This window comes from Pseudonocardia sp. NPDC049154 (assembly GCF_040648315.1).
GTDB lineage: Bacteria > Actinomycetota > Actinomycetes > Mycobacteriales > Pseudonocardiaceae > Pseudonocardia.
In genome coordinates this window covers 113,717-168,874 of record NZ_JBEZDN010000001.1, presented here as the reverse complement: position 1 = coordinate 168,874, position 55,158 = coordinate 113,717, and the positions used below count along the sequence as shown (strand labels likewise).

Annotated in this window: 58 protein-coding genes and 2 pseudogenes (2 of these 60 only partly in view); 35 read left to right on the top strand and 25 right to left on the bottom strand. The window is 71.3% G+C overall.

Annotated elements, in window-relative coordinates:
• Positions 1-820: the 3' portion of a phosphotransferase family protein gene (locus tag AB0B41_RS00835; protein WP_358197419.1), read on the top strand. Its footprint begins 206 nt before the window's first position; the window shows 820 of its 1,026 coding nt (coding positions 207-1,026); its start codon lies beyond the left edge, outside the window; it ends in the stop codon at positions 818-820.
• Positions 792-1,888, top strand: a pseudogene (locus AB0B41_RS00830) (CoA transferase). Before AB0B41_RS00835 ends, AB0B41_RS00830 begins: the two are co-directional and overlap by 29 nt.
• Position 1,889: 1 nt before the next feature.
• Here AB0B41_RS00830 and AB0B41_RS00825 read toward each other — a convergent pair.
• A complete protein-coding gene (locus tag AB0B41_RS00825; protein WP_358197417.1) occupies positions 1,890-2,792 on the bottom strand; it encodes an SDR family oxidoreductase in 903 nt (300 codons plus the stop codon).
• Between the two features lie 52 nt (positions 2,793-2,844).
• Positions 2,845-3,645, bottom strand: a complete 801-nt coding sequence (locus AB0B41_RS00820; protein ID WP_358197414.1) for an enoyl-CoA hydratase-related protein — start codon at positions 3,643-3,645, stop codon at positions 2,845-2,847.
• 146 nt (positions 3,646-3,791) lie between these two features.
• Here AB0B41_RS00820 and AB0B41_RS00815 point away from each other — a divergent pair, with 146 nt between their 5' ends.
• The gene (locus AB0B41_RS00815) at positions 3,792-4,451 is read left to right on the top strand and encodes a TetR/AcrR family transcriptional regulator (RefSeq protein WP_358197412.1); all 660 of its coding nucleotides are present in this window, start codon (positions 3,792-3,794) and stop codon (positions 4,449-4,451) included.
• Positions 4,452-4,467: 16 nt separating this feature from the next.
• On the opposite strand, the gene AB0B41_RS00810 is transcribed toward AB0B41_RS00815, so the two are convergent.
• The 5 genes from AB0B41_RS00810 to AB0B41_RS00790 form a co-directional block, all read right to left on the bottom strand.
• Complete coding sequence (locus tag AB0B41_RS00810) at positions 4,468-5,622, bottom strand: acyl-CoA dehydrogenase family protein (protein WP_358197410.1); 1,155 nt, start codon at positions 5,620-5,622, stop codon at positions 4,468-4,470.
• Positions 5,622-6,617: a nitronate monooxygenase gene (locus AB0B41_RS00805; protein WP_358197407.1), complete on the bottom strand. Its 996-nt coding sequence runs from the start codon at positions 6,615-6,617 to the stop codon at positions 5,622-5,624. Before AB0B41_RS00805 ends, AB0B41_RS00810 begins: the two co-directional genes overlap by 1 nt.
• A 52-nt stretch (positions 6,618-6,669) precedes the next feature.
• Positions 6,670-7,263, bottom strand: a complete 594-nt coding sequence (locus AB0B41_RS00800) for a PaaI family thioesterase (protein WP_358197405.1) — start codon at positions 7,261-7,263, stop codon at positions 6,670-6,672.
• 10 nt (positions 7,264-7,273) lie between these two features.
• Positions 7,274-7,729: a MaoC family dehydratase gene (locus tag AB0B41_RS00795; RefSeq protein WP_358197404.1), complete on the bottom strand. Its 456-nt coding sequence runs from the start codon at positions 7,727-7,729 to the stop codon at positions 7,274-7,276.
• Positions 7,730-7,851: 122 nt separating this feature from the next.
• Entirely contained in the window at positions 7,852-8,919 is a 1,068-nt protein-coding gene (locus tag AB0B41_RS00790; protein WP_358197402.1) for a hypothetical protein, read from the bottom strand.
• Between the two features lie 437 nt (positions 8,920-9,356).
• Between AB0B41_RS00790 and AB0B41_RS00785 the strand changes: the two genes are divergently transcribed.
• From AB0B41_RS00785 to AB0B41_RS00750, 8 genes are all read left to right on the top strand, one after another.
• Positions 9,357-10,511 (top strand): LLM class flavin-dependent oxidoreductase, encoded by a 1,155-nt coding sequence (locus AB0B41_RS00785; RefSeq protein WP_358197399.1) that lies wholly within the window; start codon positions 9,357-9,359, stop codon positions 10,509-10,511.
• 39 nt (positions 10,512-10,550) lie between these two features.
• Positions 10,551-11,402 (top strand): mycofactocin-coupled SDR family oxidoreductase, encoded by an 852-nt coding sequence (locus tag AB0B41_RS00780; protein WP_358197397.1) that lies wholly within the window; start codon positions 10,551-10,553, stop codon positions 11,400-11,402.
• Between the two features lie 120 nt (positions 11,403-11,522).
• On the top strand, positions 11,523-12,698 hold the full coding sequence (locus AB0B41_RS00775; protein WP_358197395.1) for an acetyl-CoA C-acyltransferase: 1,176 nt from the start codon (positions 11,523-11,525) through the stop codon (positions 12,696-12,698).
• Positions 12,698-13,441: an SDR family NAD(P)-dependent oxidoreductase gene (locus AB0B41_RS00770; RefSeq protein ID WP_358197393.1), complete on the top strand. Its 744-nt coding sequence runs from the start codon at positions 12,698-12,700 to the stop codon at positions 13,439-13,441. Before AB0B41_RS00775 ends, AB0B41_RS00770 begins: the two co-directional genes overlap by 1 nt.
• Positions 13,438-14,562, top strand: a complete 1,125-nt coding sequence (locus AB0B41_RS00765) for a hypothetical protein (RefSeq protein ID WP_358197391.1) — start codon at positions 13,438-13,440, stop codon at positions 14,560-14,562. Before AB0B41_RS00770 ends, AB0B41_RS00765 begins: the two co-directional genes overlap by 4 nt.
• Positions 14,562-15,743 (top strand): thiolase family protein, encoded by a 1,182-nt coding sequence (locus AB0B41_RS00760; RefSeq protein WP_358197389.1) that lies wholly within the window; start codon positions 14,562-14,564, stop codon positions 15,741-15,743. The genes AB0B41_RS00765 and AB0B41_RS00760 overlap by 1 nt, the downstream gene beginning before the upstream one ends.
• Positions 15,740-16,198: a Zn-ribbon domain-containing OB-fold protein gene (locus AB0B41_RS00755; RefSeq protein ID WP_358197386.1), complete on the top strand. Its 459-nt coding sequence runs from the start codon at positions 15,740-15,742 to the stop codon at positions 16,196-16,198. The genes AB0B41_RS00760 and AB0B41_RS00755 overlap by 4 nt, the downstream gene beginning before the upstream one ends.
• Before the next feature lie 133 nt (positions 16,199-16,331).
• Entirely contained in the window at positions 16,332-17,462 is a 1,131-nt protein-coding gene (locus AB0B41_RS00750) for a hypothetical protein (protein ID WP_358197384.1), read from the top strand.
• Positions 17,463-17,506: 44 nt separating this feature from the next.
• Here the strand turns inward: AB0B41_RS00750 and AB0B41_RS00745 are convergent, their stop codons facing one another.
• The 5 genes from AB0B41_RS00745 to AB0B41_RS00725 all read right to left on the bottom strand — a co-directional run bounded on the left by AB0B41_RS00745 (position 17,507) and on the right by AB0B41_RS00725 (position 22,384).
• Entirely contained in the window at positions 17,507-18,265 is a 759-nt protein-coding gene (locus AB0B41_RS00745) for an SDR family oxidoreductase (RefSeq protein WP_358197382.1), read from the bottom strand.
• 92 nt (positions 18,266-18,357) lie between these two features.
• The gene (locus AB0B41_RS00740) at positions 18,358-19,251 is read right to left on the bottom strand and encodes an alpha/beta hydrolase (protein ID WP_358197380.1); all 894 of its coding nucleotides are present in this window, start codon (positions 19,249-19,251) and stop codon (positions 18,358-18,360) included.
• A gap of 43 nt (positions 19,252-19,294) precedes the next feature.
• A complete protein-coding gene (locus AB0B41_RS00735) occupies positions 19,295-20,362 on the bottom strand; it encodes an LLM class flavin-dependent oxidoreductase (RefSeq protein ID WP_233303342.1) in 1,068 nt (355 codons plus the stop codon).
• Between the two features lie 238 nt (positions 20,363-20,600).
• Positions 20,601-21,341 carry an SDR family oxidoreductase gene (locus tag AB0B41_RS00730; RefSeq protein WP_358197379.1) on the bottom strand — a complete coding sequence of 247 codons (741 nt, stop codon included), beginning with the start codon at positions 21,339-21,341 and terminating at the stop codon, positions 20,601-20,603.
• Between the two features lie 203 nt (positions 21,342-21,544).
• Positions 21,545-22,384: a mycofactocin-coupled SDR family oxidoreductase gene (locus AB0B41_RS00725; protein ID WP_358197377.1), complete on the bottom strand. Its 840-nt coding sequence runs from the start codon at positions 22,382-22,384 to the stop codon at positions 21,545-21,547.
• A gap of 229 nt (positions 22,385-22,613) precedes the next feature.
• Here AB0B41_RS00725 and AB0B41_RS00720 point away from each other — a divergent pair, with 229 nt between their 5' ends.
• The 7 genes from AB0B41_RS00720 to AB0B41_RS00690 are packed head-to-tail and all read left to right on the top strand — an operon-like array spanning position 22,614 to position 27,441.
• Positions 22,614-23,819 (top strand): acyl-CoA dehydrogenase family protein, encoded by a 1,206-nt coding sequence (locus AB0B41_RS00720; RefSeq protein WP_358197376.1) that lies wholly within the window; start codon positions 22,614-22,616, stop codon positions 23,817-23,819.
• Positions 23,816-24,919 (top strand): acyl-CoA dehydrogenase family protein, encoded by a 1,104-nt coding sequence (locus tag AB0B41_RS00715; RefSeq protein ID WP_358197375.1) that lies wholly within the window; start codon positions 23,816-23,818, stop codon positions 24,917-24,919. The genes AB0B41_RS00720 and AB0B41_RS00715 overlap by 4 nt, the downstream gene beginning before the upstream one ends.
• Positions 24,916-25,671: an SDR family oxidoreductase gene (locus tag AB0B41_RS00710; RefSeq protein WP_358197373.1), complete on the top strand. Its 756-nt coding sequence runs from the start codon at positions 24,916-24,918 to the stop codon at positions 25,669-25,671. The genes AB0B41_RS00715 and AB0B41_RS00710 overlap by 4 nt, the downstream gene beginning before the upstream one ends.
• A gap of 30 nt (positions 25,672-25,701) precedes the next feature.
• Positions 25,702-26,151 (top strand): limonene-1,2-epoxide hydrolase family protein, encoded by a 450-nt coding sequence (locus tag AB0B41_RS00705; protein WP_358197372.1) that lies wholly within the window; start codon positions 25,702-25,704, stop codon positions 26,149-26,151.
• Positions 26,148-26,585 (top strand): limonene-1,2-epoxide hydrolase family protein, encoded by a 438-nt coding sequence (locus AB0B41_RS00700; protein WP_358197371.1) that lies wholly within the window; start codon positions 26,148-26,150, stop codon positions 26,583-26,585. The genes AB0B41_RS00705 and AB0B41_RS00700 overlap by 4 nt, the downstream gene beginning before the upstream one ends.
• Complete coding sequence (locus tag AB0B41_RS00695) at positions 26,558-27,019, top strand: hypothetical protein (RefSeq protein ID WP_358197370.1); 462 nt, start codon at positions 26,558-26,560, stop codon at positions 27,017-27,019. The genes AB0B41_RS00700 and AB0B41_RS00695 overlap by 28 nt, the downstream gene beginning before the upstream one ends.
• Positions 27,019-27,441 carry a MaoC/PaaZ C-terminal domain-containing protein gene (locus AB0B41_RS00690; RefSeq protein ID WP_358197369.1) on the top strand — a complete coding sequence of 141 codons (423 nt, stop codon included), beginning with the start codon at positions 27,019-27,021 and terminating at the stop codon, positions 27,439-27,441. Before AB0B41_RS00695 ends, AB0B41_RS00690 begins: the two co-directional genes overlap by 1 nt.
• Before the next feature lie 74 nt (positions 27,442-27,515).
• Here AB0B41_RS00690 and AB0B41_RS00685 read toward each other — a convergent pair whose 3' ends face one another.
• Both AB0B41_RS00685 and AB0B41_RS00680 read right to left on the bottom strand, forming a co-directional pair.
• A complete protein-coding gene (locus tag AB0B41_RS00685) occupies positions 27,516-29,036 on the bottom strand; it encodes a class I adenylate-forming enzyme family protein (RefSeq protein ID WP_358197368.1) in 1,521 nt (506 codons plus the stop codon).
• Positions 29,037-29,070: 34 nt separating this feature from the next.
• Positions 29,071-30,237, bottom strand: a complete 1,167-nt coding sequence (locus tag AB0B41_RS00680; protein ID WP_233303353.1) for an acyl-CoA dehydrogenase family protein — start codon at positions 30,235-30,237, stop codon at positions 29,071-29,073.
• 92 nt (positions 30,238-30,329) lie between these two features.
• Here AB0B41_RS00680 and AB0B41_RS00675 point away from each other — a divergent pair, with 92 nt between their 5' ends.
• The 4 genes from AB0B41_RS00675 to AB0B41_RS00660 all read left to right on the top strand — a co-directional run bounded on the left by AB0B41_RS00675 (position 30,330) and on the right by AB0B41_RS00660 (position 33,684).
• Positions 30,330-30,935 (top strand): TetR/AcrR family transcriptional regulator, encoded by a 606-nt coding sequence (locus AB0B41_RS00675; protein ID WP_358197366.1) that lies wholly within the window; start codon positions 30,330-30,332, stop codon positions 30,933-30,935.
• 182 nt (positions 30,936-31,117) lie between these two features.
• Positions 31,118-32,890 carry a helix-turn-helix domain-containing protein gene (locus tag AB0B41_RS00670; protein WP_358197365.1) on the top strand — a complete coding sequence of 591 codons (1,773 nt, stop codon included), beginning with the start codon at positions 31,118-31,120 and terminating at the stop codon, positions 32,888-32,890.
• Positions 32,891-32,954: 64 nt separating this feature from the next.
• A complete protein-coding gene (locus tag AB0B41_RS00665) occupies positions 32,955-33,464 on the top strand; it encodes a hypothetical protein (protein WP_358197363.1) in 510 nt (169 codons plus the stop codon).
• A gap of 97 nt (positions 33,465-33,561) precedes the next feature.
• Positions 33,562-33,684, top strand: coding sequence for a hypothetical protein (locus AB0B41_RS00660; RefSeq protein WP_358197362.1), 123 nt, complete (start codon positions 33,562-33,564; stop codon positions 33,682-33,684).
• A 6-nt stretch (positions 33,685-33,690) separates the two neighbouring features.
• Here AB0B41_RS00660 and AB0B41_RS00655 read toward each other — a convergent pair whose 3' ends face one another.
• Together AB0B41_RS00655 and AB0B41_RS00650 are read right to left on the bottom strand one after the other, a co-directional pair.
• Entirely contained in the window at positions 33,691-34,110 is a 420-nt protein-coding gene (locus tag AB0B41_RS00655; protein ID WP_358197361.1) for an OB-fold domain-containing protein, read from the bottom strand.
• Positions 34,097-34,378, bottom strand: a complete 282-nt coding sequence (locus tag AB0B41_RS00650) for a hypothetical protein (RefSeq protein ID WP_358197360.1) — start codon at positions 34,376-34,378, stop codon at positions 34,097-34,099. Before AB0B41_RS00650 ends, AB0B41_RS00655 begins: the two co-directional genes overlap by 14 nt.
• A gap of 548 nt (positions 34,379-34,926) precedes the next feature.
• Here AB0B41_RS00650 and AB0B41_RS00645 point away from each other — a divergent pair.
• On the top strand, positions 34,927-35,208 hold the full coding sequence (locus AB0B41_RS00645; RefSeq protein ID WP_358197359.1) for a hypothetical protein: 282 nt from the start codon (positions 34,927-34,929) through the stop codon (positions 35,206-35,208).
• 45 nt (positions 35,209-35,253) lie between these two features.
• On the opposite strand, the gene AB0B41_RS00640 is transcribed toward AB0B41_RS00645, so the two are convergent.
• Positions 35,254-36,564: an MFS transporter gene (locus AB0B41_RS00640; protein WP_358197358.1), complete on the bottom strand. Its 1,311-nt coding sequence runs from the start codon at positions 36,562-36,564 to the stop codon at positions 35,254-35,256.
• 262 nt (positions 36,565-36,826) lie between these two features.
• On the opposite strand from AB0B41_RS00640, the gene AB0B41_RS00635 reads away from it, so the two are divergent.
• Genes AB0B41_RS00635 through ribB form a run of 6 tightly spaced genes read left to right on the top strand, consistent with a single transcriptional unit; the run spans position 36,827 to position 41,571 of the window.
• A complete protein-coding gene (locus tag AB0B41_RS00635; RefSeq protein ID WP_233303360.1) occupies positions 36,827-37,153 on the top strand; it encodes an antibiotic biosynthesis monooxygenase in 327 nt (108 codons plus the stop codon).
• Positions 37,150-37,923, top strand: a complete 774-nt coding sequence (locus tag AB0B41_RS00630; RefSeq protein ID WP_358197356.1) for an enoyl-CoA hydratase-related protein — start codon at positions 37,150-37,152, stop codon at positions 37,921-37,923. Before AB0B41_RS00635 ends, AB0B41_RS00630 begins: the two co-directional genes overlap by 4 nt.
• Before the next feature lie 9 nt (positions 37,924-37,932).
• A complete protein-coding gene (locus tag AB0B41_RS00625; RefSeq protein ID WP_233303362.1) occupies positions 37,933-39,114 on the top strand; it encodes an acyl-CoA dehydrogenase family protein in 1,182 nt (393 codons plus the stop codon).
• A 1-nt stretch (position 39,115) separates the two neighbouring features.
• The gene (locus tag AB0B41_RS00620) at positions 39,116-39,955 is read left to right on the top strand and encodes an SDR family oxidoreductase (RefSeq protein ID WP_358197354.1); all 840 of its coding nucleotides are present in this window, start codon (positions 39,116-39,118) and stop codon (positions 39,953-39,955) included.
• Entirely contained in the window at positions 39,952-40,449 is a 498-nt protein-coding gene (locus AB0B41_RS00615; RefSeq protein WP_358197353.1) for a flavin reductase family protein, read from the top strand. The genes AB0B41_RS00620 and AB0B41_RS00615 overlap by 4 nt, the downstream gene beginning before the upstream one ends.
• Positions 40,450-40,479: 30 nt before the next feature.
• Positions 40,480-41,571 carry a 3,4-dihydroxy-2-butanone-4-phosphate synthase gene (ribB, locus tag AB0B41_RS00610; RefSeq protein ID WP_358197352.1) on the top strand — a complete coding sequence of 364 codons (1,092 nt, stop codon included), beginning with the start codon at positions 40,480-40,482 and terminating at the stop codon, positions 41,569-41,571.
• Between the two features lie 7 nt (positions 41,572-41,578).
• Here ribB and AB0B41_RS00605 read toward each other — a convergent pair whose 3' ends face one another.
• Entirely contained in the window at positions 41,579-42,313 is a 735-nt protein-coding gene (locus AB0B41_RS00605) for an SDR family oxidoreductase (protein WP_358197351.1), read from the bottom strand.
• Positions 42,310-43,071, bottom strand: coding sequence for an SDR family NAD(P)-dependent oxidoreductase (locus AB0B41_RS00600; RefSeq protein WP_358197350.1), 762 nt, complete (start codon positions 43,069-43,071; stop codon positions 42,310-42,312). Before AB0B41_RS00600 ends, AB0B41_RS00605 begins: the two co-directional genes overlap by 4 nt.
• Positions 43,072-43,080: 9 nt before the next feature.
• On the opposite strand from AB0B41_RS00600, the pseudogene AB0B41_RS00595 reads away from it, so the two are divergent.
• Positions 43,081-44,109, top strand: a pseudogene (locus AB0B41_RS00595) (aldehyde dehydrogenase family protein).
• A gap of 6 nt (positions 44,110-44,115) precedes the next feature.
• Complete coding sequence (locus tag AB0B41_RS00590; protein ID WP_358197348.1) at positions 44,116-44,778, top strand: hypothetical protein; 663 nt, start codon at positions 44,116-44,118, stop codon at positions 44,776-44,778.
• A gap of 929 nt (positions 44,779-45,707) precedes the next feature.
• Here the strand turns inward: AB0B41_RS00590 and AB0B41_RS00585 are convergent.
• From AB0B41_RS00585 to AB0B41_RS00570, 4 genes are read right to left on the bottom strand one after another with little or no spacing between them, the layout of a single operon-like run.
• Positions 45,708-45,965 carry a nuclear transport factor 2 family protein gene (locus tag AB0B41_RS00585; RefSeq protein ID WP_358197347.1) on the bottom strand — a complete coding sequence of 86 codons (258 nt, stop codon included), beginning with the start codon at positions 45,963-45,965 and terminating at the stop codon, positions 45,708-45,710.
• Positions 45,962-46,798 carry a mycofactocin-coupled SDR family oxidoreductase gene (locus AB0B41_RS00580; protein WP_358197346.1) on the bottom strand — a complete coding sequence of 279 codons (837 nt, stop codon included), beginning with the start codon at positions 46,796-46,798 and terminating at the stop codon, positions 45,962-45,964. The genes AB0B41_RS00585 and AB0B41_RS00580 overlap by 4 nt, the downstream gene beginning before the upstream one ends.
• A gap of 2 nt (positions 46,799-46,800) precedes the next feature.
• The gene (locus AB0B41_RS00575) at positions 46,801-48,030 is read right to left on the bottom strand and encodes a bifunctional 3,4-dihydroxy-2-butanone-4-phosphate synthase/GTP cyclohydrolase II (protein ID WP_358197778.1); all 1,230 of its coding nucleotides are present in this window, start codon (positions 48,028-48,030) and stop codon (positions 46,801-46,803) included.
• Between the two features lie 43 nt (positions 48,031-48,073).
• Complete coding sequence (locus AB0B41_RS00570) at positions 48,074-48,898, bottom strand: enoyl-CoA hydratase-related protein (RefSeq protein WP_358197345.1); 825 nt, start codon at positions 48,896-48,898, stop codon at positions 48,074-48,076.
• 177 nt (positions 48,899-49,075) lie between these two features.
• Between AB0B41_RS00570 and AB0B41_RS00565 the strand changes: the two genes are divergently transcribed.
• The 3 genes from AB0B41_RS00565 to AB0B41_RS00555 all read left to right on the top strand — a co-directional run bounded on the left by AB0B41_RS00565 (position 49,076) and on the right by AB0B41_RS00555 (position 52,414).
• Positions 49,076-50,197 carry an acyl-CoA dehydrogenase family protein gene (locus tag AB0B41_RS00565; protein WP_358197344.1) on the top strand — a complete coding sequence of 374 codons (1,122 nt, stop codon included), beginning with the start codon at positions 49,076-49,078 and terminating at the stop codon, positions 50,195-50,197.
• Positions 50,198-50,208: 11 nt separating this feature from the next.
• Positions 50,209-51,108 carry an acyl-CoA dehydrogenase family protein gene (locus tag AB0B41_RS00560; protein WP_358197342.1) on the top strand — a complete coding sequence of 300 codons (900 nt, stop codon included), beginning with the start codon at positions 50,209-50,211 and terminating at the stop codon, positions 51,106-51,108.
• Positions 51,109-51,343: 235 nt separating this feature from the next.
• Positions 51,344-52,414 carry an LLM class flavin-dependent oxidoreductase gene (locus AB0B41_RS00555; protein ID WP_358197341.1) on the top strand — a complete coding sequence of 357 codons (1,071 nt, stop codon included), beginning with the start codon at positions 51,344-51,346 and terminating at the stop codon, positions 52,412-52,414.
• Between the two features lie 66 nt (positions 52,415-52,480).
• On the opposite strand, the gene AB0B41_RS00550 is transcribed toward AB0B41_RS00555, so the two are convergent.
• Together AB0B41_RS00550 and AB0B41_RS00545 are read right to left on the bottom strand one after the other, a co-directional pair.
• Positions 52,481-53,995, bottom strand: coding sequence for an AMP-binding protein (locus AB0B41_RS00550; RefSeq protein WP_358197340.1), 1,515 nt, complete (start codon positions 53,993-53,995; stop codon positions 52,481-52,483).
• Positions 53,996-54,658 (bottom strand): TetR/AcrR family transcriptional regulator, encoded by a 663-nt coding sequence (locus AB0B41_RS00545; protein ID WP_358197339.1) that lies wholly within the window; start codon positions 54,656-54,658, stop codon positions 53,996-53,998.
• Between the two features lie 301 nt (positions 54,659-54,959).
• On the opposite strand from AB0B41_RS00545, the gene AB0B41_RS00540 reads away from it, so the two are divergent.
• On the top strand, positions 54,960-55,158 hold the beginning of the coding sequence (locus AB0B41_RS00540) for a mycofactocin-coupled SDR family oxidoreductase (RefSeq protein WP_358197338.1). The gene runs 629 nt beyond the window's last position; the window shows 199 of its 828 coding nt (coding positions 1-199); it begins with the start codon at positions 54,960-54,962; its stop codon lies off the right edge, out of view.

Sequence of the window (55,158 nt, the reverse complement as noted above, 5' to 3'; positions counted from 1 at the left end):
CGCGCACGACGTCCTGCGCGAGGCCCGGCTGCTGACCGGCCTCGCCGGGACCGGCGTGCCCGTGCCAGAGGTGCTGGCCACGGCGGAGGCGGGGGAGGTGATCGACAGCCCGCTCTACGTGATGAGCCGCGTGCCCGGCCCGGTCATCACCACCCGCACGCCGCCGGAGCTGGCCGAGCACCGCAGCGCGATCGGCGAGTCGATGGTCGACACCCTGGCACGCCTGCACGCCGTCGACTGGCAGGCCGCCGGACTGGCCGAGATGGGCAGGCCGGAGGGCTTCAACGGGCGGCACCTGCGCCGTATGCGCCGGCTCGTCGCGGACGCCGACGGGAACCCGCCCCCGGCGTTCGCCGACATCGACGCCTGGCTCGAGGCCCACGTCCCGGCCGAGTCCGGGGCGACCCTGGTGCACAACGACTACCGGCTCGGCAACGTCATCCTCGGCCCGTCGGGCGCGGTGGCGGCGGTGCTGGACTGGGAGCTGGCGACGATCGGCGACCCGCTATTTGACGTCGGCTACTTCCTGGCCTCGTGGCCGGTCGCGGGGGAGCCGCTCACCCCGACCGCGCAGCTGGGCGCGGCCGTTCTGGAGCCCGGGTACGCGACGAGGGACGAGCTGGCCGAGCGCTACGCCGCCGCGACCGGGCGGGACCTGCCGAACCTGCGCTGGTACACCGCGCTGGCCCTGTGGAAGCTCGCGGTGCTGTACGAGTACAGCCACCGCCGCACGCTCGCCGGCCACGGCGACCCCTACTACGCGGATCCGGCGCTGGTCCGCTCGTTCCTCGATGCGGCCGAGACGGCCGCCGGGCTGTGATCCGCGAAACCGGGCGGGGGTGCGTTGGCGACGACGCGCGGACGGGAATGCGGCCTTTCAGCTGCTGAACGCGGGCAAGCGAAGCCTGCGGCTCAACCTCAAGACCGAAGCGGGCCGTGAGCTGTTCCTGCAGCTCGTGGCTCTCGCCGACGTCGTGGTGGAGAACTTCGCGCCCGGCGTACTCGACCGGCTGGGACTGTCCACGCCGCGCTGCAGGCCGCCAACGAGCGAATCGTGCTCGCCTCGGGCAAGGGCTACGGGCTCTCCGGGCCACACCGCGACCTCCGGGGCATGGACGTCACCGTCCAGGTGATGACCGCGATCGTCGCGACGACCGGCTTCCCCGACCAGGCCCCGGTCAAGGCCGGCGCCGCGGTGGTCGACTTCTCCTCGGGTGTGCACCTCGCCGCCGCGGTACTCGCTGCGCTGTTCCAGCGCGAGCGCACCGGCCGCGGCCAGCAGGTCGAGGTGGCCATGCAGGACGCGATCCTGCCGACCCTGGCATCGAACATCGGTGGTTACCTGGAGCACGGTGAGGCGTTCCCCGACCGCACGAGCAACCGGCACGGCGGCCTGGACGTGGTTCCCGACAACGTCTACCCGGCCGCCGACGGCCGGATCGCGATTCTCTGCATCCGTCCGCGGCACTGGCAGGCGCTGTGCTCGCTGATGGAGCGCGCCGACCTCGCCGACGATCCGGAGTTGGCCACCCCCGACGGCCGGGTACGTCGTATGGACGAGGTGGACGCGGCGGTGGCGGACTGGACCCGCACGCGGGAGAAGGACACGGTGTTCGCCCTGCTCCACAAGGCCGACGTGCCGGCCGCCCCGGTCCGCACGTTGTCGGAGGTGGTCGACGACGAGCACGTCCGACATCGCGGAATGCTGCGTGAGCTGACCGACGGCCAGCGGCGCTGCACGGTGTTCGGGAGCCCCTTGCGGCTCGGCGACTCCGCGCCGACCCGTCCGTCCTACCCGCCCCGCCTGGGCGAGCACTCGGATGTGGTGCTCGAGGAGTTGCTCGAGCTCGGCCGGACCGACTCGAGCAGCTCCGGCGGGACGGGGTGATCTAGCTGCGCTGTGCCTTCGGCGCTGCGCTGGCGGCCTTGCTCTTCTCCCGGGCCGCGGCCCAGTCGTCGGCGGTCATCGACGTGAGACCCGCGAAGGTGCCGGGGCCCGCGAGCATCTGCCCGCCGTCCATCGCGATGGTCTGGCCGGTCAGATAATCGCAGGCGTCGGAGAGGAGGAAGATCGTGAGGTTGGCCAGCTCCTCGATGGTTCCGGTGCGGCCCATCGGGATCTGGTCGGCCTGGGTGGCTCCGACGGAGCTCTTGTCCGTGGGGTTGAGCATCTCCCAGGCGTAGTCCGTGGGGATCGGGCCGGGGGCCACGGCATTGAGCCGAATCCCGTACCGCGCCCACTCCACGGCCAGCGACATCGTCATCGAGTGCACGGCGGCCTTGGCCATCGCCGACGGGGTGACGAACGCGGACCCGGTCCACACCCACGTCGTCAGGGTGGAAAGCACGCTGCCGGGCAGACCGGCGGCGATCCACCGTTTCCCGGCCGCGTGTGTCGTGTGGAACGACCCCTTCATGATGGTCCCGCTGACGGCCTCGAAAGCTCGCGGGCTCAGCGATTCCGTCGGGGCGATGAAGTTGGCTGCGGCGTTGTTCACCACGCTCGTGAGCGGGCCGTGCTCCTGCCAGAGTGCTTCCATCGCGGCATCGACACCGTCTCCATCACGGACGTCGACCGTCTGGATGTGGGCGGAGCCCGGCCGGGACCCGGCCGCCTCGGCGGCTGCCTCCTCGAGGACGTTCGGGCGGCGACCCCAGAGATGGACCTCGGCACCGTGCTCGACCAGGTGCCGGGCGACACCTCGACCGAGGCCGGTCCCGCCACCGGTGATGAGAATGCGCTTGCCTGCCAACAGGTCCGGCGCGAACGAGCTCCTCTTCGACTGTGTCATATCGCTCCTTCGCGAGTTCCCCGTCCGGGCCGGACCGGTCGTGCCGTTGAGCTCAGTGCGAGCGGTACTTGCCGAACTCGGGCTGGCGCTTCTCGTTGAAGGCGGTGATGCCCTCGCGCGCCTCGTCCGTCTCGCCGAACAGCTTGAGCGTGGAGTAGGCCAGGTTGCCGATGCTGATCAGGTGCTCGGTGTCGGTGTTGAACGACTGCTTGAGCACCTTCAGCGCAGTGGGGGAGTAGGTCAGCATGGTGTCCGCCCACTCGCGGACCGCCGAGCGCAGCTCCGCGGCCGGGACGACCTTGTTGACCAGGCCCCACTCCTGCGCCTCCGTGGCGCTCAGCCGCCGGAGCATGAACCAGATCTCGCGGGCCCTCTTCTCCCCCACGACCCGGGCGAGGTACCCGGAGCCGAGGCCGGCGTCGAAGGAGCCGACGCGCGGGCCGTTCTGGCCGAACGTGGCAGTGTCGGCGGCGATGGTCAGGTCGGCGAGGACGTGCAGCACGTGGCCACCGCCGATGGCGATGCCATTGACCGCTGCGACCACCGGCTTGGGAACGTCGCGGATCACCCGGTGCAGGGCTTCGACCTCGAACAGGCCAGTCTCCGAGGGACCGTAGTCCCCGGTCTCCATCCGCTGCTTCTGGTCGCCACCGGAGCAGAACGCCTTCTCGCCGGCGCCGGTCAGGGCCAGTATACCGACCTCGTCGTCCGCCCAGGCGAGCTTGAACGCGTGCACGAGCTCGTCGACCGTGCGGGCTCGGAAGGCGTTGTAGCGGTCGGGGCGATTGATCGTGATCCAGGCGAGGCCGTTGTCGACCTCGTAGGTGATGTCGGTGAACTCCTCGGGCTTCATCGTGACCTCTCCAGCGGTGAGTCTGGGCGGGGACCCAGCGGCCAGAGCAGCCGCTATTTGGCCAGACCTTTATATCATCGGTCCGATAATGCGGGAACGGCCCGCCGTCGTGTCCTCGATCGCTCGTGTGCTCGTAGCATCACGGCGTGGCAGGCGGCACGGTGCACCACGACGGGTTCGACGGAAAGGTCGACGGCAGGGCGACGCGTGCGCGGCGCCGGGACGAGACGCGCACGAGAGTGCTCGACATCGTCGAGCGCCGCCTTCGCGACGGCGAGACGTTCGCGGACATCAAGGTCGGCGAGCTGGTGGCCGAGGCCGGGCTCTCGCGGACCACGTTCTACGTCTACTTCCCGGACAAGGCCGACCTGTTGCGGGCGTGGTACGACGAGGTCAGCGACTCGATCATGGCGGCGGCGGGGCGCTGGTGGTCCCTCGACGGGACGGCGACGGTGGACGACGTGCGTGCCGTCCTGCGGGGGATCGTCGACGCGTACCGGCCGCACCCGGAGCTGATGGCGGCCACGCACGAGGCGGTGGGCTACGACCGCGGGGTGCGCGCCGCCGTCGAGGACGCGATGAGCCGCTACATCACGGGCCTGACCGAGCACATCACGGCGGGTCAGCGCGCCGGCTTCGTCGACCCCGCGCTTCCGGCCGCCGAGACGGCCTACTGGCTGCAGTGGATGGCGGAGCGGGGACTGCACCGGATGGTGCGGGTCGAGGAGGAGCGCCGGACCGACGCCCTCCTCGACGCCTACAGCCGCATCGTGTGGAACACGCTCTACGCGCCTGTGCAGCGGTGACACCTTCGCACCCCGGTCAGAACGCGACGGACTCCCGACCGAGGATCTCCCGCGAGATGATCCTCTTCTGGATCTCGGCCGTGCCGTCCGCGACCAGGTAGGCCATCACGTCGCGGAACCGCTGCTGCAGGGGGAACTCCGCGGAGTAGCCGAGGTTGCCGTGGATCTTCATCGCGGCCTCGATGGCGTCCTTGGCGACGACCGGTGGCCACCACTTGCTCATCGACGCGAGCGAGGTGTGCGGCTTCCCCTCCGCGCGCAGCCAGAGCGCCCGGTAGCACAGCCACCGGGCCGCCTCGAGGTACGTCGCGTGCTCGGCGAGCGGGAAGGACACGCCCTGGTACTCACCGATCGGCCTGCCGAACGTCTCCCGCTGGTTCGCGTACGTGGCCGCCTCGTCGAGGCTGGCCCGGGCGGCACCGAGGCACATCAGGCCGAGTGCGGCCCGACTGAAGTCGAAGTGATCCATGACCGTGTGGAAGCCTCGGCCGAGCTCGCCGATGAGGTGCTCGGTGGGCACGTGCACCTCGTCCATGTGGATCGAGCCCCAGCCGAGCGGGAGGCAGCCCATGCCCGGCATCGGGCTGACCGTGACCCCGGGAGCGTCGAGCGGCACCAGAAAACAGCTGACCCCCTTCGACCGGCTGGAGCCGGGCTCGCGCGCGTAGACCAGGGCTGCGGAGGCGTTGCACGCCCAGGTGATCGCCGTCTTCTCGCCGCTCAGCAGCCAGCCGTCGTCGATCGGTCGGGCGACCGTCGCGAGCGCACTCGCGTCCGAGCCGGACCCGGGCTCCGTCAGGGCGATCGCGACCGTCTCCCGGCCCTCGATCATCGCCGGTAGGTAGCGATCCCGGACCTCCTTGGTGCCGTGCACCAACTGTGACGCGATGAGGCCGATCTGCACCGGCGCCGAGGCGAGGTTGACGTCGCCGTAGGCCAGCGTTTCGGTGGCCAGACCGAGCAGGACCGGGTCCTCGTCGCCGGTGCCGCCGTACTCCTCGGGGAGTCCGATCCCGAGCACGCCCAGCTCGCCGAGCTTGCGGAAGACCTCGAACGGGAACTCCGTCGATCCCGCGCGCTCCCGGTAGTTCGGCAGGAGTTCCTTACGTGCGAAGTCCGCGAGCGTGGCTCGGAACTCCTCGTGCTCCTCGTCGAATGCGAACGAGACCATCAGGCGGTCACCTCCAGGACGCCGGCGGGCACGGGTCGGCCGCACGCCGCCTCGTATTCCGCCACGATGCGGTCCGCGACCTCGGCCACGGGTGCCGCGCTGTCGATCTCCCCGACGCCCTGACCGGCGCCGAAGATGTCCTTCCAGGGCTTGTGCTCGCCGTGGACGTCCGAGAAGTCGATGGTCCCGGCAGACGCCAGCTTCTCCTCGTCGAAGCCGACCGCCTTCAGGCTCTCGGTCAGCCAGCTGCAGAGGACGCCCGTCACCGCGGCGGTCGCGGTCACGTCGCCCACCCGCGCCCGGACCAGCATGTCCCGGTAGACCTCGTTCACTAGCGTCTCGCGGCACGCGATGAACCGCGTGCCCATGTAGGCGTAGTCGGCGCCGAGGACTTCGACGGCGCGGACCGCCCGCCCGGTCGAGACGGCACCGCCGACCACGATCGTGCCGTCGTAGAAGCGGCGGACCTCGTCGACGAAGGCGAACGGGGACAGGCGGCCGGTGTGCCCACCCGCTCCATGGCAGACGAGGACGAGTCCGTCCGCGCCTGCGTCGGCGGCCTTGCGCGCGTGCTCGACCGACATCACGTCGGCGAAGACGGCGCCGCCGTAGCCGTGGATCTCATCGAGCACACGCTTCGGCGAGCCGAGCGCGGTGAGGACGACGTCCGGTCGGTACTCCTGCATCAGCTCGAGCTCTGCGGCGAACCGGTCGTAGCTCTTGTGAACGATCATGCTCACGGCCCACGACGGGGCGGTGAGGTCCGCCACCCCGTCGCGGATCGCGTCGAGCCAACGGACGAGATCCTCGAACGTCCGTGCGTTCTGGGTCGGGAAGGACCCGACCAAGCCGGCCCGGCACGACTCCACGACCAGGTCGGGGCCGGATACGAGGAACATCGGGGCGACGATGACCGGCGCGCGCAGCGCCTCCTTCGTGGCCCCGTCGGTGAGTGGTCTGCGCGGGGTCGCGGCAGCGTCGACGGTCGAACCCATAGGCAGACTGTACAGCTGTCCGGACAGCTGTCCTAATATTTTGCCGAGTGGGTTAAACCGCGGCGCGGAGTGCCACGCAGAGCGCCTTCGCCTCGACGCAGAGCGCCTCGCCGTCGTGCAGTGTCGCGCGCAGGAACCGCTTGCGTCCCTCCTCTCGCTCGAACCAGGCGTCGACGCGGAGATCGCGGTCGACGAGAGTGGCGCTGCGGTAGTCGAGCTGCAGAGAGGCGGTCAGCGAGCGCGACCGCCCCGACACGGCGAGGTAACCCAGCACCTCCTCCAGGAAGAGGGCGATGGCGCCCCCGTGCGCGGTGCCGTCGCTCCCGTGGTGGTAGCGGCCGAACCGCACGGTGCCGCCGACCCGGTGATCGTCGGCGCGGTCGACGCGGAACACCGGGACGAGCGCCTGGCCGCGGCCGGGGATCCCGGCGAGCCTGCCGGTGACCTGGTCCGAGGTCGGGGCGGCCTGCTCGGTGAACCAGTCGGCGAGTGCGGACAGGTCGTCGGTGGCGGCGTCGACGAGTTCGGGATCGGGGGTCGCCGCGGCCATCGCGTCGAGGAGGCGTCGCAGCTGGACGGTCATCCGCTCGAAGCCGGCGGCGTCCTGGTCGGAGTTGACGGTGGGCGTCGCGGAGTGGTCGGTCATAGCCACGTGCTCAGACGTAGTAGCGGACGAGCCACTCGGCCACGACAGCAGGCCGTTCGGATCCCTCCAGTTCGACCACGAACGCGGTCGCGAGCTGCACGCCGCCGTCCTTGGTGTCCTCGGCGGCGACGAGCTCGGCCGCAGCACGAACCCGGCTGCCCACGGGGACCGGCGCGGTGAAACGCACCTTGTTCAGACCGTAGTTGATGCCCATCCGCTTCTTCTCGATGTGGTACGCCGACGCGGCCAGCACCGGCAGCAGGGACAGGGTGAGGAAGCCGTGAGCGATGGTGGTGCCGAAGGGGCCCTCCGCCGCACGGTCGGCGTCCACGTGGATCCACTGGTGGTCCGCGGTGGCGTCCGCGAAGAGGTCGATGTGGCTTTGCTCGACGGTCAGCCACTCGGAGGTCCCGAGCTTCTCGCCCACCAGGGCACGGATCTCGTCGAGGTCGTTGAAGACGCGCATGGAGGCAGCCTTGTCGGTCGTCGTCGGAGGGGTTGTTGCAGTTCGCGCCATGCATGGCCACGCGCGAGAACCGGCCGCCCGCGAGGAGCGAGCGGCCGGCATTCTCGGCACGACGTGGGTGATCAGGGCTCGAGCTCGCCCACCCGCGAACCGCCGACCTCGGTGAACCACAGCGAGCCGCCCGGCTTGCAAGGCGCGAACTGCGACTCGGTGCTCGGCTCCTTCTCGCAGGCGATGTCGCCCGGCGCGCTGACCAGTGACGGGATCGGGACCTCGGTGATCTCCTTGGTGTCCGGGTCCACGCGGGCGACGCGGCCGCCGGTGATCTGGGTGTAGTACATGGCGCCGTCGGCGCCCTCGGCGATCGTGAACGGCCCGGCCAGGGGGCTGGGTGTCGGGATCTCCGTCATCTGCTCGGTCTTCGGGTCGAACCAGCCGACGTTGTTGCCCGCGATCTGGGCGAACCAGACCGTGCCGTCGCTGTTCGGGCCCGGGTCGATGTCGAGGACCTGTGACGCCGGCGTCGGGTAGGGGAACGTGTCGATCTCGTGGGTGTTCACGTCGATCCGGCCGAGCTTGTTGGCGCCCTGCTCGGAGAAGTAGACGTAGGTGTCGTCGACGATGGCCAGGTCCATGGGGACGGCGGCCAGGTCGGGCAGCGGGTACTGCTCGAACTCGTGGGTCTCCGGGTCGAAGCGGCTGATCTTGTTGCCGACGGTCTCGGTGAACCAGATCCCGCCGTCGGGGCCGATCTTCAGGTCGGCCGGGTAGGCGCGCAGGCCTGGGATCCGCCAGAGCTCGATCTGCTTGGTCTGCATGTCGAGCCTGCCGATGCTGTCGCAGCCCACGGCGGAGAACCACACGGCGTCACCCGGGCCGCCGTTGACGGCGTAGGGCACGCACGCCGGCGTGGGCACCGGGTAGCGGGTGATCTCCTTGGTGTCCGGGTCGATCCGGCCGATGTGGTTGCCGGTCAGCTCGGTCCAGTACATCGCGCCGTCCGGACCCGGCTTCATGTCGGCGGGGGAGGAGGCGGGCGGGAGGGCGTACTCGTGCACCGTGCCCTCCCCGGGTGCCGGGGTGGGGAGCGCGGTCGCGACGCCGGCGAAGATCGCCGGCAGGGCGACGACCACGGCTGCCGCCGCGACGACCGCGCGGATCGAGCGCGGTCGGAGGTTCCAACGGGTCATGTCCGTCCTTCGGTCTCGGGGGACCGCGGGGGCGCTGCCCCGGCCGCCGACGCGGGGGAGCCCGGACGGTGGAGGCCGTCGAGGGACACGTCGTCGGGTCGGGGCGACGCCACCCCGGGGAGTGGTGCCCGAGCGGCGAGCGGGGAGCGAGCCGCCGGGTGTCGTCGACCTTCTCTGTTCCGGTTCGTCGAGCACCGGACTAAGCCAAATGGGTTAAGCTGGCGTTATCGGAAGGATGACGGCTCCACCATGCCCATGGTTGTCGCATTTCGGGACACCCCGTGCCCGTGGGAGACAGGGCGGTGCCTCCGCGTGAGTCTGTAGCGGATTGCGACACCGTGCGACGTGATCACTTCCCTAGCTTCGGCACCGGACACGCGGAGGTGGCGCCATCCGGCAGGTCGGCCTCCGCCCGACCCGTTCCGGAGGCAGGCTTCATGACCGACCAGACCCCCCTCGAGTTCGGCGCCTTTCTGGCGCCCTGGCACCGGGTGGACACCGACGCCAACATCGCCATCCACCAGGACCTCGAGACCGCGGTCGCGATGGACCGGCTCGGCTACTCCGAGTTCTGGATCGGCGAGCACCACTCCGGTGGCGTCGAGATCGTCGCCGACCCGCTGCTGTTCATCGCAGCCGCCGCCGAGCGGACCCAGCGCATCAAGCTCGGCTCCGGTGTGCTGTCGCTGCCCTACCACAACCCGTTCCTACTCGCGGACCGCATCGTGCTACTGGACCACCTCACCCGCGGCCGGTTCCTGTTCGGTGCCGGACCGGGTCAGCTGGTGGACGACTCGCGCTCGATCGGCATCGACTCGCTCGAGAACCGCCGCAAGATGGAGCAGTCCTTCGACGTCATCCACCGGCTGCTGGCCGGTGAGACCGTGACCGAGAAGACCGACTGGTACGACCTCGACGCGGCCTACCTGCAGGTCCCGCCGTACTCGGACATCCACACGGCGGTCACCGCCACCGTCTCGCCGACCGGGCCCAAGCTGGCCGGCCGCTACGGCGCCGGGCTGCTCTCTCTCGCCGCGACCAGCCCCGAGGGCTCGGCCGCGCTCAAGGCGCACTGGGGGATCGTCGAGGAGCTCGCCGCCGAGAACGGCAAGACCGTCGACCGCCGCAACTGGCGGCTGACCTGCCCCATGCACATCGCCGAGACCGAGGCCAAGGCCCGCGAGAACGTTCGGCACGGCCTGCTCTACCTCATGAACTACCTCGCGCACGTCAGCCCGGGCCTGGCCCAGCTCGACGACGTGGACGTGCTCATCGACGGCATGAACAGCACCGGCTTCGGCGTCATCGGCACCCCGGACATGGCCGTCGAGCAGATCAAGCGGATGCAGGAGGCCTCGGGCGGCTTCGGCAAGCTGCTCGTCCTACACGGCGAGTGGGCGAACCACCCGAACAGCATCCGCAGCCTCGAGCTGATCGCCGAGAACGTCATGCCCGTGTTCAACGGCTCGCTCGAGCGGCGCCAGCGCGGCTACGACCAGACCGTGAACAGCGACGGTGCCGGCGCCAAGGCGACCAGCGCGGGCCAGGCCGAGGCCCAGGCCCGGTTCGAGGCCGAGCGCGCCGCCCGCTGACCTCCATCCCCACCTGACGGCGACGACGGGAGACCATCGATGGGAAGACTCGACGGCAAGGTCGCACTGATCACCGGTGCCGCGCGCGGCCAGGGGCGCTCCCACGCCCTGGCCATGGCGCGCGAGGGCGCGGAGATCGTGGCCCTCGACATCTGCGAACAGATCGACAGCGTGCAGTACGGCCTGGCGACCGAGGACGACCTCAAGGAGACCGTGTCGCAGGTCGAGGCTCTCGACCGGCGCGTCCTGGCGCGCAAGGTCGACGCACGCGACCAGGCCGGTCTCGACGCGGCGGTCGCCGAGGCGCTGTCCGAGTTCGGGCACATCGACGTCGTGGCGATCAACCACGGCATCTGGACCCGCGGCCCCCTCTGGGACCTGCCGGAGCAGTCCTGGCAGGACACGATCGACATGAACCTGACGGCGGTCTGGAAGACGCTCAAGGCGGTGGCGCCGCACCTGCGCGAGCGCCGCGGCGGGTCGGTCATCATCACCTCGTCGGTGAACGGTGTCGAGGGCCAGGCCGGGTCGGCGCACTACACGGCGGCCAAGCACGGCGCGCTCGGGCTGATGAAGGCCGCGGCGATGGAGTTCGCGCCGTACCGGGTGCGGGTCAACGCGATCATGCCGGGGTTCGTCGACACCAGCATGACGAACTGGCAGGGCGCGTGGGACATGACCAGCGGCCACGAGGGCGGCACGCGCGAGGAGCACGAGGTGGCCGCGCGGCACTGGCACGTGTTCGGCGGACTCATGCAGCCGTCGGACATCAGCGGTGCGGTGGTCTTCCTCGCGAGCGACGAGTCCTCCCGCATCACCGGCATCGAGATGCCGGTGGACAGCGGGCACCTCGTGCTCTCCACGTTCAACCCGGCGCCCCCGCCGGACTGAGCCCGTGGCGCGTGTAGCGCCTTGCGACAACCCATCGCGGCCCGGATTCCCTAGCGTCTGAAGACGATCGGGGAGCCGGGCCGCGCGTCGTCTCCCCCCTGTGAACCGATTGGGAGCTCCATGACTTCAGCAGTGATCGTCGACCTGGTGCGGACGGCGTCCGGCAAGGGCAAGCCGGGCGGTGCGCTGTCGAGCGTGCACCCCGTGACCCTCCTCGCGGACACCCTGTCGGCGCTGCTCGAGCGCACCGGCATCGACCCCGCGAGCGTCGACGACGTCATCGCCGGCTGCGTGTCGCAGGCCGGTGACCAGACCCTGAACATCGCCCGCAACGCCGTCCTCGCGGCCGGGATCCCCGAGTCCGTGCCGGGCACCACGGTGGACCGCCAGTGCGGCTCGAGCCAGCAGGCGGTGCACTTCGCCGCGCAGGGCGTGCTCGCCGGCGCCTACGACATCGTGATCGCCTGCGGCGTCGAGTCGATGAGCCGGGTCCCGATGGGCTACAGCAGCGTCGACCAGCACCCCACCGCGCCGCTCAAGGCCCGCTACCCCGAGGGCCTGGTCGGCCAGGGCGTGTCGGCCGAGCTGATCGCGGCGAAGTGGAAGCTGGACCGCGACACCCTCGACGAGTACTCGGCCCGCTCGCACGCGCGCGCCGCCGCGTTCGCCGCCGAGGGCGCCTTCGCGGGCGAGATCGTGCCGATCACCGTCGACGGGCAGGTGCACGACGTCGACCAGACGATCCGCGCCTCGACGACCGCCGAGGGGCTCGCCGGCCTCAAGCCCTCGTTCGCCGACGAGGAGCTGGGCAAGCGCTTCCCGGAGATCAACTGGAGCATCACGCCGGGCAACTCCTCGCCGCTGACGGACGCCGCGAGCGCCACGCTGATCATGAGCGAGGAGAAGGCGAACGCGCTGGGCCTGCGCCCACGCGCCCGCTTCCACGAGTTCGCGGTGACCGGCAGCGACCCGCTGTTCATGCTGACCGGTGTCATCCCGGCGACCCAGAAGGTCCTCGCCCGCGCCGGGTTGAGCATCGACGACATCGACGCCTACGAGGTCAACGAGGCGTTCGCGCCCGTCCCGCTGGCGTGGCAGCACGACCTGGCCGCGGACCCGGAGAAGCTCAACCCGCGCGGTGGCGCGATCGCCCTGGGGCACGCGCTGGGCGCCTCCGGTGTCCGGCTGCTGTCGACCATGGTGAACCACCTGGAGGCCACCGGCGGCCGGTACGGCCTGCAGACCATGTGCGAGGGCGGCGGCATGGCCAACGCGACGATCATCGAGCGCCTCTGATGGCGGGCACCCTGACCCCCGACTTCACCGGCACGTCGGTGCTGGTCACCGGCGGGGCCCAAGGCATCGGGTACGAGATCGTCAAGTACTTCCTGGACGCGGGGGCGAAGGTCTCCGCGGTCGACCGGGACGCCGAGGCGCTCAAGACCGCGTGGGACGGGCAGGAGAACGTCCGCCAGGTCGCGGTCGACGTGTCCGACTCGGCGGCGGTCGCCGAGGCCGTCGACGGCATCGTCGAGTGGGCCGGGAGCATCGACGTCGCGGTGAACAACGCCGGCATCACCCGCGACACCGTGGTCTGGAAGATGACCGACGAGCAGTGGAAGATCGTGCTGGACGTCCACCTGGGCGGTACCTTCGCCGTCACCCGCGCGGTCGTGCCGCACATGCGCAAGGCGGGCTCGGGCCGGATCGTCAACGTCACCAGCTTCACCGGCATGCACGGCAACGTCGGCCAGGCGAACTATGCGGCGGCCAAGGGCGGGATCATCGCCTTCACCAAGACCGTCGCCAAGGAGGTGGCGCGCTTCGGCATCACCGTGAACGCCATCTCGCCCAACGCCTCCACGGCGATGGTCGCGGCCATCCCGGCGGACCGGCTCGCGGAGATGACGGCCACGGTGCCGCTGGGCCGCTTCGCCGACCCGGCGGAGATGGCGCCCGCGGTCGGCTTCCTGGCCTCGGAGCAGGCCGCCTACGTGACGGGGGTCGTGCTCCCCGTCGACGGGGGTGTGTCGATGTGAGCGGGCTCAACCCTTCAGCCGCGGCCCAGGACCCGATCCCTGTCCTCGGGCTGGCCGCCACCCCGCTCGTGCCCGAGTCCGACGCGGTCCTCGACGAGCTGGTGTTCGACGCCGTGTCCCGCGCGCTGCGCGAGGCCGGCGTCCGCAAGCAGGAGATCGGCCTGTCGGTCACGGCGTCGCTGGACATCTACGACGGCCGCAGCATCTCCTCCGGGCTGACCAACGCCGCCTCCGGCGGCTACCTCGCGCAGTCGTACCGCATCGAGGGCGACGCCGGGCAGGCCATCGTGCACGCGGCTCAGACGATCGCCGCGGGCGACGCGGACCTGACGCTGGCCGTCGGTGTCTACAACCCCGAGGTGTCCGCGCCGGATCGCCGCGCGTTCCTGCAGCAGATCTCCAACCACGGCTTCGAGCCGCACTTCGACCGCCCGGTGGGGCTGTCGGCGGAGACGGTGTTCGGGTTGCACGCCGGGTACGCCGTCGACTCCGGCGCGCTGACCGAGGAGCGGCTCGCCGAGCTCGCGGCGGCCGAGATCTCCCGCGGTGCGGGCAGGCTGCGTGCCGCCCGTACCGCGGTGACCAGTGCGGATGTCGCCGCCTCCGCGCCGGTCAACGGCGTCCTGCGCGAGCTCATGCTGCCCGCCGAGGCCACCGGCGCGATCGCCGTCGTGCTCGGCTCGCTCGGCCGGTCGCGGCGAGCGCTGCACCCGCGCGCGGTGATCACCGGGTGGGGGCAGGCGACCAGCGACACCACCGCGGGCGGCCAGTGGCTGACCGACCCTGCCGCGGCCGCGCGCCGCGCGGGCCAGGAGGCCTACCGCCGGGCCGGGCTCACCGAACCGGGTGAGCAGATCGGCGCCGCCGAACTGACGACCTCGACGCCGGCGCTGCTCGCGCCGACCGTCGACGCGCTGGGCCTCGCCAAGGGCGACACCGTGATCAATCCGTCGGGTGGGGTGGCGAGCTGTTTCCCCGGCGTCGCGAACGGGGCGCTGCGGCTGTTCGAGGCCGTGGAGTGGCTCGAGGAGAACGGTGGGCAGGCGGTGTCGCACTCGACGGACCTGCTGACCGGTCCGGTCGCGGAGACCGCGACCGTGCTCGTGGTGGAGGGAGTCTGATGGCCGGGCTGAAACGGGGCAGGGCCGTGATCGCGGGTGTCGGGATCACCCCGGCGAGCTCGCCGCGCAAGCAGACGTCGTCGTCGCTGGAGCTGATCCAGGAGGCCGTCTGGGGTGCCCTGCAGCACTCCGGCGCCACCCCTGACTCGCTCGACGGCATCGTGATCGGCAACATCGACGGCTTCGAGGGCACCGTCCTCGGGGCCAAGCACCTGGTCCGGCGGCTGGGCCTGGGCCCGGACCTGCCGGTGTCCATCCTCAACACCGGCGGGACGACGGGCGGCAACCTCGTGCAGGTCGCGGCCCGCCAGGTGCGGGCGGGGGACCGGCGCCGCGTGCTGGTCATCGGCGGCCCCACGTTCTTCGGCGCCGAGGACCTCCAGTCGGCGATCAACACCAACTCGCCGATGATCGTCGAGCAGCCGCTCGGCATGGGTGCCTACCACATGGGCGCGTTCTACCCGAGCGCCTACACCGAGCGCTTCGGCGCGACGGTGGAGGATTACGCCGTCTCCGCGGTGCAGGACCACGAGCACGCCTCCCGCAACCCGTACGCGCACCTGCGGAACACGATGACCGTCGAGGACGTCGTGTCGGCGAAGCCGCTGTCCTACCCGCTGACCATGGCGATGGTGTGCCCGGTGTCGACCTCGGCCAACGCGCTGCTGGTCTGCGCCGAGGGCACCACCGAGGACCTGCGGCCCACCCCGGTGCTGATCAAGGCCTTCGCCACGAGCAGCGACCCCTACCTGGGCGGCGGGAAGAACGACTTCGCGGCGATGGAGAACCTGGCCATCCTCGCGCAGAAGGTCTACCAGCTCGCGGACGTGCGCAGCCCGCGCGAGGAGATCGACGTCGTCGAGGTGTTCTCGCCGTACGCCCCGATGCAGCCGATGCAGCTCGAGGCGCTCGGGTTCGCGCCGCCCGGGGGCGGCATCGACCTGATCCGTTCCGGTGCGACCCGGATCGACGGGGACGTGCCGGTCAACCTCTCCGGCGGCCCGCTGTGCACGAACGCCGGCGTGGCGGGTGAGCTCGCCCCGATCGTCTACGTGGCGCTGCAGCTCATGGGCGACGCCCCGGAGGCCATGCAGGTCACCGGCCCCCGCCGCGGGCTCGCGCACGGTACCGGCGGCACCTTCTTCCAGTTCGAGAACCTGGCCATCCTGGAGCGCTTGTGAGCACCCCGATCACCACCCAGCGGGTCCACTGGGACCTGAACTACGACGTCCACCTGGGCGCGACCTGGGGCCGCTTCATGCAGGGCCTCACCGAGCAGAAGATCCTGGCGAACAGGTGCCCGGAGTGCTCGCGGGTGTTCGTGCCGCCGCAGGCCTACTGCGAGTCCTGCTTCGTCAAGACCGACGAGTGGCTCGAGCTGCCCCCCGAAGGTGTCGTCGAGGCGTTCACCGTGGCATGGCTGGGCTTCCGGGGTGGCCCGACGCCGCCCTACGCCATCGCGGGCATCCGCCTCGACGGCGCGTCCACGCTGCTCATGCACTACGTCGGCGGGCTGGACCTGGGCAACCCGACCACCGTCCGCGAGCAGATCGGCCCGGGCACCCGGGTCCGCGCGGTGTGGGCCGAGGAGCGCACCGGGCAGATCCTCGACATCGCGCACTTCGAGAAGATCTGACCGTCGCATAACGCGACAATCTCGCCACCCCGCCTGCTCGTTGAGCGAGTGCAGGGACGCCGGCCCACCGGAGCACCCGGTGGGCCGGCGTCGTGTAGGCGCCCGCGAAGGGCTCTCGACGAGGAGTGGACGGATGGCGTTGACGAGGCGGGCCCTGATCGGGCGCGCGGGTGTGTTCGGTGTGGGGCTGGCCGTGCTGGGCGGGACCGGGGTGGCGACCTCGGGCTTCTCCCGCGCGGCCGCCGAGGTCCTCCCGGCGGACCTGCTGACGGTGCCCAGCAAGTTCCCGTTGCCGGTCACGGCCCCGAAGGCCCTCGCGCAGCTCGGCCCGGCGGTGGCGGGACCGGGCCCGTCGGCCCGGATCGAGCTCTTCGCCGTGCCCACCCCGTCGTCCTTCCCGGCGGACATCGCCGTTGGGTCGGACGGAGGCCTCTGGTTCACCGAGATGGTGGGCGGGAAGATCGGCCGCATCGACCCGGACACCAAGGAGATCATCGAGGTCCCCGTCCGGGACCCGCTCTCCACACCCGCGGGGATCAAGTCCGGCCCCGACGGGCTGCTGTACATCACGATGACCGTCGGCAACCGGATCGGCGTCCTGGACCCCGCGACGCGGGTGATCGAGGAGTACGAGCTCCCGCATCCGGCGTCGGGCCCGCTGGACATCGTCCCCGGCCCGGACGGCGCCATGTGGAACACCCAGACCCTGGGCAACCGGATCGCCCGCTTCGACGTGACGAGCCGGACGTTCACCGAGTACCCGATCCCCACCCCGGCCTCCGCACCCGCCGACATCATCGCCGGGCCCGACGGCGGGCTCTGGTTCTGCGAGCTCGTCGGCAACAAGGTCGCTCGCTTCGACCCGGAGACCGAACGCTTCGAGGAGTACCCGGTGCCCACCCTCGCGGCGGCGCCGTTCTCGCCGAACGTCGGGCCCGACGGCAACATCTGGGTCACCTACACGGCGGGGAACAAGGTGGCGCGCATCGACGTCGTCACCCGCGAGATCACCGAGTTCGCGGTGCCCACCGTCCCGGCCGGGATGATCTGCGGGAACCCGGGCCCCGACGGCGCCTGCTACTTCGCCGAGACGGTCGGCAACAAGGTGGCGCGGCTCGACCCCGAGACGTTCGAGTTCACCGAGTACACCGTCCCGGTGCCGGGGATCGGGCCGGCGGACTTCCCGCCCACGCCCGCACCGGACGGCGCCCTGTGGTTCGTCGGCTACACGGGCAACGCCATCGGCAGGCTGACCCTCGCCTGACAGCGGGGCCGCCGGGGCGACCTCGCGGTCCCCCGGCGGCCCGCTCACCCGACGGTGTAGCCGCCGTCGGCGAGGTAGTGGGCGCCGGTGACGAAGGAGGCGGCGGGGGAGAGGAGGAAGGCGACCACGGCGGCGATCTCGTCCGCGGTGCCCAACCGGCCCACGGGGTGGAGTGCCCGGGTGCGGGCCCGCACCTCGGGGCTCTGGTGGCTGAGCAGCGGGGTGTCGACGAAACCGGGGCCGACCGCGTTGACCCGGATGCCGTCCGGGGCGTAGTCGAGCGCGGCGACCTTCGTGAGCCCCACGACCGCGTGCTTCGACGCGACGTAGGCCGCGGACCGGCCCGTCCCGACCGCGCCCATCACCGAGGCGATGTTCACGACGGCCCCGCCCCCGGCGCGCTGCAGCGCCGGGATCTCGGCCTGCAGGCTGTGGAACACGCCGTCGAGGTTGATGTCCAGGACGCGGCGCCACTGCGCCCGGTCCATGTCGGCGATGCGCCGCTTGTCCGGCACCCCGACGCCCGCGTTGTTCACCGCCAGGTCGACGTGTCCGAAGTGCCGCTCGGCGGTGTCGACCATCGCGGCCACCGAGGCCGGGTCGGTCACGTCGACCGGCACCGCGAGCGCCCCGTCCAGCTCCGTCGCCACCCGCTCCGCGGCCGCCGGGTCGATGTCGGCCACGCAGACCGATGCCCCCCGCCGGGTGAGCAGCCGGGCGCACGCGGCCCCGATCCCCGACGCGGCCCCGGTGACCACCGCCACCCGCCCCGCCAGGTCGCGACCCTCTGCGACCTCGTCCATGTCCGTCTCCTCTCGCCCACACCAAAGGCCCCCCAGGCTGCACGACCGGCCGGTGGCCGGTACGCGCAGACCTGGGGGGCGGACGTCCGGTCCTACGCCTCCGCGAATCGCTTGCGGAGGAACTCGCCGAACCGCTCGGTCGACGCCTGGGCCTCCGGGAGGAAGGAGAAGATCGGCCAGATGTGCACCAGGTCCTCACCGATCTCCAGTTCGACCTCCCCGCCCGCGGCCTTCACCTTCTCGACCAGGCGGATCGAGTCGTCGTGCAGGCCCTCGTCGGTGCCGACCAGGACTCGCAGCGGCGGCAGGCCGGACAGGTCGGCGTAGAGCGGCGAGGCCAGCGGCGTCGACTTGGGCTCGGCGCCGCCCAGGTAGGCCCCGCCCATCGCCCCGACCAGTGCCGCGGCGGGCAGCGGGTCGAGGTGGGCACGGGTCTGCAGCGACTCGCCCTCGCCCGCCAGGTCCACCAGCGGCGACAGCGTGACCGCCGCAGTGGGCGGCACCTCGCCGTCCTCGCGCAGCTTCACCAGCGCCGAGATCACCAGGCCGCCGCCCGCGGAGTCGCCGAGGAGGGCGACCCGCTTGGCGCCGTCCTGCGCGCGGGCGAAGCGGTACGCGGCCACGACGTCGTCGAGCGGCGCGGGGAAGGGGTTCTCGGGGGCCAGCCGGTAGTCCACGACCAGCGCGCGGGCGTCCGCGGCCTTCGAGACGCGGTAGCCGAACTCGCTGTAGCCCTTCGCGTTCCCCATGCACCAACCGCCGCCGTGGACCACCACGACGACCTGCTCGGGGGAGGTCCCCGGGGCGCTCACCCAGATTGCGGGCACCCCTCCGGCATCGACGTGCTCGACCTCGGCGTCGGCCGGGAGCTTGAAGTTGGCCAGCACCTCGTCGTAGAGGCGCCGGTAGTCGTCCATGGTGGCCTCGGGCTCGGACACCAGGTGCGTGAGCAGGTCGCGTGCGCGCTGCACCTCGGGACTCGCCATCACACACACTCCTCGGGAATCGATGGAATCGTCATTGATCCGGTCACATCTTCTGGAGGGTCGGCATGACCTCGCTGGTGAACAGCTCGTAGCTCGCGGCGGCCTTCTCGCCCTTCAGCCCGCCGAACTGGAACACCATGATGGGCTCGTAGTCGCCCACGATCGCCCGGCGCTCCTCGTGCTTCGCGAGCTGCTCGTCGGGGGTGCCCCAGATCTGCGCGTTGACATAGATGTCGACGACGGTGTCCAGCCCGTACTCGTCGATGGCCGCCTTCGCCGCTGCGTAGGAGGCGTACCCGCTGGTGCTCTCGAAGTGCCGACCGCCGAACTCGTAGTGCTCCACGCAGCACATGTAGTAGTTCGCGATGTGCTCGGCGGCGACCCGGCGGGCCTCGTCGCTGTCCTGGTGGCAGTAGGTCAGGTCGATCATCAGGGGCGGCGGGGCCTCCTCGCCGTGGGTCTCCTGGAACGCCTCGCGGTACTGCGTGATCATCGGCATGTGCATGGTGTCCATCGGTCCCTGGATGAACGCCATCATCTGGACGCCGAGCTTGCCCGCGGCCACCGCCGAGTCGGGGCTCATCGCCACGCAGGTGGTCCGACCCTTGAAGGTCCGCAGCGGCGCGGGGTGGATCGGGACCCGGGACTGCTTGTAGAACTTGCCGTCGTTCTCGACGTACCCGGCCTCGAGCCCGCGGATGATCATCTCCGCGGCCTCGTCGAACCGCTCGCGGGAGGTCCCCATGTCGAGCCCGAAGCCCTCGAACTCGCGGCGGGCGAGCCCGCGGCCCATGCCGAACAGGGCGCGGCCGTCGGACAGGTTGTCCAGCAGGGCGATCTTCTCGACCACGCGCAGCGGGTCGTTCCACGGCAGGATGACCGCAGTCGTGTGCATCTTGGCGTTGGTGGTCCGACCGGCGAGGTAGGACAGGAACTGGGTGTTGTCGGGACACATCGAGTAGCCCGGGTCGAAGTGGTGCTCGACGCACCCGATGCTCTCGTAACCGTCCTGGTCCGCCCGCAGCGACAGCGCGATCTGGTCCTTGTAGATGTCGTAGTCGCTGTCGGCGTTGTTGTAGTTCTGGATCAGGTTGGTCATGTGGACCTTCACGTGGCCTCCTCGGCACATGGGGTCGACCCGCTCTGCTGGAGTCGGAGGGGTGGTGGGGACGAGCCGCGAGCACGGTTCGGACGTGTCCGAGGCTCTCGTGCGGCTCCTCCGCCGACGCTGTGTGTCCTGCGTCTCGCCAAGGCTGACAGTGCGCCGAACGGAGACGTTGTCGCATTGCGCTACAGTCGGGCGCTCCGCCCGACCGGGTGACGGGACAGCGGACCGCCGCCGGCGCCGCTCAGGCGAGGCGTCCGCCGTCCACGACGAAGGTGGAGCCGGCCACGAACCCGGCCTCCGGCCCGAGCAGGAACAACACCGCCCCCGCGATCTCGTCGACGGTGGCGTAGCGGCCGCCGTCGAGGGCGGTGGGGACGGTGCGCGGGCCGGTGCGTCCGCCGTCGATGCTGCTCATCATCCGCCCGGCCACCGGGCCGGGGCAGATCGCGACGACCCGTACGCCGCGGGCGGCGACCTCGCGGGACGCGACCCTGGTCAGCCCGACCAGCGCGTGCTTGGAGGCCACGTAGGGGCCCACGGACGGGGCGCCGGACAGGCCGGCCGTCGACCCGGACTGGACGACCACGCCGCCCGGCCCGAGCAGGGGGAGGGCGTGCTTGAGCACCGCGGCGGCGCCGACCACGTTGACCTGCAGGACGTGAATCAGTGCGGCGAGGTCGAGCTCGTGCAGCGGGCCGATGGGCCCCTCGATGCCGGCGTTGTTGAACACCAGGTGCAGGCCCTCGCCGAACCGGGCTGCCGCGGCGACCGCGCGCTCGACGTCCGCCTCCACGGTCACGTCCGCGGGCTCCGCGTGGGCGGCCTCGCCCAGCTCGGCGGCCAGCGCCGTGACGGCGGCCGCGTCCCGGTCCACCAGGGTCACCCGGGCGCCCTCGGCGACGAGACCGCGGGCGACCGCCGACCCGATGTCGCCCGACGCCCCGGTCACCAGTGCGCTGCGGTCGCGGAAACGCTCGACCATCGTTCGAACCCCCTTGCTCGCGGCCGCCCACGCGGCCGGACTCCGTCGAGCCGCCGACGGTAGCCACCGGGGCACGGTCGGGGTGTCGCGCGACGGAACGGCCGCGGGCAGGGGGAGCGAGGGGAGCGGACGTCGCCGCTCGGAGTTCGCCGCGGCCGCGAGACAGGCGGGCTCCGGACCGGACCGGTCCGGAGCCCGACCCGCTACTTGACCAGCAGCCCTGCGTCGATCGGGAGCGGGACGCCGGTGATCAGCCGGGCGTCGTCGGAGGCCAGGAAGACCAGGGCCTTGCTGATGTCGATCGGCTCGGCCCACGGCTCGGGCAGGGCGTGCATCGCGGTCGAGACGGCCTTGAAGTCCTCGGCGGTGGGGTGCTCGAGGTCGGGGCGGAAGATCTTGTAGGTCGCGTCGTTCTGGACCATCGGCGTGTTCACCTGCGTGGGGTGGACGCTGTTGACCCGGATGGAATGAGGCGCGAGTTCGGCCGCGAGGACCCGCATCAGCCCGACTACGCCGTGCTTGGCCGACGTGTAGGCCGCGATGCCCTGGTAGCCGCGCAGTCCGGCCATTGAGCTCGTCAGGATGATCGACCCTCCCCGGCCGCCCTCGATCAGGTGCGGCACGGCGACCTTCGACGTCTTCCAGACGCCGGTCAGGTTGATCCCGAGCATCTGCTCCCAGGCGTCCTCGGTGATCTCATGGGCCGGGACCGCGTTGGCGGCGATGCCCGCGTTGGCCGCGACGATGTCGAGCCTGCCGAACTCGGCGACCCCGGAATCGAGGGCGGCCTTGAGGGCGGCGCCGTCCCGGACGTCGACCTCGGCGGTCACGACTCGGCGGTCCAGCTTCTCCACCAGCGCCGCCGTCTCGGCGAGCTCCTCCGCCGAACCGAGCGGGTAGCCGAGCCCCAGCTCGGGCAGATCGTGCGCCACATCGACCGCGATGATGTCGGCGCCCTCGCGGGCGAGCTCGATCGCGTGGCTCCGGCCCTGACCGCGGGCGGCGCCGGTGACGAAGGCGACCTTGCCGTCGAGACGACCCATAGTCCGTGCTCCGATCTCAAGGGGCGTCGGGGCCAGCGGCCCCGGCGAGTGCGGGCGCGACGCTAGTCAGATCTCGCGTACGCGGGTGTCGCAATCCGCTCCACTGCCCGGCCCTGCCCGGTTGTCGCGGTTTGCGACAACCCCTGACCGCCTCCTGTTCCTAGGGTCGGGCCACGTAGTCCAGGACGGGTCTGCTCATGGGCCCGTGCGCACCAGCAGAAGGGTGATCGTGACCAGTACCGCGACCGGCGGCCCGCTCACCGCGGAAGGGCTCGGCGCCAGGGTTCAGGCGTTCCTGGCCGACCACGACCCGGCGAGCACCGACCGCCTGAAGTTCCTCCGCGCCCGCTTCGACGCAGGCCTGGCCTGGGTGCACTACCCCGAGGGCCTCGGCGGGCTCGGGGCGGACCCGGGCCTGCAGCGGGGCGTGGACGCCGCCTTCGCCGCGGCCGGTGCCCCGGACAACCGTCCGCACACGAACATCATCGGGCTCGGCATGGCCGCGCCGACCATCCTGCGGTTCGGCACCGCCGAGCAGCAGCGCCGCTGGCTGCGTCCGTTGTGGACCGGCGAGGAGATCTGGTGCCAGCTCTTCAGTGAGCCCGGCGCCGGGTCGGACCTCGCGAACGTCGCCACCAGCGCCAAGCCGGACGGCGACGAGTGGGTGGTGAACGGGCAGAAGGTGTGGACGTCGCTGGCCCACGACGCGACCTGGGCCATCCTCGTCACCCGCACCGACCCCGCGCAGCCGAAGCACCGTGGCCTGACCTTCTTCGTGTGCGCGATGGACTCGCCCGGCGTCGACGTCCGGCCGCTGCGCCAGATCACCGGCGAGAGCGAGTTCAACGAGGTCTACCTCGACGACGTCCGGGTGCCGGACGCCCAGCGGCTCGGCGAGGCCGGACAGGGCTGGGCGGTCACCCAGAACACCCTGATGAACGAGCGCGTCGCGATCGGCGGCGGCACGATCCCGCGGGAGAGCGGCGCCATCGGCGAGCTCGTCAAGGTGTGGCGGGAGCGCCCCGAGCTGCGCACCCCGGGGCAGCACGACCAGGTGCTGCGGTTCTGGGTCGAGGCCGAGGCGGGCCGGTTGACCGCCGAGCGCCTCGGGCAGCAGCAGGCGGCGGGGATGCCGGGGCCGGAGGGGTCGGGCGCCAAGCTCACCCACGCCCGGCTGAACCAGCAGATCTCGAGCTTCGAGCTCGACCTGCTCGGCGACGAGGCCCTGCGCTACACCGACTACTCGGCGCGCCGCCCGGTGCTGGTGACCCACTCCGAGAGCCCCGCCAACTGGCGGTTCCTGCGCGCCAAGGGCAACTCAATCGAGGGCGGGACTTCCGAGATCATGCGCAACATCATCGCCGAGCGGGTGCTCGGCCTTCCGGCCGAGGCCCGGGCGGACAAGGACACACCGTGGAAGGACCTGCCCCGATGACCGCGACCCCGGTGACGGGTGACCTGCTCTACTCGGAGATCGAGAACGACCTGCGGGCCAGTGTCCGGTCGCTGCTGGAGAAGCAAGGCGCCTGGGACGCCGTCCTTGCCCGCACCGAGACCGACGAGACCGTGGACCGCGAGCTGTGGGCGCGGCTGGCCGAGATCGGGTGTGCGGCGCTGGCCGTGTCCGAGGAGCAGGGCGGTGCCGGAGCGAGCTGGCGGGAGGCCGCCGTCGTCGCCGAGGAGCTCGGGCGTGCCGTCGCGCCGGTGCCGTTCCTCGGCTCGGCAGGGCTCGCCGCGGCGCTGTTGGTCGCGGTGGGGGAGCAGGAGATCCTTCCGCAGCTCGCAGAGGGTGGACTCGTGGCCGCCCTCGCGGTCCCGTTCGGCACCGCGCCCGGCGCCCCGACCCCGGCCGTGGAGCTGCGCGGCGAGCTCCTGCACGGCACGGTGCGCGGGGTCGCGGACGCGGTCGCCGCCGACGTCCTGCTGGTCCCGGTCGGGAACGACCTCTACGCCGTCGGCGCCGAGGCCGACGGGCTGACCCGCACCCCGATCGTCTCGCTCGACATGACGCGGCAGCTGGTGGACCTCACCCTCGACAGCGTGCGAGGCCGACTCGTCGCCTCCGACGCGGAGGGCGCCGTGACCGACGCCCTGCGGATCGGCGCCGTCCTGCTGGCGTCCGAGCAGCTGGGGCTGGCCGAGCGCTGCCTCGAGACGACCGTCGAGTACCTCGCGATCCGGCGGCAGTTCGGCCGGATCCTCGGCTCCTACCAGGCGCTCAAGCACCGGCTGGCCGACCTGTGGGTGCTGATCACCCAGGCCCGCGCCGTCGCCCGCTACGCCGCGGAGTGCGCCGCCACCGGCTCGGCGGACCTGCCGGTCGCCGCGGCGCTGGCCCAGGCCCACTGTTCCGTCGTGGCCCAGCAGGCCGCCGAGGAGTGCATCCAGCTGCACGGCGGGATCGGCTTCACCTGGGAGCACCCCGCCCACCTCTACCTCAAGCGCGCGAAGAGCAGCGCGATCGCCCTCGGCACGCCCGAGCGGCACCGCGCGGCCCTGGCTGAGCTGGTCGACCTTCCCGGGGTGCCGGCATGACCGATCTGACCGGGCTCACCGCCGTCGTGACCGGCGGCAACAACGGGATCGGCCGCGCGATGGCGGTCGGCATGGCCAAGGCCGGCGCGAACATCGCCGTCTGGGCCCGCAACGCCGAACGCAGCGCCGACGCCGTCGAGGAGATCTCGACGCACGGGGTCAAGGCCATCGCGGTGAGCTGCGACGTCGCGGACGAGGACGCGGTGTCCGCGGCCATGACCCAGACCGTCGACGCCCTCGGCCCGCTCGGCTGCTTCGTGGCCAACGCCGGGATCGCCGACGCTGCACCGATCACCGAGATGAGCCTCAGCAGCTGGCACCGGGTGCTCCGGACCAACCTCGACGGGGGCTTCCTGTGCACCCGCGAGGCGGCTCGCCGCTTCGTGGCGCAGGGCACGGGCGGATCCATCGTGGTGCTGTCCTCGACGATCAGCCGCTACGGCGGAGCCGGGATGGCGTCCTATGCGGCCAGCAAGACCGGGCTGCTGGGACTCGGTCGCACGCTCGCGGTCGAGCTGGCGCGATATCAGGTGCGCTGCAACATCCTCATCCCCGGCTGGACGCGCACCGGGATGAACACCGACCTCCAGGAGGACGAGCGGTTCATGAGGGCGACGATCGGGCGCACCCCGGCCCGTCGCTGGGCGGACCCGGAGGAGTTCCACGAGGTGGCCGCCTTCCTCGCCGACCCGTCGCTGACCTTCCACACCGGCAACGAGGTCGTCGTCGACGGCGGCTACACCATCTTCTGATCGACCGGCCCTGCACCGAAGGAGAGCCCGATGAGCAGCTACCGCGACGCCCACCCGTGGGCGAACGAGAAGACCGAGGCCGCCGCGGCGGTCAACGACGACGAGCGACTCGTGCTCGCGTTCTTCGCCGACCTCTCCAGTGGCGACCCCGAGAAGCTCGCGCCGTACTTCGCCCCCGACGCGATGTACCAGAACATGCCGCTCCCGCCCGCCCACGGGGCGGAGGCCGTGCTCGCGACGCTGGGCGCGCTGTTCTCCGTGATGTCGATGGACAGCATCGAGACCCTCTACCTCGCGTCGCGCGACGGGTTCGTGTTCACCGAGCGGGTCGACTACCTGACGGCCCTGCCGACCGGCAAGTCGTTCGCCCTGCCCGTCACCGGAGTGACCCGGGTGGTCGACGGGAAGATCACGGCCTGGCGGGACTACTTCGACCTGCGGGAGTTCGAGGAAGCCGTCGATCTCCCGCTGCGGCAATGATGACACCGGCGGACCGGTCGGCCGGCGACACGGTGCGGGCCTTCCTCGCCGCCCTCGGCGAGGGCGAGCGGTCCGACCTGGCCGAGTACCTGGCAGAGGACGCTGAGTACCGCGGCACCGGCATCCAGCGCCCGACGATCGGCGCCGAACCGATTGCTCGCCTGCTGGGCATGCTGTACGCCGGGACCGGCACCACCGCCGAGGTGGTCACCGTCGAGGCGCGGGACGGCGTCGTCTTCAGCGAGCGCCGCGACCACCTGCGCTCCGGAGAGGCCCTGAGGATCCAGGCGGTCGCGACCGTCGCCGAGCGACGGATCACGTCGTGGGCGGACGTGGACCCCGACGACCCGGTCCGGCCGGGACGCCTGCTCGGCCGCCCGGCCGCGAACGACACGAGAGGACGAGGATGGCGACCGACCTCGGCACTGAACTGATCGGCCTGGACGACCTGCGCAAGGCCCTGGACGGCAAGACCCTGCCTGGGGACGAGCTCACCATCGAGGGATACCAGAGCGCCCTTGCCGACCACGCCCTGCTGGCACCGGCCGAGGACTCCGACCACGCGCACCCCTTCTGGCTGATCGTGCTGGCGTTGCGCGGCATGGGCATCACGGTGGACGAGCTGTGCGCACTCGCCGGTCAGCGCGAGCAGGACACCCTCCTGTTCGGCACCTGCGGGATCGAGCAGCACAGCCCGCCGCGCGTCGGCCACACCTTCCGGACCAGCGCGACCGTCGGTCCCGTGGCGCGCAAGGAGTCCCGTGGCGGCGGCTTCCTGGACTTCGTCACCGTGCGGGTCGAGATCCGGGACGCCGGCGAGCTCGTCGGTGTCGTGAACCAAGGTTTCATCTTCAAGCGAGGTGCCTGATGACGACAACCACCCTGCCCGCTGTCGGGGATGCCGTGCCGTCGCTGCGGGTCGACTCCGTCGAGGCGGACAAGATCCGCATCATGGCCCTCGTTCTGCAGGACCCGAACCCCATCCACTTCGACCTCGCCGCCGTGCGGGCCGCCGGGCTGGGCGACCGCGAGGTCAATCAGGGGGGCGTCACGATGGCCTTCGTGATGAACATGCTGGCGGCGTGGGCGGGCTCGCGCGCGGCCGTACGGGTGGTCGACTGCCGGTTCTCGGCCAATGTCTTCGCCGGGGACGCGGTGGACCTCGGCGGGACCGTGACCGCCGTCCGTGAGGTGGACGGCGAGCACCTGGTCGATTGCGAGGTGTGGGCCGACAGTGGCGACGGCGTTCGGGCCATCGCCGGCACCGCGACGGTCGCGTTCCCAGTCTGAGCAGCCGGTTCGCGAGGAACGACGAGAGGGGCCCCGCCGGTCGGCGGGGCCCCTCTCGCGTGTGTGAGTGACCTTCAGACCGCGAAGCGCGCCTTCAGCGCGGGCTTGTCGACCTTGTTGGTCCCGGTGCGCGGGATGGCCCCGACGATCTCGATTCGGCGGGGCCGCTGGAGGCCGCGCAGGTCCGGCACCGACTCGCAGTACGCGGCGATGTCCGCCGCGGTGACGCCGGGCTGTGACGGCACGACGATGGCCGTGACCTGCTCGGAGAAGCGCTCGTGCGGTGTGCCGATGACGGTCACCTCGGCGATGAGCGGGCAGGCCTGGAGGTGCCCCTCGACCATTTGCGGGTAGATGTTCTCCCCACCGCTGATGATCATGTCGTCCGCGCGCTCGACGTAGTACAGGTAGCCGTCCGGGGCCTCGCGGACGAGGTCGGTGGTGCGGAACCAGCCGTCGTGGAACTTCTGCGCGTTGACCTCGGGCAGCTGCCAGTAGCCCGGCGTCACGGCGTCGCCGCGGACCCAGAGCTCGCCCACCTCGTCGGCTCCGAAGGGGAGGGGCGTGGTGGACCCCGCCGGCACGATCTGCCAGCGCACGATCTGCTCGAGGGGCTTGCCCAGCGAGCCGTAGCGGCGCTCCTCGTGGATCGGCTCGGTGATGGCGAGACCGCTCTGCTCGGTCTGGCCGTAGATGTTCACCGGCACGACGCCCGTCAGCGCGGTGAACTGCTTGAGGCGGGCCTCGGGCATCGCCGAGCCGCCGACCATGCAGACCCGGACGGAGTCGAGGTCCCGGCCCTCGTCACCGAGCAGGTTGACGATGTCGATCATCATGGCCGGCACGATCGCGAGGACCGTCGGACGCAGGGTGATGACGTCGTCGAGGTACTCCACGGCCTTCCACCGGCGCAGCGTGACCGTGCCCCCGGCCAGCAGCAGCGGCAGCGAGATGAGCTGGAGGCCGCCGACGTGGAAGAGCGGGGTGCAGACCAGCGCGTGGTCCTCCGGTCCGATGTCCCAGGCGTCGAGCACGCCCTCGCACTCCGCGGCCGTGTTCCGGTGGGTCTGCCGGACGCCCTTGGGGGTGCCCGTCGAGCCGCTGGTGTACATCAGCAGCGCGTCGTCCCCGTCGAGTCGCGGGACGGTCCGCTGCGCCGGGTCGGCGGTGATCGCCTCGGTGAAGCTGTGCTCCGCCCCCTCGGTGGGGGTCAGCGCGATCACGTGGTCGGCCAGCTCGGTGCCGGCCAGCGACTCGCGCAGCCGGGCGACGTCGGTGCCCAGGGCGAGCACCCAGCGCGCGCCCGAGTCGACCGCGGCGTGGCGCAGCGCGGCCGGGGCGAACATGTAGTTGAAGGGGACGGCGACCCCGCCCGCCTTCCAGATGCCGAGCAGGGCGGGGAGCCACTCGGGCTCGTTGTGCAGGAAGAGCCCGACGCGTTCGCCGGGCGCCAGGCCCTGGGCCTGCAGGAAGCCCGCGAATCGTGCGGCGGTGTCGAGCAGGTCGCCGTAGGTCCGGGTCACGTCGCCGCAGCGCAGCGCGACCTGGTCGGCGCGACGACGTGCCACGCGTTCGATCGAGGTGAGGACGTTCATCGTCGAGGCCTCCGGTCGGGTGGGCTGAGTCGGCTCAGTAAGAGCGCGGGAGGCCGAAGGACTCGGCGAGGTTCTGCCGGGCCATCTCGTTGCTGATGGGGGCGATGCGGAACTGCCGCAGGTCGCGCCAGAAGCGCTGGGCGTGGGTCTCGCTGGAGATGCCCATGCCACCGAGGATCTGGATGCCGCGGTCCGCGGCGGACACGGCGAGCTCGGAGAGGACCACCTTCACCATGTTCGCCTCCTGGTGGCAGTGCATGCCCGCCGCCTCGCGCCAGGCGGCGTCGAACACCATGAGCTCACCCTGCTTCTGGCCCAGCCTCGTGTCGGCGATGTAGTGCTGGATGATCTGGTGGCCGCCGATGACCTTGCCGAACGTCGTGCGGTTCTTCGCGTACTCCACCGACTCTTCGAGGATGCCGTCGAGCATTCCCAGCGCCAGGGCACCCGCCATGATCCGCTCGTTGTTGAGTGAGGCGAGCAGGACCTTGAACCCGTTGTGCTCCTCGCCGATGAGCTGCGAGTCCGGGACGAACACGTCGTCGAGGAAGATCTCGCACGAGCCCATCGCCCGCATCCCCAGCTTCGGGATGTAGCGCATGTCGATGCCGGGGGAGTCGGTCGGGACCAGCAGCAGGGTGGTCCGCGGGCGCTTGCCGGGTGCCTCGGCGTCTGCGCTGCGGGCCAGCAGCAGCAGGTACGTGGCCTCCTTGGCTCCGGTCGACCACATCTTCTGGCCGGAGACCCGCCACCCGCCGTCGACCTTCTTCGCGCGAGTGCTCATGGCGCCCAGAACGTCCGTGCCGCCGCTGGGCTCGGTCACGGCGATGGAGAAGCGGATTTCACCCTCGGCGAGCTTGGGCAGGTACTCCCGCTTCTGCTCCTCGCTGCCGCCGTGCACCAGTGCCTTGGCGCCCGCGAAGGAGGGGATCCCCCAGACCCAGGACAGGCCGCCGAGGCTGCGGGCGAGCTCGCGGGCCAGCACGGCGGTGTCGACGGCGTTGCCGCCCTGCCCGCCGTACTCCTCGGGGATGCCCATCGCGTGGAAGCCCGCCTCGGCCATGCCCTCCCACAGCTCGTAGGGGTACTGGTACTCGCGCTTCTCCAGCTCCAGCGCACGTTCGGGCGGGAAGTTCTTGTCCACCCACGACCGTACGGAGTCGCGGAAGGCGCGGCGGTCGTCGTCCAGGTCGAGCAGCATGACCACGACGGTAGGAGGGGACCCCCCGATCCGGTTGTCGCGTAACGCGACAGCCACCCGCGCGAGGGGTCTTCCCGATTATCGTGCTCGGTGTGGTGAGCCCGAGCAGCAGCGCGACTACGGCCCGTGGGGGCAAGCGGATCCGGCTGGACGCCGACGACCGGCGGGACCAGATCCTCGAGGGTGCCCGCCGGCTCTTCGCCGCGCGCCCGTACTCCAGCGTGTCCACGACCGAGCTCGCGACCGCCGCCGGCACCACGCGAACGAACCTGCACTACTACTTCGGCACCAAGAGGGAGCTCTACCTGGAGGTGCTGCGGGAGTTCGGACAGCTCCCCGCCCTGCCCGCCGAGGGCGCGGGCCGGTCGACCGGGCCCGCCGAGCTGGACCGCCTGTTCGCCCGGTGGCTCGACGTCCTGGAGGAGAACCCGCAGACCATCATGTCGATGATCGGGACGGTGGCACCCGGGGCCGACCCCGAGGTGGAGGCCGTCTTCCGAGACGGACGGCGGGCCTGGGAGGACCGCCTGATCGCGGTCCTCGAACTGCCGGACGAGACCTCGATGCGCGCCATGATCCGCAGCTTCCAAGGCATGGTTTCGACCGCCGTCGCCGAATGGCTCAACACCGGGTCGCTGACGAAGGACCAGGTCCACACGCTCCTGACCCGCACCCTGCTCGCCCTGGCCCCGCGATAGACCGGCGCGAACGCCCCTTATTGACAGCTTGTCAGTAGTCCGCCATCATCTCGTCAACGCGATGCCGCGGCCCGTCGTGGGGTTCGGCAGTGAGTCGTCGGGAGTGAACGTGGACAACGCCGTCGTCCCAGTCGTTCGCGAACGGGTCGTGTCCCCAGAGGCCGACCACGCGGAGGCCCCCCGTGGATGAGTGGGTCCGCGCCGTCCACGGCGCGCGAGACGTCCTCGGCGAGGCCCCCGGCCGGATGCCGGAGAAGGTCGGCCCCGTGCGGTCGGTGGTCTACGAGTCCTGGAAGCGCAGCAAGCTGCAGGGCCTCGAGCCGGACACCGTGGCGCCCAGCTACTACCCCGAGGTCGAGCTCGACTCGTACCTCACCCGGATCGCCGCGCCGCTGGTGGAGAAGCGCCGTGCGGCGCTCGACGCGGCAATGTGCGCGCTGTCCCTCACCGACCAGGACGGCCGGCTGCTGCGCCGCTGGGTGCCGGACACCGCGTTCGCGGGCCGCCTGGACTCGCTCGACGTGGCCCCGCGGTTCTCGGTCGCGGAGTCGCACGTGGGCACCACGAGCGCGATCTCGCTGCTCAGCGGCAAGCCCGTGATCGTGCGGGGGCCGGAGCACTTCTCGGAGGTCTTCCACTCCCTGACCTGCGCCGGTTCCCCCATCGTTCACCCGGTGACGCGGCGGATCGTCGGGAGCATCGACCTGACCTGCAAGCTCGCCGACACGAGCCCCTTCGTGCTGTCATGGGTGATGGAGCTGGCGGCGGACATCCAGGAGGCGCTGCGGAACGCGTCGTCCCGCCGGGAGCGCCTGCTGCTGGACTCCTACCTCGCCCACAACCGGGACGCCCGCCACCCGCTGGTCACCCTCGACCAGAACACGATCATCACCAACGCCGCGGCGGCCCGCCTGATCAGCGGGATCGACCAGGCCATGCTCTGGGAGCACGCGTCCAAGGCGATGGGGGAGAAGGCCACGGCCCCGCAGCCGATGGTGCTCACCGACGGCACGCGCGTGTCGATCGAGACCCGGCCGGTCAACGACGGGCCGGACATCGTCGGCGCCGTCCTGTCGATCAAGCAGGACGTGGTGCGCCAGCAGGTCCGCCCCGGCCACCGCGAGGTCCCGGCGCTGCCCGGCCTCGTCGGGCGGAGCCCGCGGTGGACCGCGCTCTGCGCCCAGGCGGCGCGGACCGCCCCCGTCGACCGGCTGCTCGTGGTCGGCGAGCAGGGCAGCGGCCGGGCGGCCGTGGCGGCCGCGCTGTCCCGGCCCGGGCCCGTCCGGATCATCGACGCCGCCCAGATCGGGGTGGTCGGGCTGGAGGCCTGGCTGCGCGACGTCGAGACCGAGCTCGACGGGCCGGACGAGAACCTCGTCCTCCGCCACGTCGACCTGCTGGAGCCGGGAGCAGCCCAGGCAGTCGACGCGGCCCTCGATCGCCGGACGACCAGGCGTCGGGTCATCGCGACGTCGGAGACCGGGCCGATCGGGCCCGGGCCCCGCAACCCCCTGCTGGACACCTTCGACGAGGTCCTGGAGGTCCCGCCGCTGCGCGACCGGATCGAGGACCTGCCCGCTCTGCTCGCTGCCCTCACCGCGCGCGCGGTCGGCGACGGGCCCGCTGTGCGCTGGATGCCGGACGCGGTGCAGGCGTTGACCCGGCTGGACTGGCCCGGCAACGTCGCGACCCTGGAATCGCTGGTCAGGGCCATGGTCTCGCGCTGTCGCGCCGGCTACATCGGTGCGCGCGATCTGCCAGCGGACGTCGTGGCGCGGGCGTCCCGGCGCCCGCTCGCCATGCTGGAGCAGGCCGAGGCCCAGGCGATCATGCGTGCGCTCAAGGACGCGGGCGGCAACAAGCATCGCGCCGCGGAGTCGCTGGGCATCGCCCGCTCGACGCTGTACCGGAAAGTGCGGGCGCTGGGCCTGGACCTGTCCACCGCGGCGTTCTGAGCGGGCGGCCGCGCCCGCTGTAGGCTCGGTGCGGCAGGCTGCGGGGAACGGGACGGACGACGGGATGAGTTGGGTGCAGTTGCGGCCCGCTCCTCCACGCCGCACGTTCGACGAGATCATCGGGCAGATCCGCGCGATGATCCAGAGCGGCGAGCTGGCAGCGGTGACCGGCTGCCGTCCGAGCGGCCCTCGCCGAGCAGTTCGAGTCAGCCGCAACACCATGCGCGAAGCGGTGCGGATGCTGGAAATCTCCGGCCTGGTGACGATCAAGAAGGGCGCTGCCGGCGGCGCGTTCGTTACCAGTCCGGATTCGGCCGCGATCGCGCTGCGGCTCGCCGACACCATGCACCTGACCGAATTCTCGCTCGCCGACCTCTCCGAGGCGCGGCTGTGGGTCGAGTCGATCGCCGTCCGGGTCGCGTGCCAGCGGATGACGGAGGAGGACCGCGACCGGCGGACGCGAACGTCGCGGAGTCCGTCCGCCTCTCCGACGAGGGGCGCTGTGAGGAGCGCGCCCAGGCTCCGCTGGAGTTCCATGGCCTGCTGGTCTACGCCTACTGCAACCCGATCCTGATCATCATGATGAGGTCGGTGCTGGACCTGTTGCGCGAGGTGGTCGCGGCGGTCAGCCCGTCGTCGGAGCGCAGCCTCGGAGGCGCGGGCGCGGGCTGATGCAGCGGGTTCTCGCGCGGGACGCCGACGGCGCGGTGCACGAGATGGAGGTGCACCTGCCCCGCCTGCACGAGCGGTGGCTGGCGGGGTACGAGGACGGGCGGACCACTCCGCCGTCCTGAGCGCCCTCAGCCGACGGGACGCGCCGCGACCAGCGTGAGGTTGCCGTAGGCGAGCGCGATGAGCTCGACCGGGCGGTCCGCGGCCGGCGCGTCGGCGAGGATCCGGGTGGCGATGCGGACGCCGTCGACGAGGTCGACGACGCCCACGATGTAGGGCACGTCGGCGGCGAAGGCCGACGGCGCGGCGTGGACGCGGGTCCAGGAGTACAGCGTCACGCGCCCGGTGAATTCGGCCCAGTCGACCATCCGGTACCAGCAGTGCGGGCAGAAGGGCTTGGTCGGGAAGGAGAACTGCAGGCACACCGCGCGGGTGCTCCGCAGGACCCCCGCGCGCAGCCCGTCCCAGAAGGACGCGGTGAACGCGCTGCGCCGGGCGAGTAGGGGCAGCCGCCGGTCTCGCTCAGGACGGGGATCATCGGGCGACACCTTCCAGCACGTGGACGAGCGCGGCGTTGCAGTTGCCGAGCTCGGCGCTGGTCAGGGCCAGCTCGGCCCCGGGCACCTGCCGCTCGCCCGCCTGTCCGCGCAGCCGCTCCAGCACCTCGACGAACGTGTAGAGACCGTTCGGTACGCGGGGGGCCCGCGCGACTGCAGCCCGCCAGAGGTGCAGACGGGGATCGACCGTGCGCCCCTCGGCGGCGGCCGACGCATCCGCACCCCGCTCCACCAGGCCCAGGGCCTCGCTGACCAGCACCTCGACGATCGTGCCACGGGGCGCCGTACACCTCGGCCAGGTCGACGTCGCCCGCGGTGATCCCCGCGAACCCCAGCGCACCAGCCCCCGCGACCTCGGCGGCGACGAGCCGGGTCTTGTCGCCCGGCATCTCGCTGATCTGGTGGGCGCCCTCGTGGAAGAAGCCCCCCCGGGGAGCCGGACGTAGGGACGCACCGTCGCGCGGGCCACCTCCCCAGGGGGCACCAGGCAGACCGCGCCGTCGCCGCGCGAGGGCACCTCGAACAGGCCCAGCGGCGCGACGATCATGGGCTGAGCGAGGACCTCCTCCAGCGTGATCGGGGTGCGGTACGACGTCGCCTCGATCGAGGAGTAGGTACCCGCACGGTGATCCCGCGAGCGCGCTTGTATCCGGACGAAAAGAGAACCGTTCAAGCTGATCGGCCTCACCAGCAGCGACCCGGCCGCCGCCGCTCGCGACGCGCGGGCGGCGGTCGACGCCGACCGGTTGGGCGGATCGCTCGCTCGGGTCCGGGCGGCGCCGCCGAGCACGGACGGAGCCCGCCGACATGACCGGCGGTCTCCTTGTCTGGACGTGCGCCGATTCCAACGGGACGTGGGCGAAGGAGACGGGAATCGCGACGGTCAGCCGCACCTACCGGCACCACTTCGCGCGGATTGCCGACCGTTTCCTCGCCTTGGGGACCCCCGAGGAGGTGGTCGCGACCCTTCGGAGGTACGAGGCCACCGGCGCGGACCGGATCATCCTCGCCCCCGCCTGCCCGGCGGCCGACCGGGCCCGGGTCGTGAGAGTCCTGGCCGACGAGGTTCTCCCGGCCGTACGTGTGTGACGGGACGACGTCGTCGGACCGGGTGAGGACCCGGCCCGACGACCGTCAGGCGCTCTCGCGGGCGGGGTTCGGCTTTGCCGCCGGGACCGGCCGGTAGCTCTCCTTGGTGGTGACGATCGAGACCAGCGTCAGCACGGCGGCGAGCGCCACAAATCCCGCGACCGCGTTGATGGTGCCGGACCAGGCCAGCAACGACGCGGCGATGAGCGGAGCGAAGCCACCCCCGATGACCGCGCCCAGCTGGTAGCCGACCGAGGCTCCCGAGTAGCGGACACCGGTGCTGAACATCTCCGTGAAGAAGGCGGCCATCGGCCCGTACAGGCCGCCGAGAACGACACCGGCGATTAGGGCCCCGACCAGCATGCCTGGCACAGTGGCGGTCTGCATGAGCCAGAAGAACGGGAAGGCCGACAACAGGGTTGCGATCGCGGCGGGCACCAGGACCTTCTTGCGGCCGATCCGGTCCGACAGGGCCGCAAATAGCGGGATCGTCAGCACGGTGGCCGCACTGGAGATGAGAATGATGGTCAGGATCGTCGAGCGGGCGACGCCGAGGGTGCCGACGTAGGACACCATGAACACGATCAGGATGTAGTAGTACACCTGGATCACGAGGATCATCCCGCCGGATTGAAGGATCTGCAGGGGGTGGGTCCGCAGGGCCTCGATGAGCGGCGAGCGCTTCCGGGTGGGCGCGGCCGCGCCGGCGGTCGGTGCACTGTCCTGCAGCGCGCGGAAGTCCGGGGTGTCCTCGAGCTTGAGCTGGACGTAGAGGCCGAGCCCGATCACGATGACGCTGAGCAGGAACGGAACCCGCCAGCCCCACGCGGCGAAGGCCTCCGCGGGCAGCACCGCGATGAGGACGAGGAAGACGACGTTGGAGAGGATGACCGCCAGCGAGGGGCCCATCTGGGCGAAGCTTCCGTAGAAGCCACGCTTGTGGGCCGGGGCGTTCTCGGTGACCAGCAGCATGGCCCCGCCGTACTGGCCGCCGATGGCCAGGCCCTGCACACACCGCAGCAGCACCAGCAGGATCGGAGCCGCGGCCCCGATCGTCCCGTAGGTGGGCAACAACCCGATCAGCGTCGTGGCGACGCCCATCATCACCATCGCGACGACCAGCAGCTTCTTCCGGCCCATCCGGTCGCCGAAGTGGCCGAAGACGATGCCGCCGACCGGCCGGAAGAGGAACCCGACCCCGAACGTGGCGAAGGCGGCGAGGGTGCCGAGCACCGGTGACACGGAGGGGAAGAAGACGGTGTTGAAGACCAGCGCCGCGGCTGTCCCGTAGATGTAGAAGTCGTACCACTCGAGCGTGCTCGCGGAGAGCGCCGCGCCCGCCACCCGGCGCAGCACCCTCTCGGGCGGTGCCTTTCGGCCTTCCGCGCCCCCACCGTGCTCATCGACCACTGTCGTCACGCCCCTCCAGACAATGTCCGGCGCCGTCGCCGGATCGGGTGACGCGAAGGGTAGGGAGCGGACGGACGGTACAGATGTCGCAGAACGGGACGGCCGGACCGGGCTGGAGCGGAATGCAACACCGGCCGGTCCGCGGTGCCACTTAGCGTCCCTCCCGGAGTGCGGCACCGCCGCTCACTCGCGAGCCGAAGGAGTCCTCGTGGCCGAATCCGTCGTCGTCGTCGCCACCGTCGTGCCGAAGCCCGGCCGCGAGGCGGAGACCGAAGCGGCCTTCCTGGCCGCGGTCGCCGCCACCCATGCCCAGGACGAGGGCTGCGAGCTGTACGCGCTGCACCGGTCGGTCCGCGGGCCGGATGGCTTCGTTGTCATCGAGAAGTGGGCCTCGACCGAGGCGCTCGCCGCGCACGGCGCCGGAGCGGCGTTCACTGCGCTCTCGGCCCGCTTCGAAGACCTGCTGGCCGAGCCGCTCGGCGTCACCGTGATGGCGCCGATCCCCGCGGGCGACGAGAAGCTCGGCCTGCTGTGACCGCGGGTGACGTCGGGTACGACATCGTCGACGGGATAGCCACCTTGACCCTGGACCGGCCCGAGGCGCACAACGCCCTGACCGTCCATATGGTCCGGCGCTTCGCCGAGGCCAGCGCCGCAGCCCAGGCCGACGACGACGTGCGCGTCGTGGTCGTGACCGGGGCGGGGGACAAGGCGTTCTGTGCGGGCGGTGACCTCGGCGAGCTGATTCCCCGGCTGACCACGGGCGAGCTGGAGATCCTGACCCCGGACCCGACCAAGCGGTTCCTGTCCGACGTGGACAAGCCGGTCGTGGCGGCGGTCAACGGGCTGTGCGTCGCGGGCGGTTTGGAGCTCCTGCTGGGGACCGACATCAGGGTCGCCGCGGACGGCGCGGTGTTCGGGCTGCCGGAGGTGCGCTGGGGCCTGGTGCCCGGCGGCGGCTCCCATGTGCGGCTGCCGCAGCAGGTGCCCTGGGCGTTCGCCATGCAGCTGCTGCTCGGTGGCGACCACGTCGGGGCGGAGCGGGCCCGCGAGGCCGGGCTGATCAACGAGGTCCTCCCGCGGGCCGACGTCCTGCCGCGCGCCCACGCGATCGCGGCCGGGATCGCCCACAACGCTCCGCTGGCGGTGCGCGCGGCGAAGGAGATCGCCGTGCGTGCCCTGGCGAACGAGCCGCGGTTCGCGCTCGAGTACGCGCTCAACGCCCGCGTGGTCGCCTCCGAGGACGCGCGGGAAGGCCCGCGCGCCTTCATGGAGAAGCGCACACCGAAGTTCGTCGGACGGTAGGAGTCCTCGATGACGGTCGATCTCGTCCCCACCATCCATCCGGACCACCGTGAGCTCGTCGCGTCGGTCTTCGACGCGGTCGACGGTGTGCTGGCCGCCTGCCCGCGCACGCTCTACCTGCAGCGGTCCCGGGACCGCGAGCACGCTCCCGAGCTGTGGGAGGCGATCGTCGCGGCCGACCTGCTGGCCATCGGCGTACCCGAGGAGCTCGGCGGCGCAGGCGGCGGGCTGACCGGGTGCACCGCGGTGATGGAGGCACTCGCCCGGGCGGGTGTGCCGCCGCTGCAGTACTCGCTCACCACGTTCTCCCGCGAGGCGATCCTCCGACACGGCTCGGAGCGTCAGATCAAGGACCACGTGGTGTCCACCATCAGCGGTCAGCGGCGGTTCTGCCTCGGCGTCACCGAGCCCGAGGCGGGGACGAACTCATTCGCCGCGCGGACGATCGCCCGCCCCGTCGAGGGCGGCGGCTACCGCATCACCGGTCAGAAGGTGTTCATTTCCGCAGCGGACGAGTCCGACCACATCCTGCTGCTCGCCCGCACCGCACCTTACGGCGAGCCGGTCGGCCGCCGCTCGGGATTCGGGCTGTTCGCCGTCGATCTCGGCTCCCCGGGGATCGAATTGCGACGCCTGGACATCGAGTGGCACGCACCGGAGTACCAGTTCGAGGTCTTCCTCGACGACGTCGAGGTCCCGGCGGAGGCGTTGATCGGCGAGGAGGGCCTGGGCTTCGACCATCTCCTCGCGTGCCTCAACCAGGAGCGAGTGACGATCGCCGCCTGGGCGCTCGGGCTCGGCGAGTACGCCCTGGCCAAGGCGGTCGAGTACGCCAAGGTCCGGGCGCCGTTCGGAACCCCGATCGGCGCGCACCAGGGCGTCCAGCACCCGTTGGCGCTGGCCAAGGCGGAGATGGAGGCGGCCCGGCAGGTCATGTACTCCGCGGCCGCGGAGTACGACTCGGGGCGGGACGCCGGGGCGAAGGCGAACATGGCGAAGCTGCTGGCCAGCCGGGCCGCCCTCGCCGCGGTCGAGGCCGCGATCCAAACCCACGGCGGGTCGGCGTTCGTCTACGAGACCGACGTCGTGACGCTGTGGCCGATGATCCGCATCCTGCAGATCGCCCCGCTGAACAACGAGAGCATCCTGAACTACATCGGCGAGCGCGTGCTCGGCCTGCCGAGGAGCTGAGATGGCGAAGGAGTACTGGCGGCCGGAGGACGTGCCGGAGACCTTCTACCGGCCGGGAAGGACGGCGTTGCCCGCGCTGTTCGACCTGACCGGACGGGTCGCGGTGGTGACCGGTGCCGGCGGCGGGCTCGGCCGGGAGTTCGCTCACGCGCTGGCGGCCGCCGGCGCCCGCGTGGCCTGTACGGACCTCGACGGCACGGCCGCGAAGCAGACCGCCGACGCGCTGCGCGACCGCGGCGCGACCGCCCTGGACCTCGAGCTCGACGTGACCGAGGAGGCCGCCGTCGACGAGGCGTTCGGCCGGGTGGACCGGGAGCTCGGCGGGTTCGACGTCCTGGTGAACAACGCCGGCATCGGCGACCCGCGGTCGGTGCCCCTGCACCGGGTGCGGACCGCGGACTGGCAGCGGGTCCTGGACGTCGACCTCGGCGGGGTCTTCCTCTGCAGCCGCGCCGCGCTGCGGATCATGGCGGAGCGGCGGGCCGGGAAGATCGTCAACGTCTCGTCCATGTTCGGCCTGACAGGCGCGCGGATCTCGCCGATCCCGGCCTACTCCGCCGCCAAGGGGGCAGTGGTGAACCTGACCCGCGAGCTCGGGCTGCAGTACGCGAGCTCGGGGATCCAGGTCAACGCTCTCTGCCCGGGGTTCGTCCGGACGGGGCTCTCGGGCGGCGTCTACTCCGACCCCGACTTCCTCGCGCGGCTCACCGCCCAGGTGCCGATGGGACGGATCGCCGAGCCAGCCGAGCTGGCAGGGGCGCTGCTCCTGCTCAGCACGGCGGCCTCGGACTACATGACAGGACAGACGTTGGTGATCGACGGAGGGTGCAACGCAGGATGATCGGGATCGAGCCGGTGCCGGCTGACGGTGCGCAGCTGCGGCAGGCCTTCGGATGCTTCCCGTCCGGAGTGACCGCGGTGTGCGCGCTGATCGACGGTGTCCCGGTGGGGATGGCCGCGAGCTCGTTCACCTCGGTGTCGGTGACGCCGCCGCTCGTGTCGGTGTGCGTACAGGACACCTCGACGACCTGGCCGAAGCTGCGTGGCCGCACGCGGCTCGGGGTGAGCGTCCTGGCGGAGGGGCACGACGCCGTGTGCCTGAGCCTGTCCCGCAAGACCGGCGACCGGTTCGCGGGCGTGGACTGGGTCGCTGCGCCGGACGGTGGGGTTTTCGTCCACGGGTCGAGCGTCTGGCTGGATTGCTCCCTCCACGCGGAGCTCCCGGCGGGCGACCACGCCATCGCGCTGCTCGAGATCCACGGGCTCCGGGCCGAACCGGACACCGCGCCGCTCGTGTTCCACGGCAGCCGCTTCCGGCGGCTCGCCGCAGTCTGAATCACCCCTCGCGGAAGGACGCACATCGTGGTGAGCACCGTCTCCGACCGGGTCAGCAGGGCCGTCGCGGCGATCGCGGCGGGTCGCGCGGTCGTCGTGGTGGACGACGAGGACCGTGAGGACGAGGGCGACCTGATCTTCGCGGCCGAATGCGCGACCCCTGAGCTGATGGCCTTCACGGTCCGGCACACCTCCGGATACGTCTGCGTCGCGCTGCCGGAGGAGGAGTGCGAGCGGCTGGCGCTCCCGCCCATGCACCACCGGGACGGCGATCGGTTCGGCACGGCGTACCGCGTCACGGTGGACCTTGTGGGCACGGGGACGGGCATCTCGGCGGCGGCGCGTGCCCGCACGGTCGCCGCGCTCGGTTCGGCGGACGTGACCGCACAGGACTTCGTCCGGCCCGGCCACGTCGTCCCCTTGCGGGCCCGCGACGGCGGGGTGCTCCGGCGGCCCGGGCACACCGAGGCCGCCGTCGACCTCGCGCGGCTGGCGGGACTGCGGCCCGCGGGGGCGCTCTGCGAGATTGTCTCTCGTGAGCGCCCGGGGGAGATGGCGCGCGGCGGCGAGCTGGTCCGGTTCGCGGCCGAGCACGGGCTGGAGATCGTCTCCATCGCCGAGCTGATCGCCCACCGTCGACGGACCGAGCCGCAGGTCGAGCGGGTCGCTGTGACCTCGCTTCCCACCAGCCGGGGCGGGCTCCGGGCGATCGGGTACCGCACGCTGCTCGATGGGGCCGAGCACGTGGCCCTCGTCGCCGGTCACCTCGACGGGCCGGACCTCCCGGTCCACGCGCACACCGAGTGCCTGCTCGGCGACGTCTTCGGTGGGTTGGGCTGCTCCTGTGGCGCCGACCTCGACAACGCCGTCGCGGACATCACCAGGGCAGGACGCGGCGTCGTCGTCTACACCCGGTCGACGGGGGCCGTCCGCGGCTGCGGGCTGTTCGCGCCGCTCGACGAGGGCGCCCGTCGGGCGTCCGCGGAGGTGGCCGCCACCGTCGTCCTGGACCTCGGTGTCGTCTCCGCGCGCACAACGGACGAAGTCCTGCGGGACACGCTGCACAGCTACGGCCTGCGGGTCGACGGCGGAACCGTCGCCCCGCAGGCCGTGGCGGGCTGACCCGCGGTCAGGCCCGCCAGAGGTGCGGGCCCGGCCGCGTCATCGGGATGCTCGGCACCACGACCGAGCGGCCGAGCCGGGTGAGGGCCACGACCAACTCCGCGACGTCCGCCGGGTCGATCATGGCACCGGGGTCGACCTGGTCCGCGAGCGGAGCGGTCATGTCGGTGGCGACGTAGCCGGGGCAGATCGCCGTCGCGGCCACGCCGGCCTCCGACTCCTCGGTGTTCAACGTCTCGCACAGGGACGTCAACGCGGCCTTGCTCGCGCCGTAGGCGGAGTTGAGCGGTTCGGCGGCGACCCCGGTCAACGAGGACACCGCGATCACCTTGGCTGTGCCGCGATCGCTGGCTGCCGTCTTGCGCAGCACCGGCAGCAGCCGCTGCGTCAGGACGTAGGCCGACCGGACGTTGATCGCATAGAGCTTGTCGAAGCGGCGGGCGGGGAAGTCGGCGAACGGGCCGATCGAGCCCATGCCGGCGTTGAGGACCAGGGCGTCGAGCCGCCCGTACGCCTCGACGTGGGCGTCGGCGAGGCGCACCACGTCCTCCTCCATACCCATGTCGGCGGGGACGGCGCGAACTGCGTGCCCGTGGGCGGACAGCAGGCCCGCACGCTCCCGCAGCGGGCCCTCCGAGCGCGCGGAGACGGTCAGGTCCCAACCCGCGGCAGCCAGCTTGTCCGCGATCAGCGCGCCGATCCCGCGGGAGGCACCGGTGACGAGCGCGGCGGGGGCGCTCATCGCGGCGCCATCCTAATCGCCCCGTCAAGCCGGATGGTCTCGCCGTTGAGCATGGGGTTGGCGACGATGTGGGCCACCAGATCCGCGTACTCGGACGGCTCGCCGAGCCGTGACGGATGGGGGACCTGGGACTCGAGCGAGACGCGAGCCTCGTCACTCAGACCCCGCAGGATGGGCGTGGCGAACATGCCCGGCGCGATGGTCATGATCCGGATTAGGTCCCGGGCCAGGTCCCGGGCGATCGGCAGCGTCATGCCAACGATGCCGCCCTTCGACGCCGAGTACGACGCCTGCCCGATCTGCCCGTCATAGGCCGCGACCGAGGCGGTGTTCACCACGACACCCCGCTCGCCGTCGACCGGCTCGGTCGCCCGGATCGCCTCGGCCGCCAATCGGATGACGTTGAACGTCCCGATGAGATTGATCTCCACGACACGGGCGAACCGCTCCAGCTCCAGCGGGCCACTCCTGCCGAGGGTGCGGGCCGGATCACCGATCCCCGCACAGTTCACCGCCACCCGCAGCGGGCCGCGCTCGCTCGCCGCCGCGATCGCCACGCCGACCTGCTCGGGGTCCCGGACGTCCGCCGCGACGAACTGCGCCGCCGGGCCCAGCTTCTCGGCCACCGCAGGCCCCGACGACGAGGGCAGGTCGACCACCACGACGTCGGCGCCCTCGTCGAGCAGCTTCTCGGTCGTCGCGAGCCCGAGCCCCGACGCCCCTCCGGTCACCAGCGCGACCGCTCCGCGTATCCGCACACATCCTCCATCCGTCCGGGTTCGACCCACTGTGCGCATGCGGCGGGGTGCCGGGTTGTCGCAGTTCGCACCACCTCGCCGAGCCAACGGACGAGTGCAGGACACCGCACGAATGGCACAATCCTTCCAGCGGTCGGCCCAACGATCGGGCGGGTCGTTTCTGTCGGCGCGCTCGACAACGCCGACCTCGCGTCGACCATCGAGAGCTTCTTCGCCGCGACGCTGCTCAACAACGAGCAGATCTGCTGGTTGGGCACTCGCGTCCTTGCGCCGCAGAAGCGGTACCGGGAGGTCGTCAACACCATCAGCGACCTGGTCCGCTCGCTCGCCGTCGGCGACCCGCTCAACGAGACCACTCAGGTGCGTCCGCTCGTGTCGTCGTAGCAGCGGGGCAGGGTCGAGGGCTACATCGCCAAGGGCGAGGCCGAGGGCGCACGGCTGACGGTCTGCGGCGGCCGCCCGGACGGCCTGGGCCGGGGCTGGTTCGTGGAGCCCACCGTCTATGCCGACGTGGACAACAAGTACACGATCGCCCAGGAGGAGATCTTCGGCCCGGCGCTCTCGGTTATCCCGTACACCGACGAGGACCAGGCCGTCGCGCTCGCCAACGACAGCGACTGCGGCCTCGGCGGCTCTGTCGGGACCGCCGACGGGGAGCGGGGCGAGGCCGTGGCCCGGCGAGTCGTGTCCGGCACGGTCGGAACCAACGGCTACGTCAACGACCCCACCGCGCCCTTCGGCGGGGTCAAGGCCAGCGGGATCGGCCGCGAGTTGGGGCCGGAGGGCTGCAGGGTTACCAGAACCTCAAGACGAGCTATCTCGACCCCGCGACCTGGCCCGGCATCTCGGGCGGCGACATCGACGCCAGGTAGTCGAAGCATTGCTACTCACTCGAAATGGGTACGACTCTCCTCCCTGAAGGGGGAGTCACCGCCAGGCCCCCTTCCTACTCTGAGTGAATGCAGCCGGGGTGCTCCGAGGAGGAGCGCTCCGGCTCGCCGCTCCGACCCCGATGTACGGGCGGGTCACGAAAGGTGAGGCCGCATGCTGACCGCGACGCCAGAGCGTTATCGGACGCGTGTTCTCCGCGCGCTGTGCGTGGCCGGGTCGTCGACCGTGGAGGGCGTGGCGCGGCGGTCCGGCATCGGGGTCGGCATCGTGCACGGCGAACTGCTCGCAGCGGAGTCGGTAGGCCTCGTTGCACACTGCGCGGCCACCGGCCGATGGTCCTCCACCGCGATCGGCAGGATCCTCCTGAGGCGGTTGACGTCGGCCGAAACCGTCGAGGGGCGCCGGACGCGACTGGCCGGCTTGAGGCCGCGACTGGCGGAATTGGACGTCGAAGTCGCGAACCTGACGTCTCGCTGGTTCTTGCGCGAGGGCGAGGCGGGCGACCGAGGAGCTGCCACGGTGATCAACGATCACCACGACCCGATCTATGATGCCGCCGTGCTGGAGGACGTCGCGCGGACACATCCCGACCGCATCACGGCGATCTACGCCGCGGTGGTCGTCGTTCCGAGGATGGAGCGCTACGCGGGTCGGCTGGCCGACGCGTGGCGCCGGGCGAGGCTCGGCGAGAACGCTGCGCTCGGCGATCCCGAACACGATGCGTACTTCGACGTCTGGGCCGAGTTTCTGCGCGACTTCGACGCTCTCGCCGGCTGGTCCGGCTCTCTACCTCACAAAGTGCGTCGTGCTGGATGAAGGCGATCGTGCAGTCGGCGGCGACAGCCCGCGCCCTTCCCTCGAGCTGACTGGACGTCCATGCTGCAGGAGTGTGAGCCGACCACAATGGGCCAAAGGCGCCGAGGAGCGACCTGGGCGGTGCTCCCACGCGCTGATGATCGTCGCTGAGTGCAGGATCGGCCGGGCGAACCGGTGGGGCTGACGGGTCCTCGGGGCCGCACAGCGCCCGCTCAGCACGGCGGCGATCGAACCACGACAAGGTTGGCGTGGTCGCCGGCAGGAACCGTTTCGTGCCTGCGGAGGAATCGGCGCCGAGGCCGAGCCGATACCACCCATGCGTATGGCGCTGTAGCGAGCCGTGGCCTCCGGGCGCCCGGTCGACCCGGATCGGCTTCTTGCCGCCTACGGGATGAGCAGCGCGGACTCGCAGGAGCGGGACCCGCTAATTCGCAGCAATCCACATGCGCTAGATCTACAGACAGGCCGAATCCGTGGCCGGTATTCTCGGCGGCGCACCGTGGGAGGCCAACGACCGCGCGACCATTGGTCGCTCGTTCCTCGGAGTCGGCAGCGTCTGCGTGGTGCGTGACGACGGCTCCGATGGTGCGGACGGCGAGCCGGGAGAGCTGTGGGTTTGCGGAACCCCCCCGCAACACGCTAATGCTCGGCTGTCGCGACGTTCCAACGTCCCGACGTGACGGCCGAGACGCTCGTCGATGGCAAGTGGCAGCGGGGGCGACATCATGGTGCGGCATCCGGGCGGTCGGTTCGAGTTCCGCGGCCCCTCACCCCGAGCAAGTTCTGGCTATCCCGAGTAGAGCGCTAACGAGAGCACGGCCGGTGAAGGGCTCGTAGCGGTGCTCGGCGATCCGCCAGCCCCCGTTCTCGCGGACGAAGCGGTCGGTGTAGCGGCCCAGCGTCACCAGGGTGATCGCGGAGTCGCTGATCTACACGGCCTGGACGTACGCGGTGCCGGCGGCGGTGTCGCCGTCCACTACGACGGCGACGCTGGAGACGAGGTGGCGCACACCGGGCAGCGACGCGCGGCCGGTGCGCGCCATCTCCTCGATGGCGGCACGTCCGCGCGCGCGCTCGACCCCGTTGGTCACGAAAGGGGCGTCGTCGGTGAACAGTTGCGCGAACTCTGCTGCGCGACCCTCGTCATAGTGGTGCGCGTACAGGCCGTACAGATCGGCAGGGGTCACTTCAGCAGGGCGCCTGCGTCGACGGGGAGGGCCACGCCGGTGATGAATCGGGCGTCGTCCGACACCAGGAACAGCAGGGCGTTGGAGATGTCCTCGGGCTGGACCCACGGCGTGGGCAGCACCTGCAGAGTGCGCGAGGCCTCGAGGAAGTCCTCGTGGGTCGGGTTCTCCAGATCCGGGCGGAACATCTTCCACGTCGCCAGGTTGTCCGCCATGGGTGTGGCGACCTGGGTGGGGTGGATCGTGTTGACCCGGATGGAGTCCGGGCCCAGCTCCAGTGCCAGCGACTTGGCCAGCCCGACGGTGCCGTGCTTGGCCGTGACGTAGTGCGGGATGTTCGCGAAGGGGTGCAGGCCGGCGACCGAGCTGGTGATCACGATCGAGCCTCCGCACCCACCCGCCTTGATGTGCGGGATACCGGCCCGCGCGGCGTGGTAGGCGCCGTTGAGGTTGATGTCGATCATGTCCTGCCAGATGTGGTAGTCCATGCCCGCGGCCTCGGTGGGCGCCGCTGCGATCCCGGCGTTGGCCGCGACGATGTCCAGCCTGCCCAGCTCGGCGACCCCGGCGTCGACCGCGGCCGTGATCGCGGAGAGGTCGCGCACGTCGGCGACGGTGGCCAGGATCCGCCGGTCCAGGGCTTCGACGGCCTTGACGGTCTCGTCGAGCTCGGCGCGGGTGGCGCCGGGGTAGGGGACGCCGGGGATGTCCTCGCAGATGTCGACGCCGATGATGTCGCAGCCCTCAAGGGCCAGTGTGAGCGCGTGACTGCGGCCCTGGCCCCGGGCCACACCGGTGATGAAGGCGACCTTGCCCTCGAGACGTCCGGCCATGATCAGGAACTCCTTTCGATGGGGAGCACGTGCCCCATGCGGTCGCGCTTGGTGCGCAGGTAGCGCAGGTTCTCGGGGGTCTCGACGGTCGGCAGTGCCACCCGGCCGACGATCTGCAACGCGTAGCCGTCGAGCCCGCCGTACTTCGCGGGGTTGTTCGTGATCAGCCGCAGCCGCCGGACACCGAGGTGCCCGAGGATCTGCGCCCCGACGCCGTAGCTGCGCGAGTCCACCGGCAGGCCCTGCGCGGTGTTCGCGTCCACGGTGTCCAGGCCCTGTTCCTGCAGGGCGTAGGCGCGGATCTTGTGGCCGAGGCCGATCCCTCGTCCTTCGTGTCCGCGCAGGTAGACCACGGCGCCGCAGCCTTCCTCGGCGATCGCGCGCATGGCCTGCTCGAGCTGGGTGCCGCAGTCGCAGCGCAGCGATCCGACGATGTCGCCGGTGAGGCACTCGCTGTGCACCCGGACGAGAACACCGCGCTCGGAGCGGCCCGCCGCGGCGATGTCGCCCATGACCAGGGCGAGGTGCTCGGTGCCGTCCAGGTGGGAGCGGTAGGCGACGGCGCGGAAGTCGCCGAAGAGTGTGGGCATGGCCGACTCGGCGACGTGCTCGACGAACTCCTCGGTCGCCCGCCGGTAGCGGACGAGGTCGGCGATCGCCAGCACCGGCAGCCCGTGCTCGGCCGCGAAGGCGGTGAGCCGCGCGCCGCGGAGCATGTCGCCGTCGGTGTCGACCAGCTCGCTGATCACTCCTACCGTCTCGCGGCCTGCGAGCCGGAGCAGGTCGACGGCGGCTTCCGTGTGGCCGGCCCGCACGAGGACGCCACCGTCGCGGGCGCGCAGCGGGAAGACGTGTCCCGGCCTGCGCAGCTCGCGCGAGGTGGTCGCCGGATCGGCGAGGGCGCGGCAGGTCGTGGCGCGGGCCGCGGCCGACACCCCGGTGCCGGTGTCGACGTGGTCGACGGTCACCGTGAACGCCGTGCCGTGCGCGTCCTGGTTGTCCGTGACCATCACGGGCAGGCCGAGGGCGTCGGCCCGCTCGTGCGACATCGGGGTGCACACGATCCCGGTGGTGTGGGCCACCAGGAACGCCATCTGCTCCGACGTCACGGAGTCCGCGGCGACGATCAGGTCGCCCTCGTCCTCGCGGTCGTGGTCGTCGACCACCACGATCATGCGCCCCTCGGCGAGGGCGCCGACGGCGGCACGCACGCTGTCGGCGGGTGTAGGGATGGGCACGGGAACCTCCTCGTTCAAGGTGCTCGGCTGCCGGAACTCAGTCGCGGAAGTGGGCGATGGCCTTCTTGAGGCCGATCTCCTTGACCAGCTCCTGCATCTCGGCCACGTCCGGGGTTGTGTGGATGAGGGCGTCGGTGTCCGCGCCCATCCCCGCGACGGTGAGAAAGCCGTTCATCTCCTGGACTCGGTTGATCGCCAGCTTCTTCATCCGCAGGATGGACGCCGGCGTCTTCGCGATGGACAGCGCGAGCTCGCGGACGTGCTGCTCGAGATCGGCGGCCGGGACCGCGGCGTTGGCGAAGCCCCACTCGTAGGCGGTCCGGCCGTCGAGGCGGCGCCCGGCCACGAACGACAGCTCCTTGGCGCGCTGCGGACCGACCTGGAAGGACCACAGGGGTGAGATGAATCCTCCGCCGAGCGGGATGGCGGGGGAGGCGGCGATCTGGGTGTCCTCGGCGACGATCGTGATGTCGCAGAACAGCGCGAGCTGCGTGGCGCCCGCCATGCAGTAGCCGTGGACCTGCGCGATCACCGGCTTGGTACAGCGCCAGATCCGGGTGAAGCGGTCGATGTAGGCGGCCTGGCGGTCGCGGTCGGCCACGGAGCTGCGCGTGTGCGCGTCGCCGACCTCCTCCGAGTCGCTCGACACGTCGTAGCCGGCGGAGAACGCCTTCCCGGCGCCCCGGATCACGACGACCCGCGCGTCGGAGTCCTCCAGCGCCGCGAGGTGCTCGGCCAGCTCGTCCAGCATCCGCATCGACAGGGCGTTGAGCCGCTCGGGCCGGTCGAATGTGAGCCACGCGATCGGGCCCTCGCGCTTGAGGGTCACCTCCGGACGGTCCTCCGGGGTCGTCTCCGGCACTGTTCCTCCTCGTCGTCGAGCTGTGCAGACGAGAGCAACCTACCGTCTGGTTGGACTCACTTCAATCCCGAAGACGGCTAGGATAACCAGCACATGTGTGCTTGATCGTTGACTGATTCGTCGGTTGGTTCGTACGCTCCCTACCAGTTGGTCGAGACGTGGGAAGTCGAGGTGGCGATGACGCTGTCCAGACGGACGGACCTGGCCCTGTTCCGGCAGGACGCCGAGCAGTGGCTCCGTGAGTCGGTCCCGGAACGGTGGCGGACCGAGCGGGGGGCGCTGTCCGAGGAGGAGACGACCCAGGTCAAGCGGGACTGGGACCGGCAGCTGTTCGAGGGCGGCTTCGCGGGGCTCTCGCTGCCCGCGGAGCACGGCGGGCAGGGCCTGGGACTGGCCGAGGAAGTGGCGTTCCACGAGCTCGCGGCGCGGGCGCACGCCCCGGAGGGCTTCGGGCGGATCGGCAAGATCCTCACCGCGCCGACGCTGATCGCGCACGGCACCGAGGACCAGCGGGCGCGTTTCCTGCCCGGGATCCTCTCGGGTGAGCAGATCTGGTGCCAGGGCTTCTCCGAGCCGGGTGCGGGATCCGACCTGGCGAGCGTGTCGACCACGGCGCGACGGGACGGCAACGGGTACCGGGTCACCGGACAGAAGGTGTGGACGAGTTTCGCGAACGTGGCGGACCGCAGCCTGCTGATCGCGCGGACGAACCCGGACGCGCCGCGGTACCGGAATCTGTCGATGCTGCTGCTGGACATGCGCCAGCCCGGCGTCGTGGTTCGTCCGATCAAGCAGATCTCGGGGACCTCGCACTTCGCGGAGGTCTTCTTCGAGGACGTGTGGGTGGGTGACGAGGACCGGCTCGGAGCCGACGGCGAGGGCTGGAAGGTTGCGATGACCGTCCTGCAGAACGAACGGGGCGCGGTCGAGGGCATCACCCGGTACGTGGAGATGCGCGGCGACATGGACCTGCTGCTACGGCACTGCGCGGATACCGCCTATGAGCGCGAGGCCGCGGACCTCGACGTGCGCCTGGAGTTGGTGCGCTGGCAGGTGGCCAAGGCCGTGGAGCTGGAGCCGGACCCGGTGGCGTTCGCCCGGGCGTCGTCGGTGCTCAAGGTGACCTGGAGCGAGCTCTGGCAGGAGATGACGCAGCTGGGGCTGCGGGTCGCGCCACCGGAGCACCGCGCCCACTGGCGTCACCAGTACCTGGAGACGCGGGCCTCGTCGATCTACTCCGGCTCGTCGGAGATCCAGCGCAACATCATCGCCGAGCGCGTGCTCGGTCTTCCGAAGTGAGGCGGTCGGACGTGGCGACACAGATGCGTGCGGGCGAGATCGGCGCCCTCGCCGCGGAGGGCGTGCGGGACCTGCTGGGCGGTGTCCTCGGCGGTACGCCCATCGCGGACTACGCCGAGGCGGACCCGGTGGGGTGGTCGGTGCTGAGCGAGGGTGGCTGGGACGAGCTCGGCGTGCCCGAGGAGGCGGGTGGTGCGGGGGCGACCCTGCGCGACCTGACCGAGGTGGCGATCGCCTGGGGCGGGTTCTGTGCGCCCGCACCGCTGATCGAGACCATCGTGGCGAAGCGCTGGTCCGCCGCTGCGCGGGACCAGGCCGGTCCGGTGACCGTCGCCGTCCGGACGGCCGCCGGCGCAGTGGCGCCGTTCGGGGCCTCCTGCCGGGTGCTGTCCGGTCTCGGCGCGGGCCCGGACGGGTTCCTGGCCGACGCCGAGGGCCCGACCGATCCGTTCGCCCTCACCCTGCGCCCGGTGACGGTCGGGGAGGCCACGACCTTCTCCGCCGAGGCCGCACGCGAGCTCGCGGTGCTCTGGGCGGCCGAGGGAGTCGGCGCGGCGCGCCGTTGCCTGGCCGACGCCGTGGAGTACGCGAAGGGGCGCAGGCAGTTCGGGGTCCCGATCGGCAGCTTCCAGGCGATCAAGCACCGGGCGGCGCATACGCTCGAGCTGGTCGAGCGCGCAGAGACCGCTGTGTTGTGGGCGGCGGCGGACGGGTTCGCCGAGGGCGCGGAGTCGATCGACACCCGGCGCCTGCTGCTGCACTCGCTGGCGACCGCCCAGGAGATCGTGGAGAGCTGCATCCAGATCCACGGCGGCATGGGTTTCACCTGGGAGCTGGGCGTGCACGTGTACCTGCGCCACGTCGTGACGCTGCGCGAGCTCGTCGAGGGCCTGCTGCCGGTCCCGCACTGACCAATCGGGTGTTCGGCGCGAGCTAACCATCCGATCGGTTGCTTGCTCGTGAAACACGGTATCCGCAGGCCAGAGCGCATTGACGTCGCTGCGAGATTGTCGATACGCTGACCCTGCCAGTCGGTTGGTAGGGTTGCCTGCCACGGCCGACATCAACATCGAAACCGGGGCCACCGGGCAGCACCGGCCTCGGCTGCAGAGAGACCCGTCACGAAGTCCGGCAAAGGAGCTGCTAGTGCACGCTGCTGTGTTCCACACCCCGTTCATGCCGCCGACCCGTTCGGCCAAGGAGATCTTCAAGTGGGCGGTGGACCGCGCCGTCGCCTCCGACCAGGCCGGCTGCTCCGAGTACTGGATCGGTGAGCACGCCACCCAGTCCTGGGAGTCCATCCCGAACCCCGAGCTGGTCATCGCCGCCGCGGCGCTGAACACCGAGCAGATCACCCTTGCCCCCGGCGCCCACCTGCTGCCGTACCACAACCCGGGTTCACTGGCGATGCAGGTCGCGTGGCTCAGTCAGATCCTCGAGGGTCGCTACATCCTCGGCATCGGGGCCGGCGCGTACCCGGCCGACGGCGCGATCCGCGGGTTCACCGACCTCTCCAAGAACCACGAGATGGTCGTCGAGTCCATCGAGATCCTGGAGAAGATCTGGAAGGGCGAGCCCTTCCACCACGAGGGCACCTACTTCAAGGCCGGCTTCCCCGAGGAGGACCCGCACCACCCGTTCCGGGCCATGGCGCCGCACGGTGGGAAGGTCCGAATGGGCCTGACCGGCCTATCGCCGAGCTCCCCGTCGATCAAGTTCGCGGGTGCGCACGGTTACCTGCCGCTGTCGGTCTACGCGGGCAACACCTTCCTCAAGTCCCACTGGAAGGTCTTCGAGGAGGCCGCCACCGCCAACGGGCACAAGGCGGACCGCGAGGACCACCACGTGGTGCGTGACGTCTGCGTCGCGGACACCGACGCCGAGGCCAAGAAGCTGGCGATCGAGGGCGGCATGGGCGAGGCGTGGAGCAGGTACCTGCTCCCCGTCTACAAGCAGTTCGGCATCCTCGACGGACTGGCCGAGGGCACCGGGGTCGACTCGGCGGACATCGACCTCGACTTCCTGGCCGAGCACGTGTGGATCTGCGGCAGCCCGGACACCGTGGCCGCGAAGCTGGAGGAGTTCCAGGAGCAGACCGGCGGCTTCGGCACGATCATGCCCTACGACTACGACTACATCGACAACGCCGAGGCGTGGAACGAGTCCACCCGTCTGCTGGCACAGGAGGTCGCGCCGCGGGTGAAGCTGCCCGCCTGATCTCGACGGACGCCGGAGCGGGGCGCTCCCACCACGGTGGGGCGCCCCGCTCTCGTGTGCGGAGGCTCAACCGAGGGGGAGGGAGCCGCGCACGATCTTGCCGGAGGCGTTGCGCGGCAGGGCGTGACAGAGCACCAGGCGGCTGGGCAGCTTGTAGCTCGCGAGGCTGCGGCGGCACCGCTCCAACAGCTCCTCGGCGGTGCGACCGGGGGCGACCACGAACGCGACCGGTGTCTGGCCCCAGCGTTCGTGCGGCGCGCCGACGACCACGCACTCGACCACGCCGTCGACGCCGGCGAGGACCCGCTCGATCTCGCTGGGGTACACGTTCATGCCGCCGCTGACGATCAGGTCGGACCGGCGGTCCATGATCGACACGTACCCCCGCTCGTCGACGGTCCCGAGATCACCGGTGCGGTACACGCCGCCACCGAAGGTCGCCTCGCTCGCCTCCGGCCGTTTCCAGTAGCCCCGGGCCATGGATCCGGTGGTGGCGACGAGCTGACCGACAGTCGTGCCGTCGTGGGGGAGCGGCTCACCCGCCTCGTCGACGACCGAGACGCAGGTGCCCGGCACCGCCCGGCCGACGCTCGCGAAGATGCCGGGGACGCCGCCGACGTAGTCCCGCTCCGTCGTCGCGGTGAGCAGGCCTCCGGAGTTCTCGGTCATGCCCCAGCCCTCCACCAGGCGGGGCCCGATCGCGCCGACGAGCCGTTCGAGCTGCTCGGGCGGGGCCTTCGACGCGGAGTGCAGGACGGAGCGCAGGGAGCCCAACGGGGTCGGGTCCTTCTCGGCCAGCGAGGCGAACTCGACGATCGCGGGGCCAGGGAGGATCACGAAGTCCGCGCGGTGCGCGGCGATCTCGGCGATCGCCTGCTCGGTGTCCCACCCTGGCAACAGGATCGAGGTCCCACCGACGGCGAGGTGGGGGAGGACGTGCGCCGGGACGGTCGCGGTGAACGACAGCGACAGCCCGAAGACCTGGACGCTGCCCAGGCCGTACCGGCAGGCGAGCGCGTTGGTGAGGCCGAGGTGGGTGACCGAGCGGTGGGTGAGCTCGGCGCCCTTCGGGAAGCCCGTGGTGCCGCTGGTGTAGCCGATGACCAGCAGCTCGTCCGGGTCCGGCTCGGGCGGCGCGGTGTCCGCACCCGCGCTCACGAAGGCGTCGAACCCGGGCCCGTCGATGTCCAGCACGGGCGCGAGCCCGGTGACATCCAGGTCGGCGACGCGCGCGGCGACGGACTGCTCGTGCACCAGCGCGCGAGTGCCGGAGTCGTCGAGGACGAACCAGGCCTCCCCCGCGGTGAAGCGGATGTTGAGCGGCACCACGACCAGTCCCGCTCTGGCGCACGCCAGGTAGGTCTCGACGTACTCGATCCGGTTGCCCAGCCAGACGGCGACCCGGTCACCGGGGGCGAGGCCGTGCGCCAGCAGTCCCTGGGCCAGGCGGTTCGCGCGCGTGTCCAGTTCGGCGTAGGTGCGGGCCCGACCACTCGCCTCGGACAGGGCGACCCGCCCCGGCGTGGCGCGCGCCCAGTCCGCCACCGCGTGGCCGACGAGGGATCCCCGGGGTGCCGCCATCTACTCCTCCTGCTCCGCGAGCTGCTCGGGGGACGCGGGCCGCGGCAGCACCGCGGGCACGTCCCCGCTGATCGAGGCGAGCGACATGTCGGTGAAAGCGGTGGCGATCTCCTCCGGCGAGTACAGCCCATCGGGCCGGTACCAGGTGGAGACGCTGTTCAGCGAGCCGAGGATCAGCTGGGTCGCGACGCGCGGATCGACGTCCTGGCGGACGCGATCACCGCTGCGCGCCTTGTCGATGAGGGTCCGGATGAACGCGTGGAACTCGCGCCCCTGGGCGCGCACCTCGTTCAGCCGCTCGCCGGTGAGCCACTTGCCCTCGTTGAAGTAGATGCTGACCCGCTCGATGTTCGTCAGGTACCAGAGCGCGATCCGCCCCAGGTAGGCGCGCAGCTGGTCGAGCGGGTCGTCGGCGCTCGCCAGGGCCTCCGCCATGATCTCCGAGGCCTGGGAGTGGGACTCCACGCAGATGCGGGCGAGCAGCTCCTCCTTCGAGGAGATGTAGTGGTAGAGGCTGCCCTTGAGCACGCCGACGATGTCGGCTACGTCCTGCAGCGACGCCGCCGCGTAGCCCTTCTCGTAGAACACGGTGATCGCCGCGGCGATGAGCTCGGGTTCGCGGTTGCGGCGGTCACTGACCGCGCTCTTGCGCTTCGTCGCCATCGCTGTCCCCTCGTCGGTCGCCGGCGCGGGTGCTCCCGCCGTTCCCGGAAGTCTCCCAGGTGGTCCGCCCGCACTCGCTCCGCTGTGCGCCGACGGACTGGACCAGCATACAACCAACCGTCTGGTTCCCCTATCGGCTCGCGTGCCGTATTCTCCTTGCCGGGCTGCTCAACAGCACGTATTGACGCCCTTTCTCGGCTGGAGACGGCGGTCGCCCCGGGAAGGCGTTGTGGTCGAACCAGATGGTCGGTAGGTTCGGCGCGAGACGCACCACAGGAGACTCGACGAGGAGGTCTGTCAGATGGGACGTGTCGACGGGAAGGTCGCCTTCGTGACCGGTGCGGCCCGCGGTCAGGGCCGGGCGCATGCGCTCCGGCTGGCCGAGGAGGGCGCGGACATCATCGCGATCGACCTCTGCGACCAGATCTCGAGCGTGCCCTACGCGATGGCGAACCCGGGGGACCTCGAGGAGACGGCCAAGGAGGTCGAGGCGCTCGACC

Coding starts and splice junctions, on each gene's coding strand:
- AB0B41_RS00825 (WP_358197417.1), bottom strand. CDS start 2,792: ATGACACAGTCGAAGAGGAGCTCGTTCGCGCCGGACCTGTTGGCAGGC.
- AB0B41_RS00820 (WP_358197414.1), bottom strand. CDS start 3,645: ATGAAGCCCGAGGAGTTCACCGACATCACCTACGAGGTCGACAACGGC.
- AB0B41_RS00810 (WP_358197410.1), bottom strand. CDS start 5,622: ATGGTCTCGTTCGCATTCGACGAGGAGCACGAGGAGTTCCGAGCCACG.
- AB0B41_RS00805 (WP_358197407.1), bottom strand. CDS start 6,617: ATGGGTTCGACCGTCGACGCTGCCGCGACCCCGCGCAGACCACTCACC.
- AB0B41_RS00800 (WP_358197405.1), bottom strand. CDS start 7,263: ATGACCGACCACTCCGCGACGCCCACCGTCAACTCCGACCAGGACGCC.
- AB0B41_RS00795 (WP_358197404.1), bottom strand. CDS start 7,729: ATGCGCGTCTTCAACGACCTCGACGAGATCCGTGCCCTGGTGGGCGAG.
- AB0B41_RS00790 (WP_358197402.1), bottom strand. CDS start 8,919: ATGACCCGTTGGAACCTCCGACCGCGCTCGATCCGCGCGGTCGTCGCG.
- AB0B41_RS00785 (WP_358197399.1), top strand. CDS start 9,357: ATGACCGACCAGACCCCCCTCGAGTTCGGCGCCTTTCTGGCGCCCTGG.
- AB0B41_RS00780 (WP_358197397.1), top strand. CDS start 10,551: ATGGGAAGACTCGACGGCAAGGTCGCACTGATCACCGGTGCCGCGCGC.
- AB0B41_RS00775 (WP_358197395.1), top strand. CDS start 11,523: ATGACTTCAGCAGTGATCGTCGACCTGGTGCGGACGGCGTCCGGCAAG.
- AB0B41_RS00770 (WP_358197393.1), top strand. CDS start 12,698: ATGGCGGGCACCCTGACCCCCGACTTCACCGGCACGTCGGTGCTGGTC.
- AB0B41_RS00760 (WP_358197389.1), top strand. CDS start 14,562: ATGGCCGGGCTGAAACGGGGCAGGGCCGTGATCGCGGGTGTCGGGATC.
- AB0B41_RS00750 (WP_358197384.1), top strand. CDS start 16,332: ATGGCGTTGACGAGGCGGGCCCTGATCGGGCGCGCGGGTGTGTTCGGT.
- AB0B41_RS00745 (WP_358197382.1), bottom strand. CDS start 18,265: ATGGACGAGGTCGCAGAGGGTCGCGACCTGGCGGGGCGGGTGGCGGTG.
- AB0B41_RS00740 (WP_358197380.1), bottom strand. CDS start 19,251: ATGGCGAGTCCCGAGGTGCAGCGCGCACGCGACCTGCTCACGCACCTG.
- AB0B41_RS00730 (WP_358197379.1), bottom strand. CDS start 21,341: ATGGTCGAGCGTTTCCGCGACCGCAGCGCACTGGTGACCGGGGCGTCG.
- AB0B41_RS00725 (WP_358197377.1), bottom strand. CDS start 22,384: ATGGGTCGTCTCGACGGCAAGGTCGCCTTCGTCACCGGCGCCGCCCGC.
- AB0B41_RS00715 (WP_358197375.1), top strand. CDS start 23,816: ATGACCGCGACCCCGGTGACGGGTGACCTGCTCTACTCGGAGATCGAG.
- AB0B41_RS00710 (WP_358197373.1), top strand. CDS start 24,916: ATGACCGATCTGACCGGGCTCACCGCCGTCGTGACCGGCGGCAACAAC.
- AB0B41_RS00705 (WP_358197372.1), top strand. CDS start 25,702: ATGAGCAGCTACCGCGACGCCCACCCGTGGGCGAACGAGAAGACCGAG.
- AB0B41_RS00700 (WP_358197371.1), top strand. CDS start 26,148: ATGATGACACCGGCGGACCGGTCGGCCGGCGACACGGTGCGGGCCTTC.
- AB0B41_RS00695 (WP_358197370.1), top strand. CDS start 26,558: ATGGCGACCGACCTCGGCACTGAACTGATCGGCCTGGACGACCTGCGC.
- AB0B41_RS00690 (WP_358197369.1), top strand. CDS start 27,019: ATGACGACAACCACCCTGCCCGCTGTCGGGGATGCCGTGCCGTCGCTG.
- AB0B41_RS00685 (WP_358197368.1), bottom strand. CDS start 29,036: ATGAACGTCCTCACCTCGATCGAACGCGTGGCACGTCGTCGCGCCGAC.
- AB0B41_RS00680 (WP_233303353.1), bottom strand. CDS start 30,237: ATGCTGCTCGACCTGGACGACGACCGCCGCGCCTTCCGCGACTCCGTA.
- AB0B41_RS00665 (WP_358197363.1), top strand. CDS start 32,955: ATGAGTTGGGTGCAGTTGCGGCCCGCTCCTCCACGCCGCACGTTCGAC.
- AB0B41_RS00660 (WP_358197362.1), top strand. CDS start 33,562: ATGCAGCGGGTTCTCGCGCGGGACGCCGACGGCGCGGTGCACGAGATG.
- AB0B41_RS00645 (WP_358197359.1), top strand. CDS start 34,927: ATGACCGGCGGTCTCCTTGTCTGGACGTGCGCCGATTCCAACGGGACG.
- AB0B41_RS00625 (WP_233303362.1), top strand. CDS start 37,933: ATGACGGTCGATCTCGTCCCCACCATCCATCCGGACCACCGTGAGCTC.
- AB0B41_RS00620 (WP_358197354.1), top strand. CDS start 39,116: ATGGCGAAGGAGTACTGGCGGCCGGAGGACGTGCCGGAGACCTTCTAC.
- AB0B41_RS00615 (WP_358197353.1), top strand. CDS start 39,952: ATGATCGGGATCGAGCCGGTGCCGGCTGACGGTGCGCAGCTGCGGCAG.
- AB0B41_RS00605 (WP_358197351.1), bottom strand. CDS start 42,313: ATGAGCGCCCCCGCCGCGCTCGTCACCGGTGCCTCCCGCGGGATCGGC.
- AB0B41_RS00590 (WP_358197348.1), top strand. CDS start 44,116: ATGCTGACCGCGACGCCAGAGCGTTATCGGACGCGTGTTCTCCGCGCG.
- AB0B41_RS00580 (WP_358197346.1), bottom strand. CDS start 46,798: ATGGCCGGACGTCTCGAGGGCAAGGTCGCCTTCATCACCGGTGTGGCC.
- AB0B41_RS00565 (WP_358197344.1), top strand. CDS start 49,076: ATGACGCTGTCCAGACGGACGGACCTGGCCCTGTTCCGGCAGGACGCC.
- AB0B41_RS00550 (WP_358197340.1), bottom strand. CDS start 53,995: ATGGCGGCACCCCGGGGATCCCTCGTCGGCCACGCGGTGGCGGACTGG.
- AB0B41_RS00545 (WP_358197339.1), bottom strand. CDS start 54,658: ATGGCGACGAAGCGCAAGAGCGCGGTCAGTGACCGCCGCAACCGCGAA.